The organism is Arthrobacter sp. Cza30 (assembly GCF_059090765.1).
Genome location: NZ_JBNHGA010000010.1, coordinates 56597 through 112321 on the forward strand (window position 1 = coordinate 56597; position 55725 = coordinate 112321).

Below are 55725 nucleotides of genomic sequence, written 5' to 3' on the forward strand. Positions count from 1 at the left end.
CTCGAGCTGCGGCGCGACCTGCTGGTTGCGGTCGGAGCCGAAGCGTACCTCGAGCACCTCGCGGCTGGAATGCTCGCGGATGAGGGACGCCGGCGTCCCCTCGGCCATGATGCGGCCCTTGTCGACCACGATGAGCCGATCGCACAGCTGCTCGGCCTCGTCCATGTAGTGCGTGGTGAGCACGAGCGTGGTGCCGCGCTCCTTCAGGCGGAACAGCCGATCCCACAGCACATGCCGCGCCTGGGGGTCCAGGCCCGTCGTCGGCTCGTCCAGCAGCAGGATGCGGGGGTCGTTGATGAGCCCGCGCGCGATCGTCAGACGTCGCTTCATGCCGCCCGAGAGCTGGTCGACCTTGTTCCTGGCCTTGTCCTCCAGCTGCGCGAACGCCAGAAGCTCGTCGGCCTTCTCGGCGCACACCTTGCCCGGCAGCCCGAAATAGCGGCCGTAGATGTAGAGGTTCTCGCGCGCGTTGAGCTCGCCGTCGAGATTGTCCTGCTGCGGCACGACTCCCAGGCGCGAGCGGATCTCGGGGCCGTACCGGTCCGGGTCCAGTCCGAGGATCGTCAGATCTCCGCCGGTGCGGGTGGACACGGCGCCGATCATCTTCATCGTCGTCGACTTGCCGGCGCCGTTGGGGCCGAGCAGGCCGAACGACTCGCCGGGGGCCACCTCGAACGACAGGCCGTCGACCGCGAGGAAGTCGGGCTTTCCCTTGACCTTGTACGCCTTGACGAGATCTTTCGCTTCGATGACGGGGGCAGGCACCGGACCACACTAGCGCCGGCCGTCGACATGCGGCGCGTCAACCGGAGTTGACATCGGTGGAGCCGTCAACTACGGTTGACGCCGGACGCCTCGCCCGAAGCGTCCATGCCATCGACCGGGAGGTGAGATGAGCGGGGATGACATCCGCACGCTGATCGGCGCCGCGCCCGAACGCGAGCCGATCGCGGAGCTGCGGCGGCTGGCCGAGGTGCGGCGCGAGCTCGCTCGCGCCGAGGAGGTGCAGGTGCGCAGGGCTCGCAACCTGGGTCTCTCCTGGCAGGCGATCGCCGCCGCCCTCGGCGTGACGAGACAGGCCGTCCACAAGAAGTACGGTCGGAAGTGACCCCCCAGCACGAACGAGGTACACCCATGCCCTCCGCCGACACTCCGCCCGCCCCGGACGCCGCGCGCACCACACGTGCCCGGGGCCGGGGTCTGCGCCGCCGCCCCGCGACCGAGGGTCCGCGCGCGACCTTCGGCCAGCTGCTGCCGTTCCTCTTCGAGCACAGGAGCACGCTGATCGTGGTGTCGGTGCTCAGCATCCTGGGCTCCATCGCGACGCTCGTGCAGCCGCTCCTGGTGGGGCAGGTGATCGACCGGGTGCAGCACGGTGCCGACCTCGGCCTGCTGCTGTGGGCCCTCGTCGGATTCGTCGTGGTGGCGTCCCTGATCACCGCGTGGCAGCACTACCTGCTCCAGCGCACGGGCACCGCTGTGGTCTACTCCAGCCGGCGCAAGCTCATCGCCCGCATCCTGCATCTGCCGATCAGCGAGTTCGACGCGCGACGCACCGGCGACCTGGTGTCGCGAGTGGGCAGCGACACGACGCTGCTGTACGCCGCGCTCACCCAGGGCCTCGCCGACGCGATCGGCAACGCCCTGCTGTTCGCAGGCGCGCTCATCGCGATGGCGGTGATCGACCCGCTGCTGCTGGCGATCATCGTGCTCGTGATCGGCGTCTCGGTGCTCGGCGTGACGGCGCTGAGCGGTCGCATCCGCACCGCCTCGACGGAGCAGCAGGAGAAGGTCGGCGAGCTGGCCTCCGGCGTCGAACGCGCGGTGGGCTCGATCCGCACGGTCCGCGCGTCCGGTGCGACCGAGCGCGAGATCGACGCCGTGACCGAGCGCGCCAGCGACGCGTACCGCGTCGGCGTGCGGATCGCCAAGGTCTCCGCCCTCGTCGTCCCGATCGCGGGCATCGCGCTGCAGGTGTCGCTGCTTGTCGTGATCGGGCTGGGCGGCTTCCGCGTGGCCACAGGGGCGATCTCGATCGCGAGCCTGGTGATGTTCATCATGTTCCTGTTCATGCTGATCGCACCGCTCGGGTCGTTCTTCGGGGCGATCACCTCGGTCAATCAGGCGCTGGGTGCGCTCGGACGCATCCAAGAGGTGCTCGACCTGCCCACCGAATCGCAGCACGATGCCGAGATCGCGGCGAGGGTGCGCTCGGACGCGCCCCCCGCGGCCGACACGCCTGCGATCGAGTTCCGAGACGTGCACTTCCGCTATCCCGAGGCGGTGGTCGCGGCACGGCGCAAGGCCGAATCCGAGGCGCGGGCCGTGCTCGAGAACGCGCACGTGGACGCCTCGGCGATGACCACGGCGGAGACGGCGGGCGAGGGATCCGCGCCGGCCGCCTCGCACACCGACGGCGAGGTGCTGCGCGGCGTGTCGTTCTCGGTGCCGCGCGGCGCGCGCGTCGCCCTCGTGGGGCCCTCCGGCGCGGGCAAGAGCACGACGCTCGCTCTCATCGAGCGGTTCTACGACCCCACATCCGGGTCGATCCTGCTCGACGGCGTGGACGTGCGCGCGATCGACCGGAAGGCGCTGCGCGCGCAGCTCGGCTACGTCGAGCAGGACGCCCCGACACTGGCCGGCACGCTCGCCGACAACCTCCGGCTGGCATCCCCCGACGCGACCGACGCCCGATGCGAGGCGGTGCTGCGCGCGGTCAACCTCGGCGAGGTGCTCGACCGCAGCCCGCTGGGTCTGCAGGCGCCGGTCGGCGAGGGCGGCGTGATGCTCTCGGGCGGAGAGCGCCAGCGCCTCGCGATCGCGCGCGCCCTGCTCGCCGCCCCGCCGATCCTGCTGCTGGACGAGTCGACGTCCTCGCTCGACGGCCTCAACGAGCAGCGGATGCGCGCGGCGATCGACGCGGTCGCGTCGGGCCGCACGCTCATCGTGATCGCCCACCGCCTGTCGACCGTCGTGGACAGCGACCACATCGTCGTGCTCGAGCATGGCCGGGTCGTGGGCCAGGGCACGCACTCCGAGCTCGTGCAGTCCACGCCGCTGTACCGCGACCTCGCGAAGCACCAGCTGCTGGTCTGACGTCGGCACGGTCCGACGCCGACGCGACCGCCGCGCACGCCCGAAACCGCGGATGCCCCGGGCGCCGGTCCGGCGCGCCGAGGCATCCGCTCCCCCGGCGAACGACTCAGGCGCGTTGCAGGCGGTAGCGCAGCGCTGCGAGCTCGGCCCACAGGGGCGCCGGCACGCGGCCGTCGAACGTGCGGTAGAACTCCTCGGTCAGATCCGCCTCACGAAGCCACGACGCCGGATCGATGGCGAAGAGCTCATCGAGGTCGTCCTGCGAGATGTCCAGGCCGTCGAGGTCGAGATCCTCCGTCCGCGGGAGACGCCCGATGGGGCTGTCGACCGCGCCCACTTCGCCCTCGATGCGCCGGATGATCCAGTCGATGACGCGGGAGTTCTCACCGAATCCCGGCCACAGGAACCGGCCGTCGGCGCCCTTGCGGAACCAGTTCACCTGGAACACGCGGGGTGCGCGGTCGAAGCGCAGCTTCTGTCCCACCTTGAGCCAGTGGCCGAAGTAGTCGGCCATGTTGTAGCCGCAGAACGGAAGCATGGCGAACGGGTCCCGGCGCAGCTCGCCGACGGTGCCCTCGGCCGCCGCGGTGCGCTCGGACGAGACGTTGGATCCCATGAAGACGCCGTGCGTCCAGTCCGTGGCCTCGACCACCAGCGGAACGTTGGTGGCGCGGCGGCCGCCGAACAGGATCGCATCCAGCGGCACGCCCTGCGGCGCGTCCCAGTCCTCGGCGATCTGGGGGCACTGGGCGGCGGACACGGTGAAGCGGGAGTTGGGGTGGGCGGCCGGTCGACCGGATGCCGGCGTCCAGGGATTCCCCTCCCAGTCGGTGAGCTCCGCGGGCGGCTCGTCCGTGAGGCCCTCCCACCACACGTCGCCGTCGGGACGCAGCGCCACGTTCGTGAAGATGGTGTTGCCCCACAGCGTCTCGACGGCCGTGACGTTCGTGGCCGATCCGGTGCCGGGAGCGACTCCGAAGAAGCCCGCCTCGGGGTTGATCGCCCACAGCCGGCCGTCCTCGCCGGGACGCAGCCATGCGATGTCGTCGCCGAGCGTCTCGACGCGCCACCCGGGGATCGTGGGACGCAGCATCGCCAGGTTCGTCTTGCCGCAGGCCGACGGGAACGCCGCGGCGAGATGGTAGGCCCGCCCGGCCGGGTCGATCACCCGGATGAGCAGCATGTGCTCGGCGAGCCACCCCTCGTTCCGGCCGATCACCGAGGCGATCCGCAGCGCGAAGCACTTCTTGGCCAGGATGGCATTGCCGCCGTAGCCGGAGCCGAACGACCACACCTCGAGGGTGTCGGGGAAGTGCACGATGTACTTCTCGTCGTTGCACGGCCAGGCGACGTCCTGCTCGCCCGGCGCGAGCGGGGCACCGACGGAGTGCACGGTCTTCACCCACTGTGCGCCCGCGGCGATCTCGCGCAGCACCTCGGTGCCCACGCGCGTCATGATCCCGATGGAGGCCACGGCGTACGCGCTGTCGGTGATCTGCACGCCGATGTGCGAGAGCGGACCGCCCACCGGACCCATCGAGAAGGGCACGACGTACATCGTCCGGCCCTTCATCGAGTCTCGGAACAGGGGCGTGAGCGTCGCGCGGATCTCGTCGGGATCGATCCAGTTGTTCGTGGGGCCGGCGTCCTCCTCGCGCTCGGAGGCGATGTAGGTCCTCGCCTCGGTGCGGGCGACGTCGCTCGGGTGGGAGCGCGCCAGGTAGGAGCCGGGGCGCCACTCGGGATTGAGCTTGATGAGCTTGCCGTCGTCCACCATCTGGCGCAGCAGCGCATCGTTCTCAGCGCGGGAGCCGTCGACCCAGTGGACACGGTCCGGCGCCGTCAGCGCGGCGATCTCGTCGACCCACTCGAGCAGGGCGGACATGCCCGCACCCTGAATGGCCGGCACGTCCCCGAACGTCCGCCTGGGTGTCGGTGCGGTGGGTGCGGGACTGTCGTTCCGGGTGAAGATGTCGGCCAGCGCCATGATGTCGGTCCCCTTCGATTCGACGATGCAATTCGTGCTCTTCCTCCACTGTGAGCGCCTATCGACGCGTTTTCGAGACCAGCCGTGCGACAAGAGTCGCGATTCTTTCGCTAGCATCAAGGAATGCCACCGACGTCGCTGGAACTGTCGACCCTGGGCCACCGCATCCGCCATCAGCGCCTCTCGCACGGCTATACGCTCGACGAGCTGGGCGAGCTGGTGGGGGTCGCCGGAAGCCAGCTGAGCCTCATCGAGAACGGCAAGCGCGAGCCGAAGCTGTCGCTGCTGCAGGCCATCGCCGCCGCCACGGGCGTCGAGGTCGCCGATCTGCTCTCCAACGAGCCGCCCAACCGCCGGGCGGCCCTCGAGATCGAGCTGGAGCGGGCGCAGAAGAGCTCGGTCTTCCGTCAGCTCGGCATCCCGCCGGTCAAGGTGACCAAGACGATGACCGACGAGACGATCGAATCCATCCTCGGGCTGCACCGGGAGCTGCAGCGGCGCGAGCGCGAGGCCATCGCGACTCCCGAGGAGGCCCGACGGGCCAATACGGAGCTGCGGCTGAAGATGCGAGCACTCGACAACTACCTGCCCGACATCGAGAAGCTCGCCGAGAAGCAGCTGAAGGCGGCGGGACACGTCTCGGGGGCGCTCACGCACCGCACGGTCAGCATCATGGCCGAGAAGCTCGGCTTCGAGCTGATCTACGTCAACGACCTGCCGCACTCGACGCGCTCGGTCACCGACCTCGAGCACGGACGCATCTACCTGCCGCCGGCATCGATCCCCGGCGGGCACGGCCTGCGCTCCATGGCGCTGCAGGCGATGGCGCACCGGCTGCTCGGGCACCAGCCGCCCACCGACTACGCCGACTTCCTCCAGCAGCGGCTCGAGATCAACTACTACGCGGCGTGCTGCCTGATGCCCGAGACGGCGGCGGTGGCGTTCCTGCAGCAGGCGAAGAAGGACCGCAATCTCGCCGTGGAGGACTTCCGAGACGCCTTCGGCGTGACGCACGAGGCAGCCGGCATGCGGCTGACCAACCTCGCCACCCACCACCTGGGCATCGCGCTGCACTTCCTGCGGGTGGACGGGTCGGGCACGATCTCACGGGTCTACGAGAACGACGGGCTGCCGCTGCCGATGGACGTCACCGGGGCCGTCGACGGTCAGATCGCCTGCCGCCGGTTCTCCGCGCGGGCGGCGTTCTCGGAGCAGAACCGCACCACCGAGCACTACCAGTACACCGACACCCCCGCCGGCACCTACTGGTGCTCGACGCAGACCGGCACCACGTCCGACGGCGAGTTCTCCATCACCGTCGGCGTGCCGTTCGACGATGCACGCTGGTTCCGCGGCCGCGAGACGCAGAAGCGGGCGACCTCCACGTGCCCGGATGAGTCCTGCTGCCGCCGACCTCCCGCCGACGTCGCCGCGCGGTGGGCCGGCAAAGCATGGCCGAGCGCGCGCGTCCACATGCAGATGTTCTCCCCTCTTCCGCGCGGCGCGTTCCCGGGCGTCGACGACAACGAGGTCTACGCCTTCCTGGACCGGCACGCGTGAGCGGCGGCGAACCGGTCACCCGCTGATGAAGTCGCGGTAGCGCCGCAGCGCGGCCGCGACCTCGTGATCGCTCGCCGCTTCCGGCCTGAACAGCGCAGGCGTGGGATCGTCCGCATGCCGGCCGACGGCCACGGAGTGCTTCCATACCCCGACGACTTCGCCCCGCGCGACGATGATGGGCCGCACGATCCCGTTCATGCTCGGCCCGATCGCCGCGAGGAACTCCTGCGCGCAGGGCACCGTCCGGTCGGCGTAGGAGAGGTAGTACTCCTCGAACGGCGGCAGCGCGACCACCTCCGGCGCATCGGGCGTGCGGCGGGGACGAGCATCGGCCACGACGAACTGGGGCTCCGGCTCGTCGTCGACCATCGTGAGCCGGTCGGATGCCGACGCCGCGGCGGCGCGGGCGACGCCGAGGGGCAGCCCCGTCCACCATGCGAAATCCCGCGCGCCCGCGGGACCGTGCGATGCGACGTAGCGGACGAAGAACTCGGCGAGCGGGTCCGCCGGGCTCGCCGCATCCCCGATCCACTCCTCCGTGAGGACGAGGTACTGCTCGCGCGTGGGGCCGCCGTCGCGCGGGACGACCGGCCCCTGGCACACGACCCCGCGCAGTGACAGGGCGACCAGGGCGTGGTAGCCCCGTTGCCCTGCCGTAGGAACGCCCTGCGTCTCGAGGACGTCGAACAGCTCCTTGCGGGTCAGCCTGTTGCCACCGGACAGAGCGGTGCGCACGGCCGCCTCCGCCCGTGCGACCTCGCCACCGACGAGGCCCTCGCGGCGATGCACCGCGGCCGCCTGCCTGAGCTGGCGCTCTCCGGTCACCGACAGCACCCACGCCAGGTCCTCGGCCGGGATGGCGTGGATCGTCCCGCGCATGGTCCATGACCTCACGATGTCGCCTCGGTCGAAGGCCGCATCCACGTCCCGCACCGTGGGGCGTCCGCGCGTGCGAGCGGCGAGGGCCCACCGTCCGCCCCAGAACTCCTGCGCCTGCGTGGCCAGCATGTGGCGGGCGGCCTGGGCGACCGTCGGCGCGAGCGCGCTCAGCCGATGCGATCGCAGGCGCTCCCGGCGCACCGTCGCATTCTCCACGAACCCATCATGCGCACCGACCCGGACATCACGTGTCCGGGATGCGTCAGAACGGGTTCGGCGTCAGGGTGTACTTCGTCTGCAGGTACTCGTGGATACCCTCGGCGCCGCCTTCGCGGCCCAGTCCCGACATCTTCCAGCCGCCGAACGGCGCCGCGGCGTTGGAGACGACTCCGACGTTCAGCCCCATCATCCCGGTCTCGAGGCGCTCGATCATGCGCTGACCGCGTGGGAGGCTCTCGGTGAAGACGTACGAGACGAGCCCGTACTCGGTGTCGTTGGCGATGCGGACGGCGTCGTCCTCGGTGTCGAACGGGACGATCGCCAGCACGGGTCCGAAGATCTCCTCGCGCAGGATCTCGCTGCCCGGCCGGACGTCCGTGACGACCGTCGGCTCGTAGAACGTGCCGGGGCCGTCGACGGCCCTGCCGCCAGTACGCAGCTCCGCGCCGCGTGCCACGGCATCGTCGACGAGCTGCGTCGCCTTCGCTACCGCGCGGTCGTCGATGAGCGGACCGATGGCCACGCCCTCCTCGGTGCCGCGGCCGATCTTCAGCGCCTGCACCCGCTCGGTCACGCGCCGCGCGAACTCGTCGGCGACCGAGCGCTGCACGATGAAGCGGTTCGCGGCCGTGCATGCCTGCCCGATGTTGCGGAACTTCGCGAGCATCGCGCCGTCGACGGCCTTGTCGAGGTCGGCGTCCTCGAACACGACGAACGGCGCGTTGCCGCCGAGCTCCATCGACGTGCGCAGCACGCCCTGCGCCGCCTGCTCCAGCAGCTTCTGGCCCACGGGGGTCGACCCGGTGAACGAGAGCTTGCGCAGACGCGGGTCCCGGATGATCGGCTCCGAGACGGCACCGGACGTCGAGGTGGTGAAGACGTTGACCACGCCGGCCGGCACGCCGGACTCCTCCAGCAGCCGCGCGAACGCCAGCGTCGTCAGCGGCGTGAGTTCGGCGGGCTTGATGACCACGGTGCACCCGGCAGCCAGCGCCGGCGCGATCTTGCGCGTCGCCATCGCGAGGGGGAAGTTCCAGGGCGTGATGAGGAAGCAGGGGCCGACCGGATGCTGCGACACGATCATGCGGCCGGTGCCCTCGGGGTTGGCGCCGTAGCGACCCTGCACCCGGGCCGTCTCCTCGCTGAACCAGCGCAGGAACTCCCCGCCGTACGCGACCTCGCCGCGCGCTTCCGCCAGCGGCTTGCCCATCTCGATCGTCATGAGAAGCGCGAAGTCCTCCTTGCGCTCCTGCAGCAGATCGAAGGCGCGACGGAGGATCTCGGCACGCTCGCGGGCGGGCGTGGCGGCCCACGCCGGGAACGCCTCCACGGCGGCATCGAGCGCCGCCCTGCCGTCCTCGGGCCCGGCGTCTGCGATCTCCTTGACGACCTGCCCGTTGGAGGGGTCGTAGACCTTGAGCGTCTTGCCGCTGGACGACGCGCGCCACCGGCCTGCGATGAACAGGCCGTCCGGAACGGACGCCAGAAGCTCGGTCTCGCGGTCGTCGGTCACGCCGGACTCCCTCTTTTCGTCGTGAGTGCCGGAGCGCGTCGCGGTGTCAGTCACAGCATCCCCTTCTCATTGCCTGTCGGGCCATTCTGCCCCTCGCCGCCGCCGCGGCCGATATACGCGATGTACAGCCCGGGTCGGCTGCTCGCCCTCGCGGAGGGATTCAGCGTGCGAGGGCCGAGGTGCGCTGCACGCGCATCGACTGCGCGAAGAGTCCCGCGAGCTCGTCGGTCGCCGAGAACGGCAGCACCGCGGCCACGTACTGGTCAGGCCTCACGACGACGACGACGCCCTCGCGTGACAGCTCTCGCTCGGCGAAGATGTCGGCGCTGCTCCACGCGCTCGGGGCAGCCGCATAGACCTTCTCCCAGTCGATGAGGCCCAACGGTCCGGTCCTCGGCAGGAAGATCGGCGGCACCCGCATGATGTCGATGTCTTCGAACCTCTGCTGATAGACCACCTTCACGTCGAAGACGGCATCGACGTCCGCCCCGGGCGGGGTGTGCCGCGTGACCGGCGAATCCGGGGACGAGAGCCACTGCGCCCAGGCGGCGAGCGCCGAGGGCTCACCGGCGGCCGGCGCGTCCGCGAAGGCGTAGATCCGCCAGCGGCCGTCCGCCTTGGCGTGGTGACCCAGGTGAACGACGTTGCCGTCGCACACCCGCACCACTTCGACGGACTTGAAGCGCTTGCCGACCGGGAACCCCGGGGCGAGCGCCTGATGCTCGTTCCCGGCGACGACGGCGGATGGCCCGTACTGCGTCATGAACCCGGAGGGGAATTCAGCGGTGGCGAGGTAGTAGTTGGCGAGATCCTGCGGGTCGGAGATCTCCTCGGGCTTGCGTGCCATGAGGGAGGACCACTCACGGTCGAAGTCGATGAGCTGCTGAGCGACCGGCTGGCGCTCCGCGGAGTACGTCGACAGCAGCGAGGCGGGGCTCAGGCCGGTGAGCACGTGCCCGAGCTTCCATCCGAGATTGAACCCGTCCTGCATCGAGACGTTCATGCCCTGACCGGCCTTGGCGCTGTGCGTGTGGCACGCGTCGCCGGTGAGGAAGACGCGCGGATCGCGGTCCGCGCCTTCGGGCACGTCGTCGAACTTGTCGGTGACGCGGTGCCCCACCTCGTAGACGCTGTGCCACGCGACCTGCTTCACATCCAGCGAGTACGGGTGGAGGATCTCGTTCGCCCGCCGGATGATCTCCTCGATCGGCGTCTGCCGCACGCGGTGGTTGTCGCCCTCGGGGACCTCACCGAGGTCGATGTACATGCGGCTGAGGTACCCGCCCTCCCGCGGGATGTGCAGGATGTTCCCCGCCGAGGAGGTGATCGCGCACTTGGTCCGCCAGTCCGGGAAGTCGGTGTTGACCAGCACGTCCATCACGCCCCACGCGTGCGACGCGAACCGGCCCACGTGCTTGCGCCCGATCGCCTCGCGCACGCCGCTGCGCGCGCCGTCGCAGCCGGCGACGTACTTCGCGCGCACCGTGCGCTCCTCGCCCTGCCGCGGGCCCGTGACATACCGCACGCGCACCTCGACGGGATGCTCGCCCTCGTCGTGCACCGTCAAGCCCACGAACTCGATCCCGTAGTCCGGTGCGATCCGAGCCGGTCCGTTGAGGGCGGCCTCGGCGAAGTAGTCCAGCACGCGCGCCTGGTTGACGATGAGGTGCGGGAACTCGCTGATCTTGAACGCGTAGTCCTCGGTGCGTGCGGTCCGGATGATGCTGCGCGGGTTCTCGGGGTCGGGGCCCCAGAAGTTCATGTACGCGATGTTGTACGCCTCGGCGACGATCCGCTCGGCGAAGCCGAAGGCCTGGAACGTCTCCACGCTGCGCGGCTGGATGCCATCGGCCTGCCCCAGCGCGAGGCGACCGCCCCGGCGTTCGATGAGGCGCGTCATGACGGCGGGGAACTGCGACAGCTGGGCGGCCAGCAGCATGCCCGCAGGCCCCGAGCCGACGATGAGGACGTCCATCTCGTCGGGCAGCTCCGCCGGCCGATCGATGCCGGTGCCGGCCGCATCCTGGATGCGCGGCTCTCCCGAGACGTACCCGTGGTGATGGAACTGCATGGGATCCTCCTGCGACGACGTCGAGAGCGCCTGCGACGCTGCGTGCGGCTTCGTTCAGCGTGTTCTATATTCGAACGCGCCGTTCTACTATTGAACAGATCGTATACGACCGCCCGGCGACGGGCAAGATCGCCGACGGAGGCGCCATGGCAGCGACGGACACGGCGGCGGCCCCGGCCTCCCAGACCCTGAGCCGCGGCATCCGCATCCTTGAGGTCCTCGCCGACGCGCGCGAGCCGTTGACGATCGACGATCTCGCCGCGCGGTTGGCGGTGCATCGCTCGGTCGCCTACCGGCTGCTGCGGACACTCGAAGACCACGGACTCGTCACGCGCGACTCGGCCGGACGGGTCCAGCTGGGAGCCAGACTGGCGGCGCTCGCGGCGGGCGTCGCCCACGACCTCCAGGCCGAGGCGATCCCCGAGCTCACCGCGGTCGCGAACGACCTGGGCATGACGAGCTTCCTGGTGGTCCTCGACCACGACGAATGCGTCACGCTGTCGAGCGTCGAGCCCCGGCACGCCGTGAACCCGGTGGCTCAGCGGCCCGGGACACGGCATCCGGTCACCCGCGGAGCGCCCGGCAAGGCGATCCTCTCCATCACGCCCGAGTCGTCATGGCCGCCGGTGCGACCCGCGTTGGCGGAGGAGATCCGCGAAGCCGCGACGCGGGGCTACGCGACGAGCCACGACGAGGTCATCCCGAGCGTGCGAGCGGTGGCAGTGCCGCTGCGTGTGCCCGGGCGGGCGCCGGCCGCGGTGGCTGTCGTCTACGTCGCCAGCTCGCACGACGAAGACTCCGTCGCGGCCCGGCTGGCCCGGTCGGCCGCCGTCATCCGCGACGCGCTCGGCGGCTGACGCACGGCTTCAGACGGTCGTCCGGAAGGCCTCGTCGATGAAGCGGATGTTGTACTCCGCGACCCGCTGCGGCACGCCCGCGAACGCCTCGCCGCGGGCGTCCGAGGCCATGTACTCCTTCTCGAGGGCGAGGAACGCCTGCTCGTCGCCCTCGGCGCTCACGGCCCACACGAACTCGTTGGTCTCGCGCAGCCCGTAGGCGAACTCGATGGTGAACCCCGCGGCGGGTCGCACACGCGGCATCCACTGGTTCCACCACGCGACGAACGCGTCGTACTCCCCGTCGACGAGGGTGTAGCGGCGCAGCTGGATCGTCCTCATCCTTCGATCATGCCAGGACCGCGGGTATGCCTATACTCGTGGTGTCCGGCGGGAACGCGCCCGCCGGTGCTCGAAAAATGGGCACGCAGCCGCACCCGCCGATGGGTGCGAGCGAGACACATACGGCCTCGTCATCCGTCTGCAGTCTCAAGGGGTGCGCCATGCCCACCGTCTCCTCCCACGTGGCCCTCACTCTCGCCCGCCACATAGACCACGTCTTCGGCGTGATGGGCAACGGCAACGCCTACTTCCTGGACGCGCTGGAGCGCTCGACCGATGTCGCGTTCACCGCCGTCCGGCATGAGGCCGGCGGCGTCGTCGCCGCCGACGCCTACCATCGGGCGTCCGGCCGTCTCGCGGCGGCCACCGCGACGTACGGGGCCGGCTTCACCAACACCCTCACGGCGCTGGCCGAGGCGGTGCAGGCTCACGTGCCTCTCGTGCTCGTCGTCGGCGACGAGCCCACATCGGGTCCGCGCCCGTGGGACGTCGACCAGATCGCCATGGCCGCGGCCGTCGGCGCCCGCACGTACACCGTCGGGCGTGCGGATGCCGCCGCCACGACCGTCATCGCGATCGAGCATGCGCTGATCTACCGCGTGCCGGTCGTCCTGGCGATCCCGTACGACGTCGCGGCCCTGGACGCGGGCGAGCTGCCCGCGACGCCGGAGCCCAAGCGCCCGGCGGCCGTGACACCGGCGGGCGAGTTCGCGCATGCGACCGTGCGCCGGATCGCCGAGGCCCTCGCCGCCGCCCGCCGCCCGCTCCTGCTCGCCGGCCGCGGCGCCTGGCTCGCCGGCGCGAGCGACGCTCTGGGGACCCTCGCGGACGCCACCGGCGCGCTCACCGCGTCGACGGCGCTCGGACGCGGGGTGTTCCCGCGGAGCGAGTTCGACCTCGGCGTCACGGGCGGATTCGGCGCCGAGGGCGCGATGGAGCTCGTGCGCCAGGCCGACGTCGCGGTCGTCTTCGGTGCTTCGCTCAACCAGTTCACGATGCGTTTCGGCGACCTGTTCGCACCCGGGACGCGGGTGTTCCAGGTCGACATCGCGCCCACCGCGACGCATCCCCACGTCGGCGGGTACGTGCGCGGCGACGCCGCGGTCGTCGCCCGCGAGCTGACGCGGCAGGTCCTCGGCCTCGACACGGAGCCGACGGACTGGCGCGTCTCGGTCGACGTGGCCGCCGCACGCGCCTACGAGCCGGGCGACGGCATCGCGCCCGACGGGCGTCTCGACCCGCGCTCCGTCGCCGCGCGCATCGGCGGCCTCCTTCCCGCGGACCGGGTGGTCGTCTCGGACGGCGGCCACTTCATCGGGTGGGCGAACATGTACTGGCCGGTCGCGTCCCCGGACCGCATGATGATGGTCGGCACCGCTTTCCAATCCATCGGCCTCGGCTGGCCGTCGGTGGCGGGCGCCGCCCTCGCCCGGCCCGGGTCGACGGTCGTGCTGACCACGGGCGACGGCGGCGGACTCATGGCCCTCGCCGATCTCGAGACAGCCGTACGCGTCGCCGGCGGTCGGGGCCTCGCCGTGGTCTGGAACGACGCCGCGTACGGCGCCGAGGTCAACCTCTACGGCCTGAAAGGCCTGGCGCGCGAGCCGATGCTCATCCCGGAGGTCGATTTCGCGGCACTCGCGGCCGGCGTGGGAGCCGAAGGGGTGGTGGTCCGCACGCTCGAGGACCTCGACAGACTGGCGTCGTGGGCGGCCGAGCCCGAGGCGGCGCGCCGCTTCCTCGTGCTGGACTGCCGCATCTCGGGTCAGGTGATCGCGCCGTACCAGCGGGAGATCATCCGCGTGAACTCCTAGGTCCGCTCCTCGAACGAGCAGGGCCGAGGCGCCGTCCTCAGCGACCGGTGAAGCGCGGCGGCCGCTTCTGCTGGAAGGCCGCGAAGCCTTCGCGGTAGTCGGCGGTCGCGCGCAGCGCGTCCTGGGCGCGCGACTCCTCCGCGACGGCATCCCACAGCGTCGCATCGCGCAGCCGGGCGATCAGGCGCTTCGAAGCGACGAAGGCGGCGGTGGGCCCGGCGGCGACGCGCGCGGCGCGCTCGCGGGTGAACGCGACGACGCCCTCGGCGGGCAGCGCGCGGCTGAACAGGCCGCCCGCCACGGCCTCGGCACCCGACACCAGATCGCCGGTGTAGATGAGATCGAGTGCGCGGTGGGCGCCGAGGCGCTCGTACAGCAGCGCGTGCCCGCCGGAGTCCAGCATGGCGCCCAGGTTCGCGAACGGCGACCCGACCTTCGCCGTCTCGGACACGTAGACGACGTCGGTCGCGATCGCGAGCCCGAGACCCACCCCCAGGCACGCACCGTGCACGGCGGCGAACGTCGGCGCCGGGAAGATCGCGATCCGGCGCATCACCTGCTCCACGGCTCCGAGATAGCCGGGGACGTCGTCGGTTTCGGGATCGACGCCGGCGATGTCGCGTCCGGCGCAGAACGCCCGCCCTTCCCCGCGCAGCACGAGCGCACGCGCCCCGGATGCCTCCGCCGACGCGTAGGCGGCATCCAGATCCCGCAGCGCATCCAGTGACAGCGCATTGAGCTTCCCGGGGGCCGCGAGCACGATCTCGGCCACGGCGTCCGTCACGGAGAGCTCGATCATGGATGTCCTCTCGTCGTCACGCGTCCCAGTCGACGCTCACGGTGTCGCTCGTGGGAACGGACTGGCAGGTCAGGATGAGCCCACGCGCCAGTTCGTCGGGTTCGAGCGCGTGGTTCTGCGCCATGTCGACGGTGCCCTCGCGCAGCACGGCTCGACAGGTGCCGCACACGCCGCCCGCACACGCGAAGGGCACGTCGCCGCGGGTGCGGAGGGCCGCGGCGAGGATCGTCTCGCGTGCCGACACCGGCGTCGTGACGGTTCCCGTCGTGCCGTCGAGCCGGAAGGAGATGGTCCGCACGGGTTCGCCCGGCGCCGCCTCGACCGGTGGCGGGACGGTTCCCCGTCGGTCCTCGGCACGCCCGGTGGAGAAGAGCTCGACGCGGATGGCGGACGCGTCGACGCCGAGGCGCAGGAGGACCGCCCGCGCCCGCTCGACGAGTTCGAACGGCCCGCACAGGAACCACTCGTCGATGAGGTCGGCGCGCAGCACCCGTGTCAGCAGCGTCTCCAGCCGCCGCTCGTCCAGGCGCCCCGAGAAGAGGTCCGCGGGCCGGCGCTCGCGCGTCAGCACGTGATGGAGGGCGAGTCGCGAGGGGAACCGGTCCTTGAGGTCGGCGAGATCGTCGAGGAACATCGCGTCGCCCGCCGTGCGGTTGGAGTAGACGAGGTCGAACGTGTCGTCGGGGCGCTCCCCCAGGTGGTGCTCGATGAGCGCCATCACGGGCGTGATGCCGGACCCGGCCGCGATGGCGGCGAAGTGCGCCGGCCTTTCGTACCGCCCGTGGGGGGTGAAGTGCCCGTCCGGGCTCATCACCTCCACGACATCGCCGGCGGCGAGGTGCTCGACCGCCCACGTCGAGAACGCTCCGCCGCGCTCCCGCTTGATCGCCACGCGGATGGAGCTTCCGCGGGCGGCGTCGCCCGGCGAAGGCGCGCGGCACAGCGAGTAGCTGCGGCGCACCTCGTCGCCGTCGATCGTCATCCGCAACGCGACATGCTGACCGGGACGGTACTCGAACGCGCCCGCCAGCTCCGGCGGCACCGCGAACGTCACCTCGATCGCCTCCGGGGTGAGGGGCCGGACGGCTTCCACCCGGAGCGGATGGAACACCGCCCGTCGCCGTGCTCCCTCCGCGGCCGCCGCCGGCGGCGCCGCCGTTCCCACAGCGTCGGGCATCACAGCTCCTTGAAGCGGTCGAACGGCTCGCCGCAGCTCTGGCACTGCCACAGCGCCTTGCACGACGTCGACCCGTACCGGGACACCTCGCGCGTGTGCAGCGAACCGCAGCGCGGGCACCGGATGCCGAGCCCCAGGGTGACCGCCCCCTCCGCCGTGCGGCGACGCGGTGGGGCGATGCCGAACTCCTCGAGCTTGCGGCGCCCCGCGTCGCTCATCCAGTCGGTCGTCCAGGCCGGGCTGAGGACCACCTCGACCCGCGCGCGGCGGCCCTCCGTGGCGAGCGCCGACAGGATGTCGGCGCGCAGCGCCTCGATCGCGGGGCATCCGGAGTACGTCGGGGTGATCCGCACGACCGCGACGTCCCCGTCCAGCTCGACGCCGCGCAGCACGCCCAGGTCGGCGATGGTGAGGACCGGCACCTCGGGGTCGACGACGCCGGCCGCGACATCCCAGATCGCCGCGCGGTCCGGATCCTCCGGGCGCGGTCGCGCCTCCCGCTCGAGCGGGCCGGACGCCACGGGGGCGGCAGCACCGAGGGTCACCATGTCGCTCCCGGGTGCGCGCGAGCCAGCACCTGCATCTCGCCGATCAGCCGGCCGAAGGACTCGGAGTGGCGGCCGGCGCGCCCGCCGCCCGCCGCGAACGGCGCGTCGGGGACCGGAAGACCGGCGTCCGCGAGGGTGGCCTGCACCGCGGTGAGGACCTCGTCGCGGAGCTCCTCCGGCGGGACCGCCACGCCGGCGCGCCCGTTCTCGGCGAGGGCGACGACGGCGGGGTCCGAGTCGAACAGCTCCCCCACGAACGGCCACAGGTCCCACAGGGCGCGCGTCATCCGACCATGCGACTCATCGGTCCCGAGGCCGAGGCGAAGGGTCCACAGCGTCGCGTGCTCGGCGTGGTAGGCGACTTCCTTCACCGCCTTCGTCGCGATGGCCGCGAGCATGGCGTCCTGCGACGAGGCAAGCCGCCGGTACAGCGCTCCGAAGTAGAGCGAGGCGACGAGCTGACGGAGGACGGTGAAGGCGAAGTCCAGACCGCCGGCCGCGCCGTTCGGCAGCTCGAACAGCCAGCGGCTGCGGAACTGCGGCTCGTCCCGGAAGTAGGCCAGATCGTCCTCGGTCTCGCCCCAGGCCGACCCCGCGTAGGTGAGGAGGGCGCGCGCGTGGCCGAGCAGATCGAGCGCGATGTTGCCCAGGGCGACATCCTCCTCGAGCTCGGGGGCGCACGAGATCCACTCCCCCAGGCGCTGTGCCAGCACCAGCGCGTCGTCGCCGAGCCCCAGGGCGTAGCGTGCGACCTCCTCGGGCGCCGGCGCGGGGGCCGCGGCGGACGCGTCGGCGAGGTGCAGGATCGAGAGCCGGTCGGTCACGGCGTCCTCACAGGTGCGGCACGTCGGCCGAGGCCGTGTAGGCCGTCGGGTAGCGGTAGTCCTTGCCCTGCGGCGACTCGAAGAACGCGCCGCGGGCGTCGGGATCGCTCGCGGCGATCGCCGCCGAGGGAACGACCCAGATCGACACGCCCTCGCCGCGACGGGTGTAGAGGTCTCGCGCGTTGTGCAGCGCCAGCTGCGCGTCCGGCGCGTGCAGCGAGCCCGCGTGCACGTGCGACAGCCCGCGCGATGAGCGGACGAACACCTCCCACAGCGGCCAGGTCTCGCGGGCGTCGCCACCGGGTGCGGTCATGACGCCACCTCCGAGAGCTGCCGCCCGGCGTAGGCGCGCGCCGCGTCCCTGACCCACGCACCGTCCTCGTGCGCCCGGCGGCGCTTGCCCAGACGGATGCTGTTGGCCTGGCCGCGCCCCGACAGCACGGCGCGGAACTCGTCCCAGTCCAGCGCGCCGTGATCCCAGTGCCCGCGCAGCTCGTTCCACCGCAGGTCCGGGTCGGGAAGCGTCACCCCGAGGATCTCGGCCTGCGGCACGATCATGTCCACGAAGCGCTGCCGCAGCTCGTCGTTGGAGAACCGCTTGATGTTCCACGCCATCGACTGCGCGGAGTTGGGCGAGGCGTCGTCGGGCGGCCCGAACATCATCAGAGCGGGCGCGTACCAGCGGTCGACCGACTCCTGCGCCATCGCGCGCTGCTCGTCCGTGCCGTTCATCAGGGCCAGCAGGATCTCGAACCCCTGCCGCTGATGGAACGACTCCTCCTTGCAGATGCGGATCATCGCCCGCGCGTACGGTCCGTAGGACGCCCGGCACAGCGGCACCTGGTTGCAGATCGCCGCACCGTCCACGAGCCAGCCGATCGAGCCCATATCGGCCCACGAGGGAGTCAGGTAGTTGAAGATCGACGAGTACTTCGCCGTGCCGCTGAGCAGCTGCTCGTACATCTCCTCGCGTGTGATCCCGAGGGTCTGGGCGGCGGAGTAGAGATACAGGCCGTGCCCGGCCTCGTCCTGGACCTTCGCCATGAGGATCGCCTTGCGCTGCAGGCTGGGCGCGCGCGTGATCCAGTTGCCCTCCGGCTGCATGCCGATGATCTCCGAGTGCGCGTGCTGCGAGATCTGCCGGATCAGCGTGCGGCGATAGGCATCCGGCATCCAGTCGGTCGGCTCGACCTTCTCGTCGGCCGCGATCAGCTCCTCGAAGCGCGCCCGCCCGAGCTCATCGACGTCGGGAGCGAGGGTCGCCGTGTTCATGCGCGCCTCCTTGCGCTACTTACCGTTCGTTCAGTAATGCTACTCTTGTCACCCATGACGGGCAACACGCCCCCCGCGGCGACGGCCTTCCGCCGCGGCAACGGACGCACCGATCGGCCCCCTTACGACCTCGATGCGGTGCTCGAGATCGCCGTCGCGACCTTCAACGAGCGCGGCTACGAGGCCACATCGATCAGCGTCCTCGCCGAGCGCCTGGGCACCAGCAAGTCGGCCCTGTACTACCACGTCAGCGGCAAGGAGGAGCTGCTCCAGCGCGCGCTGGACCGCGCCCTCGGCGAGCTGGAGTCCGTGCTCGAAGCGGCCGGCGCGCTCGACGCCGGCGCGGCGGACCGCCTGGAGTCCGTGCTGCGCGGCGCCGTCCGGGTCCTCGTCGCCGAGCTCCCCTTCGTGACGCTCCTGCTGCGCGTCCGGGGCAACACCGACGTCGAGCGCGACGCCGTCCGACGCCGGCGCGAGTTCGACCATCGCGTGTCGCAGCTCGTCCACGCGGCGCAGGCCGAGGGGTCGCTGCGCGCCGACCTCGACGCGGGCACGACCTCGCGTCTGCTGTTCGGCATGATCAACTCGATCGTGGAGTGGTACCGCCCCGGCGGCGCCCTGGACGGCGAGGCTCTCGCGGACGCCACCGTGTCGGTCGCGCTCGACGGCCTGCGCGCCCGCTGAACGGGAACGGCGCTACTCCTTGGCGACCAGAGTCAGGACGTCGTAGGTCGCCACCACTTCGTCCCGCTGATTCACCAGCACCGCATCCCACCGGACCTCGCCGTACTCCTCGCTCTCGCGCGGGCTGATCTGCTCGGCGGTGAGCGTCACACGCACCTCGTCGCCCGGTGAGACCGGCGTGATGAAGCGCAGGTTCTCCAGGCCGTAGTTCGCCAGCACCGGGCCGGGAGCGGGATCGACGAACAGGCCGGCCGCCCACGACAGCAGCAGGTACCCGTGTGCGACGCGCCCGGGGAAGAACGGGTTCGCCGCGGCAGCCGCCTCATCCATGTGCGCATAGAAGCGGTCGCCGGTGAAGCCGGCGAAGTGCTCGATGTCCTCGAGCGTCACCGTGCGGGAAGGCGACGCGTACCGGTCGCCCACCCGCAGCGCCGCGAGCGGCTTGCGGAAGGGATGGATGCCTTCGTCCACGGCCGCCCCAGCACGCCACTGGCCGGTGAGTCTCGTCAGGACATCGGGCGAGCCCTGCAGCGCAGTCCGGCGCATGTAGTGCAGCACCGCGCGGATGCCGCCGAGCTCCTCGCCGCCGCCCGCGCGGCCCGGGCCGCCGTGCACGAGGTGCGGCATCGGAGAACCGTGACCCGTGGAGGTCCGCGCCACCGCGCCGTCGAGCACGAGCACGCGCCCGTGCCACGGCGAGATGCCGTCGACCAGGTGAGACACCGCCGCGGGGTCGGCCGAGCACACCGTCGCCACGAGAGACCCGCCGCCCAGATTGGCCAGGCGCACCGCGTCGTCCAGGTCGGTGTAGCCGAGCACCGAGGCGACCGGGCCGAACGCCTCGATCTCGTGGACCGCCGGCGCGGACGGGTCGGCGAACCGCAGCAGGATCGGTGCGACGAACGCGCCGTCCGCGGCGACGCCGACCGAGCCGTCCGCGAGGAGCACCTCGGGGTCTTCGAGCGATCCCACGACGATCTCGCCGCCGCCGGCGACGAGGTCCATGACGCGCGCCCGCACCTCGTCGCGCTGGGCGAGCGAGGCCAGCGGCCCCATCGTCACCCCCTCGGCACGCGGGTCGCCGAGGACCACCTTCTTCGCCAGCCGCGCGCGCACGGCCTCGATGACGCTGTCGACGGATGCCTCGGGCACGATGATCCGCCGGATCGCGGTGCACTTCTGTCCGGCCTTGGCCGTCAGCTCCGTGACGACGGAGGCGACGAATGCTTCGAACTCGGCCGTGCCGGCGACGGCGTCCGGACCGAGCACGGCGGCGTTGACGGAGTCCGCCTCGGTCGTCAGGGCGACGCCGCGGACGACGACGGCGTCGTCGCGCCGCAGCATCCGCCCGGTCGAGGCCGACCCGGTGAAGCCGACGGCGTCCCGCGCGTCGAGGAGGTCGAGGAAGCCGTGCGCGGAGCCGATGGCCAGCTGCAGCGACCCATCGGGCAGCAGCCCGGATCGCACCATCACGCGCACGGCGGCTTCGGTCAGGTACGCCGTCGGGGTGGCGGGCTTGACGATCGTGGGCACACCGGCGAGGAACGCCGGGGCGAACTTCTCGAGCATGCCCCACACCGGGAAGTTGAACGCGTTGACCTGGAAGGCCACGCCGGCCAGGCGGGTCCACACGTGCTGACCCCCGAAGCTGCCGTCGCGCGACAGCGACTCGGGCGCCCCGTCGACGAGCACGTCGGTGTTGGGCAGCTCCCGCCGCCCCTTGGAGCCGTAGGTGAAGAGCACTCCGATGCCGCCGTCGACGTCGATCGCGCCGTCGCGCGGCGTGGCGCCGGTGCCGGCGCTCAGCGCGGACAGCTCCTCCTTCGCCGCGGTGAGCTCCTGCGCGAGAGCCTTGAGGATGAGGGCGCGCCGGTGGAACGACAGGGCCCCGAGGGATGGCTGGCCCACCGATCGCGCGTGGTCCACGGCGGCGGCGAGGTCCGGAGCCGCCCCCACCGTCGCGATGGGCGCGCCGGTGGCGGCATCCTGCAGCACCGTCGTGCGGGTGGTGTCGGGCGGTGTCCATCGGCCGGCGATGTAGCTCTCGAGGACGGCGACCTCCGCCTCGGTCGAGGACGCGGATCCGAGCGGTGTTCCCAGGGTCATGCGTTCTTCCTCTCGCGCCTGCCATCGAGCCAGGCCGTCATGCGCTCGTGCTTGGCCGGCGACCCGAAGCACTCGGCCTGCGCGGCGTCGGCCGCCGCGCGCGGGTCGTCGGTGGGATCGTCGATGAGGCGCTTGGTGTGCCGGAGCGCCAGAGGGTCCAGCGCCGCGATACGGTCCGCGAGCGCGTCCGCTGCGGCGTCAAGCTCCCCGGGCGGGTGGACGGAGACGACCAGTCCCGCCGCGTGCGCGTCGTCGGCGGCGAGGATCCGCCCGGCCAGCAGCATCTGCTTCGCGAGCGGCTCGCCCACCAGGCGCGGCAGACGCCACGTCGCTCCCGCGGCGGGGACGATCCCCAGCGACGGCTCGGGGCTGCCGAAGCGCGCGCGGTCGCTCGCGATCCGGAGATCTGCGGCGTACGCCAGCTCGGCTCCTCCGCCCAGCGCCCAGCCGTCGACGACCGCGATCACCGGCATCGGCAGGTGCGCGATGCGATCGAACAGCCGCGAGTTGATCCCCTCGAGCGCATCGGCCGGTGCGCGCTCGCGCAGCTCGGCGATGTCGGCGCCGCTCGCGAAGACCCCGCCGGCACCGGCGAGGAGGAGGACGCGGGGCGTGCGCTCGAGGTCCTCGCACACCGCGTGCAGCTCGTCGACCATCGCGCGGTCGATCGCGTTGCGCGCGTCGGGACGATGCAGCCGCACCCACATGCGGTCGGGCCGCTCCTCGCGCAGGATCGTGGGCATCGGCATCCGTTTCGTCGTCATCGACTCGGGCGTCGTGGATTACTGAACGCTCGTTCTGTACGATGATCGCACAGCGCCGCGGGTCGCTCAACGCTCCGCCGGGAGGATCCAGATGGACGACGTGTTCGCCACCGAGCACACGCGCCGCATGATCGCCGCCGACCCCGCGTCGGCCGCGCTCGGCATGTCGGTCGTCCGCGCGGAACCGGGCCGGGCCGTGGTGCGCATGAGCGTGCGGGCCGACATGCTCAACGGCTTCGCGGTGGCGCACGGGGGTGTGGTGTTCGCACTGGCCGACACCGCGCTCGCCCTCGCCGGCAACGAGACGGATGCCGTGACCCTGGTCGCCGGCGCCGACATCGTCTTCCTGTCGCCGGCACGCGAGGGCGACCAGCTGGAGGCGGTCGCCGATCGCCGTGCACTCGTCGGCCGCTCGGGCGTCTACGACGTGCGGGTCTCCACGGCGGATGGTCGCGTGATCGCCGAGGTGCGCGGCCGCACCCGCGTCACCCGACCCGCCGGGGACTGACGCCGGGCACGGCGCCTCGGCATCCGCTCCCGCGTCCCACTTACCGGGCGGCATGTCCCGAACAAGCGGCCAGAAGAGCCGCCGCAGCCGCAGAAGTGGGACACGCTCGCCTGCCGGGATGCCCCGGACGTGACGACGGGGCGGAGCCGACCGGCCCCGCCCCGCCCCGTCGACATCGACGACTCAGGCCTTGGCCACCCCGTAGATGGGGCTCTTCTCCTGCTCGGCCTCGTGCTCGGGACCCAGAGGGATGCCGGACCGGTCGCGCAGCAGCAGTGTGGCGATGAGCCCCAGCACCGTCATGCCGGCGAGGTACCACGTCACCGACATCGTCGTGCCGGTCGCCTGCACCAGCGCCGTGGCGATCGTCGGCGCGAACGCGCCGCCGAGGATCGCGCCGATCGCGTACGAGATGGACACGCCGGAGAACCGGATCGAGGCGGGGAACAGCTCCGAGTACAGCGCCGCCTGGGGGCCGTAGGTGAAGCCGAGACCGATCGTGAGGATGGCAAGGCCGAGGAACAGCAGCCAGATGCTGCCGGTGTTGACCAGGGGGAACAGCGTGAAGACGCCCACGAGCTGGAGGATCCAGCCGACGATGTAGGTGGTGCGCCGTCCGATGCGGTCCGAGATGACCCCCGCGGCGAAGGTCGACAGCAGCCACGTCACGGCCGAGCCGGCGACGGCCCACAGGACCGGTCCGCGCTCGAGCGCCAGCGGGCCCTCGGGGTTGGTGGAGTAGTTCTGGATGTAGCCGCCGGTCGTCATGTAGCCGACCGCGTTGTTCCCCGCGAAGACGAAGGCCGCGATGATCACCAGGAGCACGTGCTTGCGGAACAGCTGCACGATCGGCATCCGCGCCTTCTCCTTGCGCTCGGCGAGCTCGGCGAACACCGGGCTCTCCTCGACGCGACGGCGGACGTACCAGCCGACGAGGATGAGCACCACGCTCAACAGGAACGGCACGCGCCAGCCCCACGCGACGAAGGCATCCCCGGGGGCGATCATCGCCATGAGGGCCATCACGCCGGATGCCAGCAGCAGGCCCAGCGGCACGCCGATCTGAGGCGACGCGCCGAAGGCGCCGCGGCGGGGCCGGGGCGCGTGCTCGACCGCCATGAGCACGGCGCCGCCCCATTCACCGCCGGCAGACAGGCCCTGCAGGATGCGCAGCAGCACCAGGAGGATCGGCGCTGCGACGCCGATCGCCTCGTAGGTGGGGAGGATGCCGATGAGCGCCGTCGCCGCTCCCATGAGGATGAGCGTCCACATCAGCACGACCTTGCGTCCGTACTTGTCGCCGAAGTGACCGGCGAGGAACGCGCCGAGCGGACGGAAGAGGAAGCTCACGCCGACCGTCGCGAACGAGATCAGGACGCTGTTGGCGCCCAGCGGCGCGAAGAACAGCTGCCCGAAGACCAGGCCCGCCGCGGAGGCGTAGATGAAGAAGTCGTACCACTCCACGGTGGTGCCGACCACCGTGGCGAAGACCACGCGTCGGCGGTCGGCCGCCGAGGCGATCGTGCCGGTCGGCGTGAAGCCACCGGCGGGCTGGGATGTGCTCATGTGCATGACTCCTGTGTCGAGCGTGACATCAATGTCACCGGCGGCGGCTTCGGGAGCGCCTTGCCCGGTGTGCTGTGATCATATACGATTTCGGATACGACGCAACAGTGAGGATGCTTCATGGACGGAACGACGGCGACCGCGGATCCCCGCTTCGCAGCCCTCCCCGCCCGCCCGGGAAAGATCATCGCGATCCACCTCAGCTACGCCTCCCGCGCGGATCAGCGGGGGCGCCGCCCGCAGCATCCGTCGTACTTCTTCAAGCCGTCCAGCTCCGTCGCGGCATCGGGCGGCACGATCGAGCGTCCTGCGGGCACCCAGCTGCTGGCGTTCGAAGGCGAGATCGCGCTCGTCATCGGGCGGCCGGCCCGACGGATCGCCCTTGCGGACGCGTGGGATCATGTCGCCTGGGTGACCGCCGCAAACGACTTCGGCCTGTACGACCTGCGCGCGAACGACAAGGGGTCGAACGTGCGGTCCAAGGGCGGCGACGGGTACACGCCGATCGGCCCGTCGCTGCTGGATGCCCGCGGCATCGATCCGCGGTCGCTGCGGGTGCGGACCTGGCTCAACGGCGCGCCGGTGCAGGACGACACGTCCGCGGGCATGATCTTCTCGCTCGAGCAGCTCGTCGCCGATCTCTCCCAGCACTTCACGCTCGAGCCGGGCGATGTCATCCTCACCGGCACCCCTGCGGGCTCCTCCGTCGCCGTCCCGGGCGACGTCGTCGAGGTCGAGGTCGATGTGGCGGGCGGTCCGTCGACCGGGCGCCTGGTCACCACCGTGGTGCAGGGCGAGGTCCCCTTCGATCCCGAGCTCGGCTCGCTCCCCTCGGCCGACGATCTGCAGCGCACCGAGGCCTGGGGCTCCCGGGAGGCCGCGGGACTGCCGCCCGAGTGGCGTCTGGGCGAAGAGCTCCGCGCCAAGCTCGCGGCCGCACCCGTCGCGGGCCTGTCGCTGCAGCTGCGCAGACGCGGCCTGAACAACGTGCACATCGACGGCGTCCGGCCGCTGCGTCCGGGGACGAAGCTCGTCGGCACGGCGCGCACCCTCCGCTTCGTGCCCAACCGCGAGGACCTGTTCGACAGCCACGGCGGCGGCTACAACGCGCAGAAGCGGGTCTTCGACGCGGTCGGCGACGGCGAGGTCATCGTCATCGAGGCGCGGGGCGAGACCGGCTCCGGAACGCTCGGCGACATCCTCGCCATCCGTGCGCACGCCCGCGGCGCGGCCGGCATCGTCACCGACGGCGGTGTGCGGGATGCCGCCGCCGTGGCCGCGGTCGGCATCCCGGTGTACTCGTCGGGAGCGCACCCCGCCGTGCTCGGCCGGAAGCACGTGCCGTGGGATGTCGACGCGACCGTCGCATGCGGCGGCACCACGGTGCAGCCGGGCGACGTCATCGTCGGCGACGACGACGGCGTCCTCGTCATCCCGCCGGCCCTCGTCGAGGAGGTCGTCGACGCGGCGCTCGCCCAGGAGGACGAGGACGCATGGATCGCCGCACGTGTCGCCGAGGGGCATCCGGTCGACGGCCTGTTCCCGATGAACGCCCAGTGGAGGTCCCGCTTCGCCGCTGCGCGGGAGGACGGAGGCTCGGCATGAAGGAGACCGAGGTCTCCGGCACGCTCAGCAAGTCGCAGCGGGCGTACCACTGGATCAAGGAGCGGATCGCGAAGCAGGAGTTCACCCCGGGCTACCGGCTGGTGCTCGGAGCCATCGCCGGTGAGCTCGACATGAGCGTGGTGCCGGTCCGCGAGGCCATCCGTCAGCTCGAGGCCGAGGGCCTGGTCATGTTCGAGCGGAACGTCGGCGCGCGGGTGTCGATGGTCGACGATTCGCAGTACCGCCACAGCATGCAGGCGCTGTCGATCCTCGAAGGCGCGGCCACCGCCCTCGCCGCGCGCCGTCTCACCGCCGACGACATCCGCAACGCCCGCCGCATCAACGACCTCATGATCGGCACGCTCGAGCACTTCGATCCGCGCGCCTTCACGGCGCTGAATCAGGAGTTCCACGCGGCGCTGTTCACCAAGTGCGCCAACCCGCGGATGCTCGAGCTCGTCAACGCCGAGTGGGCCCGCCTCGGCCACCTCCGCGACTCCACCTTCAGCTTCGTCCCGGGCCGCGCCCAGGAGTCGGTGCGCGAGCACGAGAACATCGTGCAGCTCATCGAGTCCGGCGCGCCCCTGGGCGAGATCGAGAAAGCCGCCCGCCGCCATCGCTCGGCGACCCTCGACGCCTACATGATCCACGAACACCCCGACGAGGCCTTGGGCCTTCCGGCGTTCTGAAATCTCCCCGAAGGAGCACACCATGACCGACACCGCCACCGCCCGAGCCTCCCGGCGCCGTCCGGCAGACCTGCCCGACCGTGTCCAGCACTACATCGACGGCGAGTTCGTCGACTCGCTCGACGGCGACACCTTCGACGTCCTCGACCCGGTCACCAACGAGACCTACCTCCGCGCCGCCGCCGGCAAGAAGGCCGACATCGACCGCGCCGTCGCGGCCGCGCGCCGCGCCTTCACCGACGGCCCGTGGCCTCGGATGCTGCCCCGCGAGCGATCCCGCGTGCTGCACCGGATCGCCGACATCGTCGAGTCCCGCGACGCCCGCCTGGCCGAGCTCGAGTCGTTCGATTCCGGCCTGCCGATCACGCAGGCGCTCGGTCAGGCCCGCCGGGCCGCGGAGAACTTCCGGTTCTTCGCCGACCTGATCGTGGCGCAGACCGACGACGCCTTCAAGGTGCCGGGCCGGCAGATGAACTACGTCAACCGCAAGCCGATCGGGGTCGCGGGGCTCATCACGCCGTGGAACACGCCGTTCATGCTCGAGTCGTGGAAGCTCGGTCCGGCGCTGGCGACCGGCAACACCGTCGTGCTGAAGCCGGCCGAGTTCACGCCGCTGTCGGCGTCGCTGTGGGCGGGCATCTTCGAGGAGGCGGGCCTGCCGCGGGGCGTCTTCAACCTCGTCAACGGCTTCGGCGAGGACGCCGGCGACGCCCTGGTCAAGCACCCCGACGTGCCCCTCATCTCCTTCACGGGCGAGAGCCGCACCGGGCAGATCATCTTCGCCAACGCCGCGCCGTACCTCAAGGGCCTGTCGATGGAGCTGGGCGGGAAGAGCCCGGCCGTCGTGTTCGCCGACGCCGACCTCGAGGCCGCGATCGACGCGACGATCTTCGGCGTGTTCTCGCTGAACGGCGAGCGCTGCACCGCCGGGTCGCGGATCCTCGTCGAGCGCCCGGTCTACGACGAGTTCGTCGAGCGCTATGCCGCCCAGGCCGAGCGCGTCATCGTGGGCTACCCCGACGACCCGGCCACCGAGGTCGGCGCGCTGGTGCACCCCGAGCACTACGACAAGGTGATGTCCTACATCGAGATCGGCAAGACCGAAGCGCGCCTCGTCGCCGGCGGCGGCCGCCCCGACGGCTTCGACACCGGCAACTTCGTGCGGCCCACCGTCTTCGCCGATGTCGCGCCCGACGCGCGGATCTTCCAGGAGGAGATCTTCGGGCCGGTCGTCGCCATCACGCCTTTCGACACCGACGAGGAGGCGCTCCAGCTGGCCAACGGCGTGAGGTACGGGCTCGCCGCCTACGTGTGGACCAACGACCTCAAGCGCGCGCACAACTTCTCGCAGGCGATCGAGGCCGGCATGGTGTGGCTGAACTCCAACAACGTGCGCGACCTCCGCACGCCGTTCGGCGGGGTGAAGGCCTCGGGGCTCGGCCACGAGGGCGGCTACCGCTCGATCGACTTCTACACCGACCAGCAGGCCGTGCACATCACGCTCGGACCGGCGCACAACCCGACCTTCGGCAAGTCGACGCCTGCCCCGGAGCAGGCCGAGGCCGCCGAGTCCGACGAGGGCTGAGCCCGCATTTCTCCGTCGAGCGAGCGAACCGAGACCCGACGCGCGCGTTTCGTCCCGGTCGCTTCCCTCCCTCGTTCGAGAACCAACACAAGCAAGGACGCGAAATGACCGACCGCAAGAACATGACCCTCACCTCCTCCGGCTTCTATGTGTCACAGGAGGCGCCGATCGACACCGACAACCCCGTGCCGACTCCCACGTCGCCGGCGCCCGACATCCTGCGCTGCGCGTACATGGAGCTCGTCGTCACCGACCTCGAGGCATCCCGCGCCTTCTACGTCGACGTCCTCGACCTCGTCGTCACCGAGGAGGACGAGGACACCGTCTACCTGCGCTCGATCGAGGAGTTCATCCACCACAACCTCGTGCTGCGGAAGGGCCCGGTGGCCGCGGTCGCGGCGTTCTCGTACCGCGTGCGCACGCCCGAAGACCTCGACAAGGCCGTCGCGTTCTACGAGGAGCTCGGCTGCGAAGTGCGGCGCAACCCGGAGGGCTTCACCAAGGGCATCGGCGACTCGGTCCGCGTCATCGACCCGCTGGGCTTCCCGTACGAGTTCTTCCACGACGTCGAGCACGTCGAGCGCCTCGCGTGGCGGTACGACCTCTACACCCCCGGAGCGCTGGTGCGCCTGGACCACTTCAACCAGGTGACGCCCGACGTGCCGCGCGCGGTGAAGTTCATGCAGGACCTCGGCTTCCGCGTCACCGAGGACATCCAGGACGACGAGGGAACCGTGTACGCGGCGTGGATGCGCCGCAAGCCCACCGTGCACGACACCGCGATGACCGGCGGCGACGGTCCGCGCATGCACCACGTCGCCTTCGCGACCCACGAGAAGCACAACATCCTCGCGATCTGCGACAAGCTCGGCGCGCTGCGCCGGTCGGACGCGATCGAGCGCGGCCCCGGCCGCCACGGCGTGTCGAACGCGTTCTACCTGTACCTGCGCGACCCCGACGGGCACCGCGTGGAGATCTACACGCAGGACTACTACACCGGCGACCCCGACAATCCGGTCGTCACGTGGGACGTCCACGACAACCAGCGGCGCGACTGGTGGGGCAATCCCGTGGTGCCGTCGTGGTACACCGAGGCCTCCCTCGTCCTCGACCTCGACGGCAACCCGCAGCCCGTCGTCGCCCGCACCGACACCTCCGAGATGGCCGTCACCATCGGCGCCGACGGCTTCTCGTACACCCGGGCCGGCGACAGCGCCGACGAGCTGCCGTCGTGGAAGCAGGGCGAGTACAAGCTCGGTCACCAGCTGTGATGCTGTCACCGGAGCAGATCGCCGCGATCGCGGATGAGCTCGCCGAGGCCGACAGGACCCACTCGGTGATCCCCCGGATCACCGCACGGTACCCCGAGGCGACGGTCGAGGACGCGTACGCGATCCAGGGCGTGTGGCGCGACAAGAACATCGCCGCCGGACGCCGCCTGGTGGGACGCAAGATCGGCCTCACCTCCAAAGCGATGCAGCAGGCGACTGGAATCACCGAGCCCGACTACGGCGTCATGTTCGACGACACGGTCTACCGGTCCGGCGCCGAGATCCCCGTCGAGCACTTCTCGAACGTGCGCATCGAGGTCGAGCTCGCGTTCGTGCTGAAGCAGCCGCTCGAGGGCCCGGACTGCACGCTCGAGGACGCACTGGCCGCCATCGACTACGCCGTGCCGGCGCTGGAGGTCCTCAACTCCCACATCGAGCTCGAGGGCCGCACCATCGTCGACACCATCGCCGACAACGCCGCCTACGGCGCGATGGTGCTCGGCGGGGTGCGCAAGCGCCCTGATGAGATCGACCTGCGCTGGGTGCCTGGCGTCCTGTCCCGCAACGGCGAGATCGAGGAGACGGGTGTCGCCGCCGGCGTGCTTGGCCACCCGGCGACCGGCGTGGCGTGGCTGGCCGACAAGTTCTGGCAGCACGGCGCTCGGCTCGAGGCGGGCGAGATCATCCTCGCCGGCTCGTTCACGCGCCCCATGTGGGTGTCGCGAGGCGATAGCGTGCTGTGCGACTACGGACCGATGGGAACGATCGCATGCCGCTTCGTCTGAACCCGACCTTCCGCGACGCCCTCGCCGAGGCATCCCGGCCTCTGGCGGGCATGTGGGTGTGCTCGGGGTCGCCGCTCATCGCGGAGATCTGCGCCGGAGCGGGCCTGGACTGGGTGCTCATCGACATGGAGCATTCGCCCAACGGTCTCGAGTCGGTGCTGGCTCAGCTCCAGGCTGTGAGCGCCTACCCGGGAACGGCCGTGGTGCGCGTGCCGATCGGCGACGTCGTGACGATCAAGCAGGTGCTCGATCTGGGCGCGCAGAATCTGCTCGTGCCGATGGTCTCCTCTCCAGCGGATGCCGAAGCCGCCGTCGCCGCCGTCCGCTATCCGCCCCGCGGCAACCGCGGCGTGGGCTCCGCCCTCGCCCGGTCCGCCCGGTGGAACCGCGTGGACGACTACCTGGCGAACGGCGACGAGCACGTGTCGCTCTTCGTGCAGATCGAGACCGCTGCGGGTGTCGAGGCCGCCGCCGAGATCGCCGCGGTCGACGGCGTCGACGGCGTGTTCGTCGGACCGAGCGACCTCGCCGCGTCGATGGGGCTGCTCGGACAGCAGACGCACCCCGACGTGGTGGCCGCCGTCCTGCGCACCTTCGAGGCCGTGCGGGCGGCCGGCAAGCCCGTCGGAGTGAACGCGTTCGATCCTGCTGCGGCGGAGTCGTACCTCGACGCCGGCGCGTCCTTCATCCTCGTCGGCGCCGACACCGCGCTCCTGGCCCGCGGTTCGGAGGCTCTCGCGGCGCGCTGGACGACGTCCGCCGAGGCCGCGGACCGCACCTCGTACTGACCCCGCCGCGCCGGGCGTGGCACAGTGAAGCCATGAAGAAGTGGATCGTCCGATTCGTCTCGCTGCTGGTCTTCAACGTGCTGGTGCTGCTCCTCATCGGCTTCCTCACGCCGGCACGCGTCGGCTGGGCGGCGCTGTGGGCGGGATTCGTCCTGACGGTGCTGGTGATCTGGATCAAGCCCCTCGTGACCCGCTGGTTCCGCTCGATCGCGGCGCGGTCGGCCGGGAACCGCACCCGCGCCGGCGAGAAGCTCGTCGAGCTCGTGCTCGCCCTCGCCGTCGCGCTCGTGATCTGGATCGGCACGGTCGTCCTCACGAGCGTGTCCGTAGGCGGCGGCCTGTTCGGCGGCTTCTGGGGCTACGTGCTGCCACCGGTCATCCTGCTGATCGGATGGGCGGTCTACGACGTCATCGACGACCGCGTCGAAGCGCGCGCGGGCGCTCTCTACGACCGGGCCGCCCGCGGCCGCCCCGCGGCGACGGATGCCTCCTCTCCGGCGATCCCCCGCCGCGAGGCATCCGCTTCCCGCCCGGTGTCGCACGACGGGCTGACCGACGAGCAGCGTCGCATGCTCGACGAACTCGGCAAGGGCTGAGTGTCGATTCGCGGCGGCCTCGATCGTCATGTCGATACAGGGCACTGACGAAAGGAAAGCCATCATGCGGTACACGCTTCTGCTCCACTATCCCGAGATGACCGAGGCCGACATGGGCCCGGACGCCTGGGCCGAGGGCATGCGCGAGTTCGACGAGTACGCCAAAGCGCTCGATCGCGCCGGCATCCTGCGCGCCGCCGAGGTGCTGCAGCCGTCGGCGGTGACCACGACGGTGACCGCCGCGGACGGCGAGCTGCGCGTGCAGGACGGCCCGTTCGCCGACACCAAGGAACAGCTCGGCGGAACGTTCGTCATCGACGTGCCGGACCTGGACGCCGCGATCGGGTGGGCTGCGAAGGCCCCCTCGGTCGGATGGGGCGCCGTCGAGATCCGACCGACGGCGACGTACTTCACCGACGGCTCGTGGACCCCGTTCGGGAACTGATGACCGACGTCGGCCGAGCGCGGGCGGCTGCCGAGCACGCCGCCCGCGTCTCGTACGGTCGTCTGCTGGCGCTGCTCGCCGCTGCGACCCTCCCCGCGCCCTCTCCTTCCGCCGCCGGTGCGTCGCACGGAGCCTCCCGGCGCGGGGGCCCGGACATCTCGCTCGCCGAGGACGCCCTGTCGGACGCATTCGAGCGTGCGTTGCGCACGTGGCCGGATGCCGGCATCCCGTCGAACCCGGAAGGCTGGCTTCTCACCGTGGCCCGCAACCGACTGCGCGACCTGTTCCGGTCGGCGGCGCAGCGCACCAGCGTCGCGCTGGACGACGCCGTCGCTGCCCACCTCGCCGATGAGAGCCCGGATGCCGACGCCTGGGTCGAGCGCACGCAGACCATCCCCGACCGGCGGCTCGAGCTGCTGTTCGCGTGCGCGCATCCTGCGGTCGACCGCGCCGTGCGAAGCCCCCTGATGATGCAGACGGTCCTCGGGTTCGACGCGCGCGATGTCGCGCGCGCGTTCGGCGTGGAACATGCCACGATGGCGCAGCGGCTCGTCCGCGCCAAGCGCCGCATCCGCGACGCCGGCATCCCGTTCCGTGTGCCGACCCGGGCGGACATGCCGGCGCGGCTGCCGGCGGTGCTCGAGGCTGTCTACGGCGCGTACGCCCTCTCGTGGCTCGACCAGGGCGACGCCATCCGCGAATCGATCGCCGACGAGGCGCGGTGGCTCGCGGTGCTGACAGCGACGCTGCTGGAGGTCGAGCCCGAGGCGTGGGGACTTGCGGCGCTCCTGACGTATGCGCAGTCGCGCGCGCCGGCGCGCGCACGTGCGCCGTGGCCACCGCTGGACCAGCAGGACACGACGCTGTGGGACCGCGAGCTCATCGCGGAGGGCGCGGCGCTCCTGCGCCGGGCATCGGCGCTCGGGCGGCCGCTCGGCCGGTTCCAGCTCGAGGCGGCGATCCAGGCGGTCCATTGCGACCGCGCCCGTACCGGCACCCTCGACGTCTCCGCGCTCCTCACGCTGTATCGCGGGCTCGTGGCGATCGCGCCGACCGACGGCGCGCGGGCGGCACTGGCCGCCGTCGAGGCGCGACTCGCGCGGGACCCTTGAGCCGCGACGTTCCGGTGCACGCGTCGCCGACTCGGCGACCGGTGGTGCGCGCCGACCGGGCGGGAAGGCTCAGCCGGCCTGGCGCTCGGCGGCCTCGACGACGTTGGTCATGAGCAGCGCGACCGTCATGGGGCCGACGCCGCCGGGGTTCGGCGACAGCCAGCCGGCGACGTCGGCCACATCGGGGTGGACGTCGCCGTAGACCGTGGACTTGCCGGTCTCGGGGTCGACCTCGCGCGTGACGCCCACATCGAGCACGGCCGCGCCCGGCTTGACGTCCTCGGCGCGCACGATGTGCTTGACGCCAGCCGCGGCCACGATGACGTCGGCCTGGCGCAGGTGATGCGCGAGGTCGGTCGTGCCGGTGTGCGTCAGCGTCACGGTCGCGTTGATCTCCCGGCGGGTCAGCAGCAGACCGATCGAGCGGCCGATGGTGACACCGCGTCCGACGACGACGACATCCTTGCCGGTGAGGTCGTAGTCGTTGCGCAGGAGCAGCTCGATGACACCGCGCGGGGTGCACGGCAGCGGCGTCGTGATCGGCGCGTTGACGTTGAGGACGAGCCGGCCGAGGTTCGTCGGGTGCAGGCCGTCGGCGTCCTTGGCCGGATCGATGCGCTCGAGGATGGCGTCGGTGTCGATGTGCTTCGGCAGTGGCAGCTGCACGATGTAGCCGTGGCAGGCCGGGTCGGCGTTGAGCTCGTCGATCAGCGCCTCGACCTGCTCCTGCGTCGCGTCGGCCGGGAGCTCCCGCTGGATCGAGTTCATGCCGATCGACTCGGACTGGCGGTGCTTCATGCCGACGTACAGCTGCGAGGCCGGGTCGGCGCCGACCAGCACCGTCGCGATGCCCGGTGTGATGCCGCGCTTCTGGAGCGCGGCGACGCGCTCGGCGAGCTCCGCCTTGATCTCGGCCGCCGCGGCCTTGCCGTCGAGCTTGAGTGCCGTCATCCCATCTCTCCTTGCTTCATGTCCGTGCGCCCCTGACCGGGCGGCTACGTTCGTCCCCACCGGGCGGCGAGAATCCTTCCGGAGGCCGGGACCGCGGCGGTCGCCCATGGTCTCGGCCGTCCGGTGGACTCTCGCGGATGCCGCGCTGCGGTTACTGCTGGAGACCGGGGTAGAGCGGGAAGGCCGACGTCAGCGCAGCCACGCGGGCGCGCAGAGCCTCGACGTCGGCGCCGGGCTGGAGGGCCAGGGCGATGACGTCCGCGACCTCCGTGAACTCGTCGTCGCCGAAGCCGCGCGTCGCGAGCGCCGGCGTGCCGATGCGAAGCCCCGAGGTCACCATCGGCGGGCGCGGATCGTTGGGCACGGCGTTGCGGTTCACGGTGATGTGGATCTCGTGCAGCAGGTCCTCGGCCTGCTTGCCGTCGATCGCGGCGTCGCGCAGGTCCACCAGCACGAGGTGCACGTCGGTGCCTCCCGAGCGGACGGCGATCCCGGCATCCTTGACGTCCTGCTGCGACAGCCGGTCGGCGATGATCTTCGCGCCGCGCAGCACCCGCTGCTGGCGCTCGGCGAACTCCGGGGTGCCCGCGAGCTTGAACGCGGTCGCCTTCGCGGCGATCACGTGCATGAGCGGGCCGCCCTGCTGGCCCGGGAAGACCGCGGTGTTGATCTTCTTGGCGATGTCGGCGTCGTTGGTGAGGATGAAGCCCGAGCGGGGCCCGCCGATCGTCTTGTGCACCGTCGACGACACGACGTGCGCGTGGGGCACCGGGTTCGGGTGCAGACCCGCGGCGACGAGGCCGGCGAAGTGCGCCATGTCGACCCACAGGTAGGCGCCGACCTCGTCGGCGATCTCGCGGAAGCGGGCGAAGTCGAGCTGACGCGGGTACGCCGACCAGCCGGCGATGATGACCTTCGGCTGGTGCTCACGTGCCAGACGCGCGACCTCGTCCATGTCGATGACGGAGGTCTCGGGGTCGACGCCGTACGCGACGATGTTGTAGAGCCGGCCGGAGAAGTTGATCTTCATGCCGTGGGTCAGGTGACCGCCCTGGTCGAGGGAGAGGCCCAGCAGCGTGTCGCCCGGGCGCGCGATCGCGTGCAGGACGGCGGCGTTGGCGGTGGCGCCCGAGTGCGGCTGGACGTTCGCGAACTCGGCGCCGAACAGCTCCTTGGCGCGCGCGATCGCGAGCTCCTCGGCCACGTCGACCTCTTCGCAGCCGCCGTAGTAGCGGCGGCCGGGGTACCCCTCGGCGTACTTGTTCGTCAGCACCGAACCCTGCGACTGCAGCACCGAGACGGGCACGAAGTTCTCGGAGGCGATCATCTCGAGGTATCCCCGCTGGCGCTCCAGTTCGCGCTCGAGCACCTGCGCGATCTCAGGATCGACCTCGGCGAGCGGGGCGTTGAAGAACTGATCGGTCATGCGATCTCCTTGTGTTCGATACGCGCGCGCAGCGCGCTACTCAACAACCGGGTTTCCCCTGGAATAGCGTGCCTCGGCCCAGGCGTGCGGTCGAATGCCTCGTCGGTCGCTCCCCGGTGGTGGTCCACCTCAACGCCAGTCGCGACTCACCGAGCATAACGGATGCCGACCCGCTAGGCTCGGGCGCACTGGTTTGTTAGGACTCTTTACTAGTCATCGGCGACACCCGCCGCCATCGCCGCGCCTCGCCGACGAGAATGGAGCCATCGTGTCCGTGCCACCCGTCGTTCCCGCGCCCGCCTCGATCACCGCCGTCGACGCGGCGCCGTTCCGCATCGACGGCGAGACGGCCCTGGTCGGGGGACCGGATGCCACGGCAGAGCTGGCCGCGATCATCCGGGTCCGCACCGGCCTGGACCTGCAGACCGCCGAGGCGGCGGACGACGCGGGGGACGCCATCGAAGTGCGCGTCGAGCCCGGAGGCGCCGGCGAGTCGTACCGGATCGTCGCGGACGCGGCGTCGATCATCGTGACCGGCGCGGATGACGCCGGGCTCTTCTACGGCATCCACACCCTGGCGCAGCTGATCACGGCGACCGGCGAGGGGTGGGTGGTGCCGGCCGTGAACATCGACGATGCCCCGCGCTTCGCGTACCGCGGCGTGATGCTCGACGTCGCACGCCACTTCCACCCGGTCGGCACCGTGCAGGCGTTCATCGACCGGGCGGCCTCACTGAAGTTCAACGTCCTGCACCTGCACCTGACCGACGACCAGGGCTGGCGCGTGCACCTGACCTCGCGGCCGCTGCTGACGGCGGCTGCGTCCTCGTCCTCCGTCGGCGGCGACCCCGGCGGGTTCTACACGCAGGACGACTACCGCGAGATCGTGCGGTACGCGGCATCCCGGCACATGACGGTGGTGCCCGAGATCGACATGCCCGGGCACACGCATGCCGTCGGCCTCGCCTACCCCGAGCTCGTCGAGGACCCGGTGCTGAGCGAGCAGGTCCGGCAGACGGTGCGCGAGTTCGGAGGCGAGCTGCCGCAGGCCGGGCGACCGTACGACGGCCTGGCGGTCGGCTTCTCGTCGCTGAGGATCCACGACGAGGCGACCTACGACTTCGTCGCCGACGTCTTCGGCGAACTGGCGCGCTTGACCCCGGGGCCGTACCTGCACCTGGGCGGCGACGAGGCGCTCGGCACATCGCGGGAGGACTTCGACCTCTTCGTCTCCCGCGCGAGCGGAATCATCGCCGACCTCGGCAGGACCCCGGTGGCGTGGCACGAGGCGGGATCGGCGAAGAACCTCGCCGATTCCACCGTCGGCCAGTACTGGGGCTTCGTGTCGCCGACCGACGGCATGGACGAACAGGCGCGGGCGTTCGTGGCCAACGGCGGGCAGCTCATCCTCTCCCCCGCCGATGCGACGTACCTGGACATGAAGTACCCGTCCGGACACGAGCGCGGGCTCGCGTGGGCGAACGGCCCGACGAGCGTCGAGCGCGCGTACTCATGGGAGCCGTCGGACGTGATCGCGGGGATCGACGACGCCGACATCCTCGGGGTCGAGGCGGCGCTGTGGACCGAGCTCGTGCGGACACCCGACGACATCGACGTCATGGCTTTTCCGCGCATAGCGGCGGTCGCCGAGGCGGCGTGGTCCCCTCCGACGGGAACGAGCGACCTGCGCACCTGGCCCTCGTTCCGCGAGCGGGTCGGCGCCCTGGGCCCGCTGTGGAGCAGTCTCGGCATCCGCTTCCACCCGTCGGACGAGATCCCCTGGGCGGCGTCGTGAGCAGGACGGTGGTGCACTCCGTCCGCGTGTTCGGCTCGGCGGCCGTCGACGCGGACCACCCGGACGGCTGGGTCCTGTTGGACGGCGTCCGTGTCGGGGCCGTCGGCCGCGGGGACGACAGACCGGCGGCGGACGAGACGGTCGACGGCGAGGGCGGATGCCTCACCCCCGGCTTCGTCGACATCCACGGGCACGGCGGTGGCGGTGCGAACTTCGACGACGGGCCCGACGCGATCCGCGTCGCACGGGCGCTGCACCGCGCACACGGGACCACGCGCGCCGTGATCTCGCTGGTCACCGCCTCCGTCGACGATCTCGCCACGCGCGCCGGGATGGTCGCCGACCTGTGCGCGGCGGATCCGACCATCCTCGGTTCTCACCTGGAGGGTCCGTTCCTGGACGCCGCGCACAAGGGCGCGCACACGGCGTCGCTGCTGCGGGCGCCGGATGCGGCATCCGTCGACCGGCTGCTGGAGGCGGGGCGCGGGACCATCCGTCAGGTGACGCTCGCCCCCGAGCTCCCCGGCGCCGACGAGGCGATCCAGCGCTTCGTCGCCGCCGGCGTCACCGTCGCCGTCGGCCACACCGACGCCGACGCGCAGGCGGCTCGCCGCGCGTTCGACCTCGGCGCAACCGTGCTGACCCACGCGTTCAACGCGATGCCGGGCATCCACCACCGCGCCCCCGGTCCGGTCGTGGCGGCGCTGCGTGACGGCCGCGTCACGCTCGAAGTGATCGCCGACGGCGTGCACGTGGACCCGGACCTGGTGGCGGTCCTCTTCGCGAGCGCGCCCGGCCGGATCGCCCTCATCACCGATGCGATGGCGGCGGCCGGCGCCGATGACGGCCGGTACGAGCTCGGGGGCCTCGCCGTGCGCGTCACGGGAGGCGTCGCGCGACTGGAGGACGGGCAGGCCATCGCCGGCTCGACGCTCACGCAGGACGCCGCGGTGCGCAACGCCGTGGCCGCGGGCGTCGCACCGAGCGCGGCCGTGGCCGCGGCCACGTCGGTGCCGGCATGTGCGATCGGACGTGCCGACCTCGGCCGCCTCGACGTCGGATCGGCGGCCGACGCGGTGCTGCTGGACCGGGATCTCCGTGTGCTGCGGGTCTGGGTGGACGGCGCATCCTCCTGACCGCCGGCCGCGGTGTCGGTGAGGTCGGCGGCCCCTCCCCCGAGCATCCGACCGACCCCACCGTCCCCGTGCCCCCACGCGGGCGGCATCGCGATCCCCGGTGCGGGCGAGGGATGCCGCTTCACTGGAAGAGACGCACGGCCGCGGTGTTTATTACGCGAACGCCGCAGGATTTCTCGGACGCCTGCGCCGTCGTTCCGGCCGGGCCCGCGAGCGCCGCGCAGGCTCGGAACCGCCAGCAGGTTCCCAGCGTCCGGACCCTGGCGGAAGGCCGAGACGGCAGTCACAATGGAGCGACACGGATGGGCCCCCGCACCGCGGAGGCGGACGCGAACCGCCGGACCACCGTGATGCGGGAGGTCGACGAGGATGCGCGAGCGGGTTGTCGATGCGCTGAGCGACGCGGACCTGGCGCTGCGGAGTCGATCCGGTGACCGGGCCGCCTTCGCGGAGCTGTGGCGACGACACCATCGGGCCGCGATCACGGTCGCGCGCAACCTGACGTCGAGCTTCGACGCGGATGATCTGGTGCAGGAGGCCTACACCCGGATCTACCAGTCCCTCGTCACCGGAGGCGGACCCACCGCCGCGTTCCGGGCGTACCTGTTCACCACGGTGCGTCACATCGCGGCCGAATGGGGTCGCGCCCGCCGCGAGACAGCGCACGAGGAGATGGACGACCTCGAGGATCCCGCGTCCGGCGATGGCGCCGCCGAAGCCGCGCTCGACCGCAGCCTCACGCACCGCGCGTTCCTCAGCCTGCCGAGCCGCTGGCAGGAGGTCCTGTGGTACTCCGAGATCGAGCGCATGAAGCCCGCCGAGATCGCGCCGCTGCTCGGGATGAAGGCGACCGCCGTCGCCCAGCTGACGTTCCGAGCGCGGGAAGGACTGCGCGAGGCCTGGATCCAGGCGCATCTGCGCGAAGTCGCGGACGGCTCGGAATGCCAGTGGACGATCGAGCGGCTGGGTGCGTACTCGCGCGGCAACATCGGCCGACGGGACCGCGGCAAGGTGGACGTCCACGTCGCCGGCTGCGTCCGGTGCGCCCTCGTCGCGGGTGAGGCCGAGCAGGTCTCCGGGCGTCTCGCGCTCATCCTGCTGCCGCTCGCGCTGGGCGTGACGGGGGCGACGGCGTACCTGGCCACGGCGCAGGGCGCCGGGATGCCGCTGGCCGCCCTGGCGGCGATGCCCTCCAGCGTTCTGCCCGGTGCGGTCACCATGCCGGCGGGCATCGCGACGGGCTCGAGCGCGGCCGGCGCGGTCGCTTCGGGAGCGACCGGAGCCGCCGCGGCGGCGAGTGGGGCCGGCACGGCCGCCGGGAGCGTCGCCGCCGCGACGGCCACAACCACAACCGCTGCCGTCTCGGCCGCGACCGCCGGAGCGGCGGTCGGCGGCGGAGCGGTGGTCGCCGGCGGGCTGGCCGCCGGTGGTGCTGCTGCCGGACTTGCCGCCGTGGTCGCCGTCGGCGGCGTCGTGGCCGCAGCGGTCATCCCCGCTGTCGCGATCCTGCCCGGCTCCGACCCGCGGGTCGCCCGCACGGCACCCGGCGTGGCCGAGCCCGCCGACGCCGGACCCGGGGGCGCGCCAGAGGGACCCGCGGCCCCTGGGCCCGCCGATCTGCCCTTCCAGCAGTCCACGACGTCCACGCCGGTGCACTCCGGCGCGGGTTCCACGTCCGCCGTGGAACCGACGGGCCCCGATGGCGCGTCCGAGCCCGGATCAGCCACGGACGCCGCCGACGCCGCGCCGACGGGCGACGCGACCACCGACGCCGCCGGCACGGATGGCGGCGGGGCGGAGAGCGGCCAGAGCGGGAGCGCCGACGGGGCGCTTCGCTCGCCCACCGCGTCCGGCGGGTCGACGGGCACGACCGGATCCGGCACCGACTCACCCTCGACGTCTTCGGACGGGACCTCGAGCACGACGGGCGGCAGCGGAGCAAGAACCGCGACCGGACAGAGCAGCGCCGATGGCGCCGGCCGCGGCCACGCCGAAAGCAGCGCAGCGGCCGGTGGCGGTCCGGCGAGCGCGAACGGACAGGGAGGCGGCCCGGCGAACGGCAACGGCAACGGCAACGGCAACGGCAACGGCAACGGCAAGGCTCACAAGAACGGGCTGCCGGACAGCGGCACCGTGACCGAGCTCCCGGTGGAGGTCGCGCCGCCCGCTCCCTGAGCACTCGAGCACGGTCTGGTGGGAGGCGCCCGCCGTAGACTGGACCTCATGCCCGACACGCCGAACGTCACACCCGCGAAGCCCGCCGAACCGGCGCCCGGCACGCGGGCTCCTCTGTCGGCGGTGGACCTTCTGGCGTTCCTGTGCGAGATCGTGGCTTTCGGCACGCTCGCGCTGTGGGGCTTCACGATGTGGCCGTTCCCGTGGAACATCGTCATGGGCCTGGGCGCTCCGCTCGTGGCGATCCTGGTCTGGGCCCTCTTCGTGTCGCCGCGCGCGGTGCTCGCCGTCCACCCCTTCGTGCGCGCCCTGGTCGAGCTGCTCGTGTACGCCTCCGCGACAGTGGCGTGGTGGTCGATGGGCAACGCCTGGATCGGTTCGGCGTTCGGGGTCGTCGCGGTGGCCATCGGCGTCGTCGCAGGCCGGCGCCGCCTCTCGTGACCGCTGCTTCCGAGGTCCTGGAGCGCCTCCGGGCCGCGCTCGGCGACCGCGTCGACACCACGCCCGCGGCGCTGGCGGCGGCGCGTGCCGACAAGTCGGGCCACGTGGCATCCGGGCTGCCGATCGCTGTCGTCCACGCCCGCTCGGTCGAGGACGTGCAGCAGACGCTCCGCATCGCAACGGCGACCGGCACGCCGGTCGTGCCGCGCGGCGCGGCCACCGGCCTTGCCGGCGGCGCGAACGCCGGCCGCGGCGAGATCGCGCTGTCGGTGCGCCTCATGGACCGGATCCTCGAAGTGCGTCCCGACGACCTCATCGCCGTCGTCGAACCGGGAATCCTCAACGCCGAGCTCAACGCCGCGCTCGCTCCGCACGGGCTGTGGTGGGCCCCCGACCCGGCCAGCCGCGCGATCTCGACGGTCGGCGGCAACATCGCGACCGGCGCCGGCGGCCTGCTCTGCGCCAAGTACGGCGTCGTGCGCGATGCGGTGCTCGGCGTGGACATCGTCCTCGCCGACGGCCGGCTCCTGCGCCTGGGTCACCGCACCGTGAAGGGCGTCACCGGGCTGGATCTGACTTCTCTCGTGATCGGCTCCGAGGGCACGCTCGGCGTCATCGTCGGCGCCACGCTGAAGCTGAGGCGCCTCGTCCCCGGTGAGGTGTGCACGATCGCCGCGACCTTCCCCGACGTGCGCGCGGCTGCGCAGGCGTCTGCCGCGGTCACGGCGTCGGGGGTGCAGCCGGCGATCATGGAGCTGATGGATGCCTCGTCGCTCGCGGCGGCGCACGCGCTGCTCGCGCTCGCTCCACCGACGGCCGGCGCTTCCCAGCTCACCATCCAGACCGACGGACCCGCGGCGGCGGCGGAAGCCGATGCCGTCGCGGCGGTGCTGCGCGCTGCCGGCGGCGCCGTGGCGCTGTCGCGTGACCGGGACGAGGGAGAACGGCTGCTGGCGATCCGCCGCTCGATGCATCCGGCGATGGAGAGGCTCGGCACGGCGCTCATCGAGGACGTCTCCGTGCCGCGCAGCGCGCTGCCGGCGATGTTCGACGAGATCGCCCGCGTCGAACGCGAGCACGGCGTCACCATTCCGACCGTCGCGCACGCCGGGGACGGGAACCTGCATCCGAACTTCGTCTTCCACGCCGAACCGGACGAGTTCGGCGTCGTCGAGGCGCCGCCTCACATCTGGGCGGCCGCGGACGACCTGTTCCGTGCGGCGCTGCGGCTGGGTGGAACGCTGACGGGCGAGCACGGCGTCGGTGTGCTCAAGCGCCGGTGGCTGGCCGACGAGCTGGGGGCCGACCAGTGGGAGCTGCAGCGGCAGATCACCCGCGTCTTCGACCCTCAGGGGATCCTCAACCCGGGCAAGGTGTTCGCATCATGACGGGCGAGGTGCACGTGAGCGCCGCGGTGGTGGTCGACGACGATGGGCGCGCGCTCGTGGTGCGGAAGCACGGTGCGACGGTCTTCCAGCAGCCCGGAGGCAAGCCGGATCCCGGCGAATCGGCGCTGGATGCGGTCGTCCGCGAAGTCGCCGAGGAGACGGGGATCCACGCCGATCCTGGTTCCTTCCAGCCGCTCGGGCGCTTCACGGATGCCGCCGCCAACGAGCCGGACCACGTCGTCGTGGCCGATGCCTTCGTGCTCCGCGTCGCCGCCGGCTCAGCACCGGCGGCGCCCGCCGCGGAGATCGCGGAGCTGCGCTGGATCTCCCGGCACGAGGTCCCCTCCACTCCCCTCGCCCCGCTCAGCCGCAATCACCTCATCGACTTCGCCTGGCGCTGAGCGTCGGCATCCGGTCTCGGCGCCGGGGGTCGGTCGGCCGGCGTCACTCGGACGGCGGGTACACCTGGACAGCATGGTCCGCCGACACACCGCCGTAGGCGGCGAGGACGAGAGCGAGGATGCCCAGGATCAGCGAACCGATCGTTCCGAGGGCGCTCGCGGCCCAGAACATGCGGGTCAGGGCCTCGCCGTTGACCGCACCCTGCCCGGCGACGGCGACGATCTGAAGGAGGATCTGCGCCGCCGCCGTGACCGCCAGAACCAGCAGCGGCAGCCATCGAACCCGCTGCGGGACGGCGCCGGCGCGGCCGATGACGACGGCCGCCACCACCAGTGCGGCGAGCGAGAGCACCTGGAGGGCCTGGCCGACCATGATGCTCTGCTGCGGATCGGCGACCTCCAGCGGGATCACGTCCCACAGGAACCGCGACACGACCGGCTCCGCCGCTGCGACGACGAGCGCCACGACTCCGACCCGCTGACGCGCCACGACGCTGCCCGAGCGGCGGATCCCGAGAGCGAAGACGAGCAGGGCCGCAGCCCAGAGGGCGACGACGAGGTATCCGGCGCCCGGGATCGGGCCGAGCGGGGCGGCGCTGAGCATCAGAACGAGGACGCTGTGCGCGATCAGCAGGGATCCGCCGACCTGCCAGGCTAGCCTGGCGTCCCGGCCGGCGGTGGCCGCGGCATCCGTCATGCCGTCAGCCTAGAGGGGTCGCGAGCTTCCCACCCGGACGCGTCACAGCCCCTGCCACGCGGGCTTGTTGTCGTACGCGTAGCGGTAGTAGTCGGCGTGCGCGAGCTTCGAAGCGGCAGCCTCGTCGACGACGACCGTCGCATGCGGGTGCAGCTGGATCGCCGAGCCCGGCAGGGAGGCCGTCACCGGTCCCTCGACGGCGCCCGCAACAGCGTCCGCCTTGCCCGCCCCGAACGCCAGCAGCACGAGGTGGCGCGCGCGAAGGATCGTGCCGAGGCCCTGCGTGATGCAGTGCATCGGGACATCGTCGATCGAGTCGAAGAACCGGGCGTTGTCGCGGCGGGTCTGCTCGGTCAGGGTTTTCACGCGGGTCAGCGAAGCGAACGACGACCCCGGCTCGTTGAAGCCGATGTGGCCGTCGGTGCCGATGCCGAGGATCTGCAGGTCGATGCCGCCGGCCTCACGGATGGACGCCTCGTACTCCTCGCCGTGACGCTCGATCCCCTCGGGCGACCCGTCGGGTGTGCGGATCAGCGCCGGGTCCAGGCCGAGCGGCTCGACGACCTCGCGTGTGATGACGGACCGATAGCTCTCCGGATGCGCCGGGTCCAGCCCGACGTACTCGTCGAGGGCGAAGCCGCGCACGCGCGAGACATCCATGCCCTCCAGCCGTGGCCGCAGCGCCTCGTAGACCGGCAGAGGCGTCGACCCCGTCGCGAGACCGAGAACGGCGTCGGGCTTGTCCCGGATGAGCCGGACGATCTCGTCGGCCACCAGCGCGCCGGCCACGGCCGCCTCTCGGACGATGACGATCTCAGCCATGGACCAGTGCCTCCTCGGTGTCGTGCCGGGCGTCGCCCGCAGCGCCGATCAGCGCCGCGCCCAGCGCTGCCGCCGGCGATCCCGGCGGCAGGAGCTCCACGCGCTCGGAGAGGCGCAGGGACCGCATGAACGCGGATGCCTCGGCGCTGGCCTGCAGCTCTCGCTCGACATCGCGCATCAGCCGATCCCCCAACCCCGTCACACCGCCGCCGAGAACCACGATATCGACGTCCGCGGTGAGAACGAGCACCCGGACCCCCGCGGCCACGCCGCGGGCGAGCCCGGCGCGCAGCTGACGCGCGGATGGGTCGCCCGTCTCGGCCGCATCGAAGATGTCGCGCACCGGCAGCTCCCCGCGACGCGCCCACCGCTCGGCCACCGCGCCGCCGCCGGCGAGCGCCTCGATGCAGCCGCGCTGTCCGCAGCGGCACAGCGGACCATTCGGGTCGACCGAGATGTGCCCCACTTCGCCGGCGGCGCCTCGCGCTCCGCGCCACAGGATGCCGTCCGAGACGATCCCGGCGGCGATGCCCGTCCCGAGATTCAGATAGGCCATGGAGCGGATCGCCGCGCCGTCGCGGCGGCCGCGCAGCGCGTAGGCGCCGAACGCGGCCGCCTTGACGTCGTTCTCGACCGCGATCGGGACGCCCAGCTCGTCCTCGACCGCGCCGGGCAGGTCGAGGTCGTCGACACCGAGGTTCACCGCGTGCACGACGCGACCGGTCGCCGGATCCACCTGTCCCGGGATGCCGACGCCCACGGAGCGGACGGACGCGAGATCGACACCCTCGCCGGCCAGCGCGCGCACCGCCTCCAGGACGCCCTGGGCGACGGCATCCGGCCCCCAACCCGTCGGGCGGCGCACCCGGGCGACGATGCGGCTGTCGTCGTCGACGGCGAGGGCGTCGGTCTTCGTTCCGCCGACGTCCAGTCCGACCCTCATCGGCCGCCTTCCTTCCGGTCGGCGGCGCTGCGTGTCACCCGCATCAGCCCTTGACCGCCCCGGCGACCAGCCCGCTCGTCATGCGCGTCTGGACGATCAGGAAGAAGATCACGACGGGGATCGCCACGAGAGTCGATCCCGCCATGAGCTCGGCCCAGTTGATGCCGCCGTTGGGGTCCAGGAACGTGCGCAGCCACACCGGAAGCGTCATCGCCTCCGGGCGAGGGTTGAGCACGAGGGCGAACAGGAACTCGTTCCATGCCTGGATGAAGCCGAAGATGCCGGTCGCGACGAGACCGGGAGCCAGCAGCGGGAAGGTCACGCGCCAGAACGCCTGCGAGCGGCTCAGTCCGTCGATCATCGCCGCCTCCTCGAGTTCGACCGGCACGCCGTTGACGAAGCCGCGCAGCGTCCAGATCGTGAAGGGCAGCACGGTCGCGATGTAGACGGCCGACAGACCCGCAACCGTGTTGAGGAGCTGCCAGCCGTCGACGAGACGGAAGATCGAGATGATCATCGCCTCGGCGGGGATCATCTGGATGATCAGGATCGTGATGATGAACGCCGCGCGGCTGCGGAAGCGGAACCTCGTCACCGCGAGCGCGGCCAGGAACGCGAACACGAGCGACACCGCGACGGTGATGAGGGTCACCAGGACCGAGTTTCCGAGCGCCGGAAGGAACGGGGCGCGGGCGTAGTGCAGGATGACCTCGGCATAGTTCTCGAGGGTGCCGTTGTCGGGCCAGAAATGCAGGTCGCTCCCCCGCACCGCGCTGCCCGGCTGCAGCGACGTGTTCACCATCCAGTAGACGGGGAACACGGATGCTGCGAACACGAGGACGGCGGCGACGCCGGCGAGGATCGAGCCGATCCGCCGCCGGACGCGCTCGGGACCGCGGCGGGCCGCCGCGGCGGTGGGACCGGCTGACGTGCTGACGAGCGCGGCGGTCACAGGGTCTCCTCCTTCACGCTGCGGCGGACGTAGAAGATCGACAGGGCCACCAGCAGCAGGACGACGATGACCGAGATCGCCCCGCCCGTGCCGAAGTCGCCGGACCCGAGCGAGACCCGATAGATGTACACGCCCAGCGTGTTCGTCTGCTCGGCCAGGCCGCCGATCGACTGTAGCGCGTAGATCTGCGTGAACACGCGCAGATCCCAGATCACCTGGAGGATCGTCACGATGATGAGGATCGACCGGATGTACGGGACGATGACGAGCCGGAAACGCTGGAACGCGCCGGCGCCGTCGAGCTGCGCGGCTTCGAGGACGTCGTCGGGCACCTGCGTCAGGCCGGCGTAGACGGTGAAGGCCACGAACGGCACGGCGCCCCAGACGATGATGATCGTCGCCACGGCGAAGAAGCTGAAGGGGTCGATCAGCCACGGGTGGCCGGCGAAGTCGAGTCCGAACCAGTTCGTGAGGACGTTGTTGAGCACGCCGTACTGGGTGTCGAAGATCCAGCCCCACACGATGGTCGCCGACAGGGGCGGCATCGCCCAGGCCAGGAGCAGCCCCACCGAGACGAGGGTGCGCAGCACGCCGCCCAGCCGCTTCATCAGCAGCGCGACCAGGACGCCGAGGACCATGGTGGTGACCACGCACACTCCCGCGAACGCGAGCGAGCGCCACAGCACCTGCCAGAAGTCCGGATCGGTCAGCACGTCCGCGTAGTTTCCGAGCCCGACGAACTCCGGCGGGGCGCCGAACACCTGGGCGCGGCCGAACTTCTGGAACGACATGATGAACAGCTGCAGCAGCGGCCAGCCGGTGATCAGGGCCAGAACGATCAGGGCGGGCGTCAGCAGGGCGTACGGCGTGAAGCCGCCGGGCCGACGGGTGCGGCGCCGCCCGGGTCGGCCGGACTCGGGCGGCGCGGTCAGGCGCTCGCCGTCGACGGCGCTCACTGCCGGCGGCGGCAGCTGGCGGGGCGAGACGGTGGACATGGGGGGCTCCTGTGGTGTCAGGCTGCGCATCGGCCCGGGCCGGCGGCGGGTGCCGCCGGCCCGGTCCGTGTGCGTCGATCAGCCGTTGAGGATGTCCTCGATCTTGGTGTCGACCTCTTCGGCGAGCGCCTGGACGTCGCCGCCCTGCGCGATCTTCACGAAGAAGTCCTCGAGGATCCGGGCTGCCTCGACCTCGGCCCAGTTCGGCGACGCCGGGGTGAGCTTGGCGTCGCCGGCTGCCGCCGTGAACGCCTGCGCCTCCGGAGTGTCGCCCAGCGTGGATGCCAGCGACTTCTTGGCCGGGATCAGGCCGTTCTCGCCGTAGATCGTCTGGAACTCATCGCTCAGGATGATCTCCAGCGCGCTCTTGGCGAGGTCGGGGTTCGCGGACCTCGCCGAGATGCCGACGTTCGATCCGCCTGCGAAGACCTGCGCGGCGCCGCCGTCCATGCCAGGGAGTGCGTACACGAACGGCGCGGCCGGGGGGTTGTCCGTGTCGCACTCGCTCGCGAGGCCGAGTGCCCAGTTGGGCGCGGAGAACTGGATGGACGAGCCCTCGCAGTACGGCGTCCACGGCTCGGCGTTGTCTCCGTCCTTGGGCGCCAGCGACGCGGTCGTCATGAGGTCCTGCACCTGCTGCAGGCCCTTGACCGACTCGGGTGAGCTCAGTTGCGCGTCCCACTCGTCGCCGTCCTGGACGGCGATCTCGCCGCCGTTCTCCCAGATGAAGGGCAGGGCGTTGTACCAGTCCTGGCCGGCGAAGTAGATCCCGGACTTGCCGGGATTGGCGCCCGCCAGCTCCTTCGCCTGGGCGATGTAGTCGTCGAGCGTCGCCGGCGCCTCCGTGACGTACGCGGGGTCGGCGAAGACGACGCGCGCGCCCGCGTAGAGCGGAGGGGCGTAGAACGCGCCGTCGAACGACCCGGCCTCGACGAATCCCGGCAGCAGGTCGTCCCCGCCGAGGTCCTCGTACATGTCGGAGATGTCCAGCAGGGCGCCGACGGAGGTGAATGCCGGCGCCTGCGTGTTGCCGAACTCGACGATGTCGGGGCTGTCCGAGCTCGACAGGCTGGTGGTCAGCTTGTCGACCAGCCCGTCCCAGCTCTGCTCCTCGATCGTGAGCGTGGACCCCGGGTTCTCCTCCTCGAAGGTCTCCTCGAGGTAGTCGCGGGCGTCCTGCGGGGTGTCGGCGCCGACGAGCCACACGCGGATCTCCGCACCCTCGCCCTCAGGCGAGGTCCCGCCGCTTCCGCCGGCGCAGCCGGCCAGTGCGACAGCCGAAGCGCCGAGAAGCGCCATAGCTCCGAGCGTCTTCTTCATGTTCTCTTCCTTGTCCTCTTGGTGAGCGGATGGCCGGGACGACCGATCCGGGTCTTGGATCATTCGGCGGCGGCCGGTGACGGGCTTTCGTCACGAGACGCCGAGTTGTCCGGACAGGACCATCACGGCGGCGCCGCGTAGGACGATGTCCTGACCGTGCTCCGTCATCCGCACGCGCACCCCGTTCTGCGACGGGCTCAGCGTGCGGGCGCGAAGGGTCTCGACGGTCTGCTGCGCGAGCGGGCCGTCGAGGAGCTCGGAGGGGCCGGAAAGCACGATCTCCGAGACGTCGAGGGCGCCCAGGACGGGCGCGAGGGCGATGCCGAGGCGCTCGCCGGCGTCGCGCAGAACGCCTTCGCGGGCTTCCGGCGCGGCCGCGGCGAGCCGGGACGTGAGCGAAGGCACCGAGAGCCAGGCCTCCAGGCACCCCACCCGGCCGCAGGCGCACAGTGGTCCGCCATCGGTGCCGACCGTGACGTGACCGATCTCACCGGCGGCGAAGCGGCTGCCCCGCATGGGCTGGCCGCTCGCGAGGAGCCCCGAGCCGACACCGCGGCCCACCTTCACGAGCAGGACGTCTTCGGCTGCGCCGCCGAAGGTGTACTCGGCGAGCACCGCGGCGTTGGCGTCGTTGGCGACGAGGACCGGCAGCCCCAGGGCGCTGCGCAGCGATCCTTCGAGGTCGAAGCCCGCCCAGCCGAGGTTCGGCGCCGTCACGATGACCCCGCGGTCGTCGACGACGCCCGGCGTTCCCACCCCGATGCCCAGGACGGGAGCCTCCGCTTCGGACACGAGCCCTCGAGCAAGCTCCACGACGGTGTCCACGAGCTTCTCGGCGACGGGAACGGCGACGTCGCGGCGGAGCACGATGTCGCCGTCCAGCGTGAGCACCGCGCCGCTGAGCGTGTCGCTTCCCGACAGGTCGATGCCCACGATCCGGTGCCCGCTGCGGTCCAGGTCGATCAGGATCGCCGGCTTGCCGGGGCCGGATGCCTCGCGCACGCCCATCTCGGCGACGAACCCGTCGGCGATGAGCTCGGCGACCAGATCCGAGATCGTCACTCGCGTCAGGCCCGTCTCCCTCGCCAGATCCGCGCGACTCATCGCTCCCTGATGGAAGAGCGTCTGCAGCAGCAGCGATCGATTGTGTCCACGCGCGTGCTCGGGCAGGACCTTGCGGCTCCGGCGCAGCGCTCGGCCGGACTCGAACGCCCCGGCCTGAGGCGCACCCGATGGGGCGGCGGTCGAGGCTCCCGGACGGCGGTTCACGGTCGGCATGTTTGTTAGTAGACCTTACGAACTAACTTTTCGCAAGGCTTTCCCCACGCCGTCGGGGCGCCTTTACGCAACCGTTACCCTGTTCGCGGGGAACGGTCAGCCCGACCCCGCTCGCCGTCTCGGACGGTCACCTACAGTGGAGCGATGACCACGTCGCGAATCGGTCGCCGCCTGGCGGCGCTCACCCTGGCAGCCGTCACGCTTCTCAGCGTGACCGCGTGCACAGGGGCTCCGACGGGCTCCGCGCAGCCGAGCGCGCCTTCGTCGAGTGCCGGCACGCCACGCGCGGAGGACTCGGCAGGCGACCAGGGTCAGTCCACGGCCGATGCCTGCCGCCTCATCCAGGACACCATCGAGCAGGCATCCGCGGAATTCGACAACGTCTCGAATGAGGACCCCGCCGCCCTCGTCGATGCCATGGAGGCCGCGGCGCAGCAGCTCGCCGACGCGTCATCCCAGATCACCAACGATGAGGTCGCCGCCCTTCTCCCGTCACTGCAGCAGATGTTCTCGGACATCGCGGACGTGATGGGCGCCCTCGCCGAAGGCGACGCCTCACGCATCGCGGAGGTCCAGGAACTGGGCGCGTCCTTCCAGGAGACCAGCACCAGGTTCCAGGAGCTGTGCGCGCCCTGACGCCTCCCCGGACCGCGGTGCAGCGCATCATAGACCGTGATCAGCCCGTAATCCCCGCGCCCTCGCCCGTCCCTTACCATAGGGAAAGCGTTGCACGCACATCGGGGGGTGAAGACGTGACGGATCTGGCGACCACGCCGACGGCCGACGAGGCGTCGGATGACGACGCCGTCGAGCCGGCGAACACCGACGCGGCGCCTCGCGACGGATCCGACGCGACTTCGGGAACCGACCCGGCCGCGCCCGGTTTCGCGTGGGCGCCCGCCGACCCGCAGCCGAAGAAGCGACGCACCGCCCTGTGGATCGGCGCGGGAGCCGGCGCGGCCGTCGTCGCGCTCGTCGCCTCCTCGCTCATCCTGATCGCGCCCGGGACGAGTGTCGCCGGCGTGCACGTGGGCTTCCTGACTCCCGGCGCTGCCGCAGATGCGATCCAGCAGCGCCTCGCCGAGACGACGGTGGTCCTCACCGGCGAGGGCGGCGATGTCGAGGTGACCGGCGCAGACCTCGGCGCCTCCGTGGGCGCAGGCGATCTCGCCGACACGGCGTTCGCCGAGCACCCGATGTGGAACCCGACGACGTGGTTCGCGGACCCGATCGACGCGGCCGTCATCCTCGACGAGGAGGCCGCGACGCACGCGCTGCGCGCCGCCGCACCCGAGCTGTACACCGAGCCGGTGGACGCCGCCATCGCGTTCGACCCCGGTACTGCGTCGTATGTCGTCACGCCGGCACAGCCGGGGACGGGCATCGACGTGACAGCCGTGCAGGACGCGCTGCAGCAGGCGTTCCGAGCCGGCCGGTCGCACGTCGATTTCGACGCGGTCGCCAGTGAGGTCGAAGCGGCCATCACGACGGCGACGGCGGAGGAGACGGTCGCGAAGCTGAACGGGATGCTCGACACCGTCGGCTTCTACGTCGGCGAGGAGCGGACCGTGCCGGTGGACCGCGCGGTCGCGGCATCCTGGCTCTCGGTCACTGCCGATCACGAAGCCGGCACGTTCCAGATCACTGCGGACGCCGCAGCCATTCAGCCGGTGGTCGACACGCTGGCAGGCGCGGTCAATCGCGCTCCCGAGAACGCGCGTGTCATCACCGACAGCGCGGGCAAGGTGCTCCGCGAAGAGGCGGGCGGACAGACCGGGCGCGAGCTCGGCGACACCTCCGACGTGGCATCCGACTTCGCTGCGCAGCTCGGCGAAGGGAACGCCGCGTTCCAGCTGCCGGTCACCGAGGTGCCCGTGACGACCGTGTCGCTGGCGCGCCGCATCGAGGTGGACCTCGGCGACCAGCGCACGTACCTGTTCGAGAACGGCAACCTCGTCAACTCGTACGCCATCTCCTCCGGACTCGCCGACACGCCCACGTTCACCGGCAACTACCGGGTGTTCGCGCACACCCGCATGCAGAACATGGGCTGCTTCGAAGGCGCTCCGTACTGCACCGAGGACGTGCCGTGGATCACGTGGTTCAACGGCGACCAGGCCTTCCACGGGGCGTACTGGCACAACAACTTCGGCAACCCGATGAGCCACGGCTGCGTCAACATGCCGATCAGTGTCGCCAAGTTCCTGTACGAGTGGGCTCCCGTCGGCACCGAGGTCTCGGTCCACCACTGACCCGACGCGACGCTCGCTGAACGATGTGAAGAGCGGATGCCTCCCTCGGAGGCATCCGCTCTTCACATGTCCTCGACCGTCAGCCGCCCGTGGGTGGCCGGCCGGGGCCGCTCAGCTGCGCTGAGCGCCGAGTCCGTCGATGATTTCGTTGAACGTGGCCGAGGGGCGCATGACGCCGGCGACCAGCTCAGGGTCGGGCCGGTAGTAGCCGCCGATCTCGACGGGCGAGCCCTGCACTGCGATCAGCTCGTCGACGATCTGCTGCTCGTTCGCGGCGAGAGCCTCGGCGACCGGTGCGAACACGCGCGCCAGCTCGGCGTCCGCCTGCTGCTGGGCCAGCTCCTGCGCCCAGTACAGCGCGAGGTAGAAGTGGCTGCCGCGGTTGTCGATCGTGCCCAGCGCCCGCCCCGGCGACTTGTCGTTCTCGAGGAACGTGCCGGTCGCGGCATCCAGCGTGTGGGCCAGGACCTGCGCCCGGCCGTTCCCGGTGAAGCCGGCGAGGTGCTCGAGCGACGCGGCGAGCGCGAAGAACTCGCCGAGCGAGTCCCAGCGCAGGTAGTCCTCGGCCAGCAGCTGCTGGACGTGCTTGGGCGCCGACCCGCCGGCGCCGGTCTCGAACAGGCCGCCGCCGGCCAGCAGCGGCACGATCGAGAGCATCTTGGCGCTCGTGCCGACCTCGAGGATCGGGAACAGGTCGGTCAGGTAGTCGCGCAGGACGTTGCCGGTCACCGAGATGGTGTCCTCGCCGCGGCGCAGGCGGTCGAGCGAGTACTGCGTCGCCGCGGCAGGCGCGAGGATCTCGATCGTCAGCCCGTCGGTGTCGTGCTCGGCCAGGTACTCGTTGACCTTCGCGATGAGCGCGGCGTCGTGGGAGCGGTTCTCGTCCAGCCAGAAGACGGCGGGGGCGCCGGTCGCGCGGGCGCGGGTGACGGCGAGCTTGACCCAATCGCGGATGGCGACGTCCTTCGTCTGCATCGCCCGCCAGATGTCGCCCGGCGCGACGCGGTGCTCCAGGAGCACGTCGCCGGCCTGGTTGAGCAGCTGCACGACACCGGGCGCCGAAATCTCGAACGTCTTGTCGTGGCTGCCGTACTCCTCCGCCGCCTGCGCCATCAGGCCGACGTTCGGCACGGTGCCGATCGTGGCGGGGTCGAGCGGGCCGTGCGCGATGACGTCGTCGATCACGGTCTGGTAGACGCTCGCGTAGGACGAGTCGGGAATCACCGCCAGCGTGTCGGCCTCGCCGCCGTCGGTACCCCACAGCTTGCCGCCGTTGCGGATGAGGGCCGGCATGGAGGCGTCGACGATCACGTCGGACGGCACGTGGAGGTTGGTGATGCCCTTGTCGGAGTTGACGTACGACAGGCGGGGGCCCTGCTCCATCGCGTCTCGGATGGCGCCCGCGATCTCGTCGCCGCCGTCGACCTGCGCCAGGCCCGCGAGGATCGCGCCCAGTCCGTCGTTGGGCGTCAGACCCGCCTCGGCGATCTTGTCGCCGTAGCGGTCGAACACGTCGGCGAAGTACGCCTTGACGACGTGTCCGAAGATGATCGGGTCGCTGACCTTCATCATCGTGGCCTTGAGGTGGACCGAGTAGAGGATGTCGTCGGCCTTGGCGGTCTCGAGCGTCTCGGTCAGGAAGGCATCCAGTGCGGCCGCGGACAGGAACGTGGCATCCACGATCTCGTCGGGGAGCACCTTGATGCCGCTCTTGAGCTCGGTGACCGAGCCGTCCTCGGCCACGTGCTGGATGGTCAGCACGTCGTCGGCCGGGATGACCGTGGTCTGCTCGTTCGACTTGAAGTCGTCGTGGCCGAGGGTGGCGACACGGGTCTTGGACCCCTCGGGGAAGGCCTTGTTGCGATGCGGGTGCTTGCGCGCGTAGTTCTTCACCGAGAGCGGCGCGCGACGGTCGCTGTTGCCCTCGCGCAGGACCGGGTTCACCGCGGACCCCTTGATGCGGTCGTAGCGCGCGCGGACGTCCTTCTCCTCGAGGTTCTGCGGCTCGTCGGGGTAGTCGGGGATGTCGTAGCCCTGCGACTGGAGCTCGGCGATCGCGGCCTTCAGCTGCGGGATGGAGGCCGAGATGTTGGGCAGCTTGATGATGTTGGCCTCGGGCAGCGTCGCCAGTCCGCCGAGCTCGGCGAGCGCGTCGCCGACCTGCTGCTCGGGCGTCAGATTCTGCGGGAACGCGGCGAGGATGCGGCCGGCGAGCGAGATGTCGCGGGTCTCGACATCCACGCCCGCCTGGGCGGTGACGGCCTGCACGATCGGCAGGAAGGAGGCGGTCGCGAGAGCCGGAGCCTCGTCGGTGTACGTGTAGATGATGGTGGAGTCGGTCACCTGTGAAGTCCTTCGTACGAGTGGCTCTCAGCCTATCGCACCCCGGGAAAGTATCTCGATGTCGAGAGAATTCGCTGGTCGCCTGGTGACGATCCGGAAATCGCGCGATGCCGGAGTCGGCCATGCCCGCTAGCCTGTGCGTATGGGTGACCTGCGACTCGTCGAACTCTCCGCCGCGACCATCGTGGCGGTCAACAATATGTCGCTCAAGCCCGGCCAGGAGCAGTTCCTCGCGCCGGTGAGCTACGGCATCGCGGCCACCGTGATGAACCCGCAGACGACATGGCAGCGGGTGGTCGTCGACGGCGATGAGGTGGTCGGGTTCGTCAGCGCGAACTTCGACCCCGATGCCCCGCAGGAGCACTTCCGCTCAGTGCTGTGGCGCATCAACGTCGACGCCGACGACCAGGGGCGCGGCGTGGGCCGGTTCGCCGTCGAAGGACTGATGGAAGAGGCGCGCCGGCGCGGGATGGATCACCTCAACGTCATCTACGAAGCCGGCGAGGGCGGCCCCGAGGCGTTCTTCCGCCGGGTGGGCTTCACGCCGGTCGGTGAGACGGAGTACGGTGAGGTCATCGCGGAGGTTCGGCTCTGAAGCCGCCGTCCGCACCCGACGTCTTCACGTGACCTCGCTCCGGCGAGGCATCCGACCGGCGGCGGGGCCTCGAATACCCCTCCCCCATCGAGGCCTCGTCGCCCCCGGTTCCCGTGACGCCTGCTCCGCGTCCTTTCGGTCCGGCGCTCGCGGATTCGGAGCAGAGACCCTGATTCGGGCGTCCTGACCGACGGCATCCGAATCCGGCATCATCCTCCGAATCGGAGGTCCCGCCCATTCCTCCACAGGCGTCTCATGGCGGGCTGCTTCCCCGTGCGATGCACGCCGCGATCGCGACGAGGCTCGAGGGCGCGAGGATCGGGGAATGTCCACGCGGTCGCCGATTCTGCGGCATCCGGTTCTCCCTCTGCAGG

The 55725-nt window shown here is 71.3% G+C and carries 51 protein-coding genes and 1 riboswitch (2 of these 52 only partly in view); of the genes, 26 read left to right on the forward strand and 25 right to left on the reverse strand.

Going from position 1 to position 55725, the window contains the following annotated elements:
* Positions 1–765 carry the 5' portion of an ABC transporter ATP-binding protein gene (locus AC5RVZ_RS28255; RefSeq protein ID WP_494068948.1) on the reverse strand. It extends 177 nt beyond the left edge of the window, so 765 of the gene's 942 nt are visible here — the first part of the coding sequence; it begins with the start codon at positions 763–765; its stop codon lies beyond the left edge, outside the window.
* Between the two features lie 127 nt (positions 766–892).
* Between AC5RVZ_RS28255 and AC5RVZ_RS28260 the strand changes: the two genes are divergently transcribed.
* On the forward strand, positions 893–1108 hold the full coding sequence (locus tag AC5RVZ_RS28260) for an AsnC family protein (RefSeq protein WP_494068949.1): 216 nt from the start codon (positions 893–895) through the stop codon (positions 1106–1108).
* 26 nt (positions 1109–1134) lie between these two features.
* The gene (locus AC5RVZ_RS28265) at positions 1135–3096 is read left to right on the forward strand and encodes an ABC transporter ATP-binding protein (RefSeq protein ID WP_494068950.1); all 1962 of its coding nucleotides are present in this window, start codon (positions 1135–1137) and stop codon (positions 3094–3096) included.
* A gap of 106 nt (positions 3097–3202) precedes the next feature.
* Here the strand turns inward: AC5RVZ_RS28265 and AC5RVZ_RS28270 are convergent, their stop codons facing one another.
* Positions 3203–5083, reverse strand: coding sequence for a phosphoenolpyruvate carboxykinase (GTP) (locus AC5RVZ_RS28270; protein ID WP_494068951.1), 1881 nt, complete (start codon positions 5081–5083; stop codon positions 3203–3205).
* A gap of 123 nt (positions 5084–5206) precedes the next feature.
* Between AC5RVZ_RS28270 and AC5RVZ_RS28275 the strand changes: the two genes are divergently transcribed.
* Entirely contained in the window at positions 5207–6643 is a 1437-nt protein-coding gene (locus AC5RVZ_RS28275; RefSeq protein WP_494068952.1) for a helix-turn-helix domain-containing protein, read from the forward strand.
* 15 nt (positions 6644–6658) lie between these two features.
* On the opposite strand, the gene AC5RVZ_RS28280 is transcribed toward AC5RVZ_RS28275, so the two are convergent.
* The 3 genes from AC5RVZ_RS28280 to AC5RVZ_RS28290 all read right to left on the reverse strand — a co-directional run bounded on the left by AC5RVZ_RS28280 (position 6659) and on the right by AC5RVZ_RS28290 (position 11325).
* On the reverse strand, positions 6659–7738 hold the full coding sequence (locus tag AC5RVZ_RS28280; RefSeq protein WP_494068953.1) for a winged helix DNA-binding domain-containing protein: 1080 nt from the start codon (positions 7736–7738) through the stop codon (positions 6659–6661).
* Positions 7739–7784: 46 nt separating this feature from the next.
* Positions 7785–9254: an NAD-dependent succinate-semialdehyde dehydrogenase gene (locus tag AC5RVZ_RS28285; RefSeq protein ID WP_494069072.1), complete on the reverse strand. Its 1470-nt coding sequence runs from the start codon at positions 9252–9254 to the stop codon at positions 7785–7787.
* A gap of 160 nt (positions 9255–9414) precedes the next feature.
* A complete protein-coding gene (locus AC5RVZ_RS28290) occupies positions 9415–11325 on the reverse strand; it encodes an FAD-binding monooxygenase (protein ID WP_494068954.1) in 1911 nt (636 codons plus the stop codon).
* 146 nt (positions 11326–11471) lie between these two features.
* On the opposite strand from AC5RVZ_RS28290, the gene AC5RVZ_RS28295 reads away from it, so the two are divergent.
* Positions 11472–12182 carry an IclR family transcriptional regulator gene (locus AC5RVZ_RS28295; RefSeq protein ID WP_494068955.1) on the forward strand — a complete coding sequence of 237 codons (711 nt, stop codon included), beginning with the start codon at positions 11472–11474 and terminating at the stop codon, positions 12180–12182.
* 9 nt (positions 12183–12191) lie between these two features.
* Here AC5RVZ_RS28295 and AC5RVZ_RS28300 read toward each other — a convergent pair whose 3' ends face one another.
* The gene (locus AC5RVZ_RS28300; protein WP_494068956.1) at positions 12192–12503 is read right to left on the reverse strand and encodes a hypothetical protein; all 312 of its coding nucleotides are present in this window, start codon (positions 12501–12503) and stop codon (positions 12192–12194) included.
* A gap of 161 nt (positions 12504–12664) precedes the next feature.
* On the opposite strand from AC5RVZ_RS28300, the gene AC5RVZ_RS28305 reads away from it, so the two are divergent.
* Complete coding sequence (locus tag AC5RVZ_RS28305) at positions 12665–14317, forward strand: thiamine pyrophosphate-binding protein (protein ID WP_494068957.1); 1653 nt, start codon at positions 12665–12667, stop codon at positions 14315–14317.
* Between the two features lie 37 nt (positions 14318–14354).
* On the opposite strand, the gene AC5RVZ_RS28310 is transcribed toward AC5RVZ_RS28305, so the two are convergent.
* Genes AC5RVZ_RS28310 through paaA form a run of 6 tightly spaced genes read right to left on the reverse strand, consistent with a single transcriptional unit; the run spans position 14355 to position 18937 of the window.
* Positions 14355–15116 (reverse strand): enoyl-CoA hydratase/isomerase family protein, encoded by a 762-nt coding sequence (locus AC5RVZ_RS28310; protein ID WP_494068958.1) that lies wholly within the window; start codon positions 15114–15116, stop codon positions 14355–14357.
* 16 nt (positions 15117–15132) lie between these two features.
* Positions 15133–16293, reverse strand: coding sequence for a 1,2-phenylacetyl-CoA epoxidase subunit PaaE (gene paaE, locus AC5RVZ_RS28315; protein WP_494068959.1), 1161 nt, complete (start codon positions 16291–16293; stop codon positions 15133–15135).
* Positions 16293–16841 (reverse strand): 1,2-phenylacetyl-CoA epoxidase subunit PaaD, encoded by a 549-nt coding sequence (paaD, locus tag AC5RVZ_RS28320; RefSeq protein ID WP_494068960.1) that lies wholly within the window; start codon positions 16839–16841, stop codon positions 16293–16295. Before paaD ends, paaE begins: the two co-directional genes overlap by 1 nt.
* Positions 16835–17665, reverse strand: a complete 831-nt coding sequence (gene paaC, locus AC5RVZ_RS28325) for a 1,2-phenylacetyl-CoA epoxidase subunit PaaC (protein WP_494068961.1) — start codon at positions 17663–17665, stop codon at positions 16835–16837. Before paaC ends, paaD begins: the two co-directional genes overlap by 7 nt.
* Positions 17666–17672: 7 nt before the next feature.
* Entirely contained in the window at positions 17673–17978 is a 306-nt protein-coding gene (gene paaB, locus AC5RVZ_RS28330; RefSeq protein ID WP_494068962.1) for a 1,2-phenylacetyl-CoA epoxidase subunit PaaB, read from the reverse strand.
* Positions 17975–18937 carry a 1,2-phenylacetyl-CoA epoxidase subunit PaaA gene (gene paaA, locus AC5RVZ_RS28335; RefSeq protein WP_494068963.1) on the reverse strand — a complete coding sequence of 321 codons (963 nt, stop codon included), beginning with the start codon at positions 18935–18937 and terminating at the stop codon, positions 17975–17977. The genes paaB and paaA overlap by 4 nt, the downstream gene beginning before the upstream one ends.
* A gap of 54 nt (positions 18938–18991) precedes the next feature.
* On the opposite strand from paaA, the gene AC5RVZ_RS28340 reads away from it, so the two are divergent.
* Positions 18992–19621 carry a TetR/AcrR family transcriptional regulator gene (locus AC5RVZ_RS28340; RefSeq protein ID WP_494068964.1) on the forward strand — a complete coding sequence of 210 codons (630 nt, stop codon included), beginning with the start codon at positions 18992–18994 and terminating at the stop codon, positions 19619–19621.
* A 12-nt stretch (positions 19622–19633) separates the two neighbouring features.
* Here the strand turns inward: AC5RVZ_RS28340 and paaZ are convergent, their stop codons facing one another.
* Together paaZ and AC5RVZ_RS28350 are read right to left on the reverse strand one after the other, a co-directional pair.
* On the reverse strand, positions 19634–21727 hold the full coding sequence (gene paaZ, locus AC5RVZ_RS28345; RefSeq protein ID WP_494068965.1) for a phenylacetic acid degradation bifunctional protein PaaZ: 2094 nt from the start codon (positions 21725–21727) through the stop codon (positions 19634–19636).
* Positions 21724–22470, reverse strand: a complete 747-nt coding sequence (locus AC5RVZ_RS28350; protein ID WP_494068966.1) for an enoyl-CoA hydratase/isomerase family protein — start codon at positions 22468–22470, stop codon at positions 21724–21726. Before AC5RVZ_RS28350 ends, paaZ begins: the two co-directional genes overlap by 4 nt.
* Positions 22471–22582: 112 nt before the next feature.
* Here AC5RVZ_RS28350 and paaI point away from each other — a divergent pair, with 112 nt between their 5' ends.
* Positions 22583–22999: a hydroxyphenylacetyl-CoA thioesterase PaaI gene (gene paaI, locus AC5RVZ_RS28355; protein ID WP_494068967.1), complete on the forward strand. Its 417-nt coding sequence runs from the start codon at positions 22583–22585 to the stop codon at positions 22997–22999.
* Between the two features lie 183 nt (positions 23000–23182).
* On the opposite strand, the gene AC5RVZ_RS28360 is transcribed toward paaI, so the two are convergent.
* Complete coding sequence (locus AC5RVZ_RS28360) at positions 23183–24565, reverse strand: MFS transporter (RefSeq protein WP_494068968.1); 1383 nt, start codon at positions 24563–24565, stop codon at positions 23183–23185.
* A 120-nt stretch (positions 24566–24685) separates the two neighbouring features.
* Between AC5RVZ_RS28360 and AC5RVZ_RS28365 the strand changes: the two genes are divergently transcribed.
* The 9 genes from AC5RVZ_RS28365 (at position 24686) to AC5RVZ_RS28405 (ending at position 33441) form a co-directional block, all read left to right on the forward strand.
* Positions 24686–26170, forward strand: coding sequence for a fumarylacetoacetate hydrolase family protein (locus tag AC5RVZ_RS28365; protein WP_494068969.1), 1485 nt, complete (start codon positions 24686–24688; stop codon positions 26168–26170).
* Entirely contained in the window at positions 26167–26859 is a 693-nt protein-coding gene (locus tag AC5RVZ_RS28370) for a GntR family transcriptional regulator (RefSeq protein WP_494068970.1), read from the forward strand. The genes AC5RVZ_RS28365 and AC5RVZ_RS28370 overlap by 4 nt, the downstream gene beginning before the upstream one ends.
* Positions 26860–26881: 22 nt before the next feature.
* On the forward strand, positions 26882–28444 hold the full coding sequence (gene hpaE, locus AC5RVZ_RS28375) for a 5-carboxymethyl-2-hydroxymuconate semialdehyde dehydrogenase (RefSeq protein ID WP_494068971.1): 1563 nt from the start codon (positions 26882–26884) through the stop codon (positions 28442–28444).
* 104 nt (positions 28445–28548) lie between these two features.
* On the forward strand, positions 28549–29715 hold the full coding sequence (gene hpaD / locus AC5RVZ_RS28380) for a 3,4-dihydroxyphenylacetate 2,3-dioxygenase (RefSeq protein WP_494068972.1): 1167 nt from the start codon (positions 28549–28551) through the stop codon (positions 29713–29715).
* Complete coding sequence (locus AC5RVZ_RS28385; protein WP_494069073.1) at positions 29715–30500, forward strand: 2-keto-4-pentenoate hydratase; 786 nt, start codon at positions 29715–29717, stop codon at positions 30498–30500. The genes hpaD and AC5RVZ_RS28385 overlap by 1 nt, the downstream gene beginning before the upstream one ends.
* Positions 30485–31288, forward strand: coding sequence for an aldolase/citrate lyase family protein (locus AC5RVZ_RS28390; RefSeq protein ID WP_494068973.1), 804 nt, complete (start codon positions 30485–30487; stop codon positions 31286–31288). The genes AC5RVZ_RS28385 and AC5RVZ_RS28390 overlap by 16 nt, the downstream gene beginning before the upstream one ends.
* Before the next feature lie 32 nt (positions 31289–31320).
* A complete protein-coding gene (locus tag AC5RVZ_RS28395; RefSeq protein ID WP_494068974.1) occupies positions 31321–31884 on the forward strand; it encodes a hypothetical protein in 564 nt (187 codons plus the stop codon).
* Positions 31885–31948: 64 nt separating this feature from the next.
* Positions 31949–32329, forward strand: coding sequence for a YciI family protein (locus tag AC5RVZ_RS28400; protein WP_494068975.1), 381 nt, complete (start codon positions 31949–31951; stop codon positions 32327–32329).
* Complete coding sequence (locus tag AC5RVZ_RS28405; protein WP_494068976.1) at positions 32308–33441, forward strand: RNA polymerase sigma factor; 1134 nt, start codon at positions 32308–32310, stop codon at positions 33439–33441. Before AC5RVZ_RS28400 ends, AC5RVZ_RS28405 begins: the two co-directional genes overlap by 22 nt.
* A gap of 69 nt (positions 33442–33510) precedes the next feature.
* On the opposite strand, the gene AC5RVZ_RS28410 is transcribed toward AC5RVZ_RS28405, so the two are convergent.
* Positions 33511–34392 (reverse strand): bifunctional methylenetetrahydrofolate dehydrogenase/methenyltetrahydrofolate cyclohydrolase, encoded by an 882-nt coding sequence (locus AC5RVZ_RS28410; RefSeq protein WP_494068977.1) that lies wholly within the window; start codon positions 34390–34392, stop codon positions 33511–33513.
* 151 nt (positions 34393–34543) lie between these two features.
* Complete coding sequence (gene glyA, locus AC5RVZ_RS28415) at positions 34544–35818, reverse strand: serine hydroxymethyltransferase (protein WP_494068978.1); 1275 nt, start codon at positions 35816–35818, stop codon at positions 34544–34546.
* Between the two features lie 69 nt (positions 35819–35887).
* A riboswitch (ZMP/ZTP riboswitch) is annotated at positions 35888–35971 on the reverse strand.
* Between the two features lie 115 nt (positions 35972–36086).
* Here glyA and AC5RVZ_RS28420 point away from each other — a divergent pair.
* The 6 genes from AC5RVZ_RS28420 (at position 36087) to AC5RVZ_RS28445 (ending at position 43154) form a co-directional block, all read left to right on the forward strand.
* Positions 36087–37613, forward strand: coding sequence for a beta-N-acetylhexosaminidase (locus tag AC5RVZ_RS28420; RefSeq protein ID WP_494068979.1), 1527 nt, complete (start codon positions 36087–36089; stop codon positions 37611–37613).
* Positions 37610–38749: an N-acetylglucosamine-6-phosphate deacetylase gene (gene nagA, locus AC5RVZ_RS28425; RefSeq protein ID WP_494068980.1), complete on the forward strand. Its 1140-nt coding sequence runs from the start codon at positions 37610–37612 to the stop codon at positions 38747–38749. The genes AC5RVZ_RS28420 and nagA overlap by 4 nt, the downstream gene beginning before the upstream one ends.
* Before the next feature lie 369 nt (positions 38750–39118).
* A complete protein-coding gene (locus AC5RVZ_RS28430) occupies positions 39119–40924 on the forward strand; it encodes a sigma-70 family RNA polymerase sigma factor (protein ID WP_494068981.1) in 1806 nt (601 codons plus the stop codon).
* Between the two features lie 48 nt (positions 40925–40972).
* On the forward strand, positions 40973–41365 hold the full coding sequence (locus AC5RVZ_RS28435; protein ID WP_494068982.1) for a YrdB family protein: 393 nt from the start codon (positions 40973–40975) through the stop codon (positions 41363–41365).
* The gene (locus AC5RVZ_RS28440; protein WP_494068983.1) at positions 41362–42753 is read left to right on the forward strand and encodes an FAD-binding oxidoreductase; all 1392 of its coding nucleotides are present in this window, start codon (positions 41362–41364) and stop codon (positions 42751–42753) included. Before AC5RVZ_RS28435 ends, AC5RVZ_RS28440 begins: the two co-directional genes overlap by 4 nt.
* Positions 42750–43154, forward strand: coding sequence for an NUDIX hydrolase (locus AC5RVZ_RS28445; protein ID WP_494068984.1), 405 nt, complete (start codon positions 42750–42752; stop codon positions 43152–43154). Before AC5RVZ_RS28440 ends, AC5RVZ_RS28445 begins: the two co-directional genes overlap by 4 nt.
* Positions 43155–43197: 43 nt before the next feature.
* Here AC5RVZ_RS28445 and AC5RVZ_RS28450 read toward each other — a convergent pair whose 3' ends face one another.
* From AC5RVZ_RS28450 to AC5RVZ_RS28480, 7 genes are all read right to left on the reverse strand, one after another.
* On the reverse strand, positions 43198–43851 hold the full coding sequence (locus AC5RVZ_RS28450; RefSeq protein ID WP_494068985.1) for a hypothetical protein: 654 nt from the start codon (positions 43849–43851) through the stop codon (positions 43198–43200).
* Between the two features lie 42 nt (positions 43852–43893).
* Positions 43894–44673, reverse strand: coding sequence for a glucosamine-6-phosphate deaminase (locus AC5RVZ_RS28455; protein ID WP_494068986.1), 780 nt, complete (start codon positions 44671–44673; stop codon positions 43894–43896).
* Complete coding sequence (locus AC5RVZ_RS28460; protein ID WP_494068987.1) at positions 44666–45616, reverse strand: ROK family protein; 951 nt, start codon at positions 45614–45616, stop codon at positions 44666–44668. The genes AC5RVZ_RS28455 and AC5RVZ_RS28460 overlap by 8 nt, the downstream gene beginning before the upstream one ends.
* A gap of 43 nt (positions 45617–45659) precedes the next feature.
* Positions 45660–46568 carry a carbohydrate ABC transporter permease gene (locus AC5RVZ_RS28465; protein ID WP_494068988.1) on the reverse strand — a complete coding sequence of 303 codons (909 nt, stop codon included), beginning with the start codon at positions 46566–46568 and terminating at the stop codon, positions 45660–45662.
* Entirely contained in the window at positions 46565–47563 is a 999-nt protein-coding gene (locus AC5RVZ_RS28470; protein WP_494068989.1) for a carbohydrate ABC transporter permease, read from the reverse strand. Before AC5RVZ_RS28470 ends, AC5RVZ_RS28465 begins: the two co-directional genes overlap by 4 nt.
* 78 nt (positions 47564–47641) lie before the next feature.
* The gene (locus AC5RVZ_RS28475; protein WP_494068990.1) at positions 47642–48883 is read right to left on the reverse strand and encodes an extracellular solute-binding protein; all 1242 of its coding nucleotides are present in this window, start codon (positions 48881–48883) and stop codon (positions 47642–47644) included.
* 90 nt (positions 48884–48973) lie between these two features.
* Positions 48974–50161, reverse strand: a complete 1188-nt coding sequence (locus AC5RVZ_RS28480) for an ROK family transcriptional regulator (RefSeq protein WP_494068991.1) — start codon at positions 50159–50161, stop codon at positions 48974–48976.
* Between the two features lie 144 nt (positions 50162–50305).
* Between AC5RVZ_RS28480 and AC5RVZ_RS28485 the strand changes: the two genes are divergently transcribed.
* On the forward strand, positions 50306–50797 hold the full coding sequence (locus tag AC5RVZ_RS28485; RefSeq protein ID WP_494068992.1) for a hypothetical protein: 492 nt from the start codon (positions 50306–50308) through the stop codon (positions 50795–50797).
* A gap of 116 nt (positions 50798–50913) precedes the next feature.
* Positions 50914–52413 carry a L,D-transpeptidase family protein gene (locus tag AC5RVZ_RS28490; protein ID WP_494068993.1) on the forward strand — a complete coding sequence of 500 codons (1500 nt, stop codon included), beginning with the start codon at positions 50914–50916 and terminating at the stop codon, positions 52411–52413.
* Positions 52414–52524: 111 nt separating this feature from the next.
* On the opposite strand, the gene AC5RVZ_RS28495 is transcribed toward AC5RVZ_RS28490, so the two are convergent.
* A complete protein-coding gene (locus tag AC5RVZ_RS28495) occupies positions 52525–54756 on the reverse strand; it encodes an NADP-dependent isocitrate dehydrogenase (protein WP_494068994.1) in 2232 nt (743 codons plus the stop codon).
* Positions 54757–54898: 142 nt separating this feature from the next.
* Between AC5RVZ_RS28495 and AC5RVZ_RS28500 the strand changes: the two genes are divergently transcribed.
* Together AC5RVZ_RS28500 and AC5RVZ_RS28505 are read left to right on the forward strand one after the other, a co-directional pair.
* Positions 54899–55351 carry a GNAT family N-acetyltransferase gene (locus AC5RVZ_RS28500; protein WP_494068995.1) on the forward strand — a complete coding sequence of 151 codons (453 nt, stop codon included), beginning with the start codon at positions 54899–54901 and terminating at the stop codon, positions 55349–55351.
* A gap of 325 nt (positions 55352–55676) precedes the next feature.
* Positions 55677–55725, forward strand: partial view of an endonuclease domain-containing protein gene (locus tag AC5RVZ_RS28505; RefSeq protein WP_494068996.1) — the start only. It continues 824 nt past the right edge of the window; only the first 49 of its 873 coding nucleotides appear in the window; the start codon lies at positions 55677–55679; its stop codon lies beyond the right edge, outside the window.

What these genes read in the sequence shown, in the direction of transcription:
- AC5RVZ_RS28260 (WP_494068949.1), top strand. Translation starts at nt 893, where the DNA reads ATGAGCGGGGATGACATCCGCACGCTGATCGGCGCCGCGCCCGAACGC.
- AC5RVZ_RS28265 (WP_494068950.1), top strand. Translation starts at nt 1,135, where the DNA reads ATGCCCTCCGCCGACACTCCGCCCGCCCCGGACGCCGCGCGCACCACA.
- AC5RVZ_RS28270 (WP_494068951.1), bottom strand. Translation starts at nt 5,083, where the DNA reads ATGGCGCTGGCCGACATCTTCACCCGGAACGACAGTCCCGCACCCACC.
- AC5RVZ_RS28275 (WP_494068952.1), top strand. Translation starts at nt 5,207, where the DNA reads ATGCCACCGACGTCGCTGGAACTGTCGACCCTGGGCCACCGCATCCGC.
- AC5RVZ_RS28290 (WP_494068954.1), bottom strand. Translation starts at nt 11,325, where the DNA reads ATGCAGTTCCATCACCACGGGTACGTCTCGGGAGAGCCGCGCATCCAG.
- AC5RVZ_RS28295 (WP_494068955.1), top strand. Translation starts at nt 11,472, where the DNA reads ATGGCAGCGACGGACACGGCGGCGGCCCCGGCCTCCCAGACCCTGAGC.
- AC5RVZ_RS28300 (WP_494068956.1), bottom strand. Translation starts at nt 12,503, where the DNA reads ATGAGGACGATCCAGCTGCGCCGCTACACCCTCGTCGACGGGGAGTAC.
- AC5RVZ_RS28305 (WP_494068957.1), top strand. Translation starts at nt 12,665, where the DNA reads ATGCCCACCGTCTCCTCCCACGTGGCCCTCACTCTCGCCCGCCACATA.
- AC5RVZ_RS28310 (WP_494068958.1), bottom strand. Translation starts at nt 15,116, where the DNA reads ATGATCGAGCTCTCCGTGACGGACGCCGTGGCCGAGATCGTGCTCGCG.
- paaE (WP_494068959.1), bottom strand. Translation starts at nt 16,293, where the DNA reads ATGCCCGACGCTGTGGGAACGGCGGCGCCGCCGGCGGCGGCCGCGGAG.
- paaD (WP_494068960.1), bottom strand. Translation starts at nt 16,841, where the DNA reads ATGGTGACCCTCGGTGCTGCCGCCCCCGTGGCGTCCGGCCCGCTCGAG.
- paaB (WP_494068962.1), bottom strand. Translation starts at nt 17,978, where the DNA reads ATGACCGCACCCGGTGGCGACGCCCGCGAGACCTGGCCGCTGTGGGAG.
- paaA (WP_494068963.1), bottom strand. Translation starts at nt 18,937, where the DNA reads ATGAACACGGCGACCCTCGCTCCCGACGTCGATGAGCTCGGGCGGGCG.
- AC5RVZ_RS28340 (WP_494068964.1), top strand. Translation starts at nt 18,992, where the DNA reads ATGACGGGCAACACGCCCCCCGCGGCGACGGCCTTCCGCCGCGGCAAC.
- paaZ (WP_494068965.1), bottom strand. Translation starts at nt 21,727, where the DNA reads ATGACCCTGGGAACACCGCTCGGATCCGCGTCCTCGACCGAGGCGGAG.
- AC5RVZ_RS28350 (WP_494068966.1), bottom strand. Translation starts at nt 22,470, where the DNA reads ATGCCCACGATCCTGCGCGAGGAGCGGCCCGACCGCATGTGGGTGCGG.
- paaI (WP_494068967.1), top strand. Translation starts at nt 22,583, where the DNA reads ATGGACGACGTGTTCGCCACCGAGCACACGCGCCGCATGATCGCCGCC.
- AC5RVZ_RS28360 (WP_494068968.1), bottom strand. Translation starts at nt 24,565, where the DNA reads ATGAGCACATCCCAGCCCGCCGGTGGCTTCACGCCGACCGGCACGATC.
- AC5RVZ_RS28365 (WP_494068969.1), top strand. Translation starts at nt 24,686, where the DNA reads ATGGACGGAACGACGGCGACCGCGGATCCCCGCTTCGCAGCCCTCCCC.
- AC5RVZ_RS28370 (WP_494068970.1), top strand. Translation starts at nt 26,167, where the DNA reads ATGAAGGAGACCGAGGTCTCCGGCACGCTCAGCAAGTCGCAGCGGGCG.
- hpaE (WP_494068971.1), top strand. Translation starts at nt 26,882, where the DNA reads ATGACCGACACCGCCACCGCCCGAGCCTCCCGGCGCCGTCCGGCAGAC.
- hpaD (WP_494068972.1), top strand. Translation starts at nt 28,549, where the DNA reads ATGACCGACCGCAAGAACATGACCCTCACCTCCTCCGGCTTCTATGTG.
- AC5RVZ_RS28385 (WP_494069073.1), top strand. Translation starts at nt 29,715, where the DNA reads ATGCTGTCACCGGAGCAGATCGCCGCGATCGCGGATGAGCTCGCCGAG.
- AC5RVZ_RS28390 (WP_494068973.1), top strand. Translation starts at nt 30,485, where the DNA reads ATGCCGCTTCGTCTGAACCCGACCTTCCGCGACGCCCTCGCCGAGGCA.
- AC5RVZ_RS28395 (WP_494068974.1), top strand. Translation starts at nt 31,321, where the DNA reads ATGAAGAAGTGGATCGTCCGATTCGTCTCGCTGCTGGTCTTCAACGTG.
- AC5RVZ_RS28400 (WP_494068975.1), top strand. Translation starts at nt 31,949, where the DNA reads ATGCGGTACACGCTTCTGCTCCACTATCCCGAGATGACCGAGGCCGAC.
- AC5RVZ_RS28410 (WP_494068977.1), bottom strand. Translation starts at nt 34,392, where the DNA reads ATGACGGCACTCAAGCTCGACGGCAAGGCCGCGGCGGCCGAGATCAAG.
- glyA (WP_494068978.1), bottom strand. Translation starts at nt 35,818, where the DNA reads ATGACCGATCAGTTCTTCAACGCCCCGCTCGCCGAGGTCGATCCTGAG.
- AC5RVZ_RS28430 (WP_494068981.1), top strand. Translation starts at nt 39,119, where the DNA reads ATGCGCGAGCGGGTTGTCGATGCGCTGAGCGACGCGGACCTGGCGCTG.
- AC5RVZ_RS28435 (WP_494068982.1), top strand. Translation starts at nt 40,973, where the DNA reads ATGCCCGACACGCCGAACGTCACACCCGCGAAGCCCGCCGAACCGGCG.
- AC5RVZ_RS28445 (WP_494068984.1), top strand. Translation starts at nt 42,750, where the DNA reads ATGACGGGCGAGGTGCACGTGAGCGCCGCGGTGGTGGTCGACGACGAT.
- AC5RVZ_RS28450 (WP_494068985.1), bottom strand. Translation starts at nt 43,851, where the DNA reads ATGACGGATGCCGCGGCCACCGCCGGCCGGGACGCCAGGCTAGCCTGG.
- AC5RVZ_RS28455 (WP_494068986.1), bottom strand. Translation starts at nt 44,673, where the DNA reads ATGGCTGAGATCGTCATCGTCCGAGAGGCGGCCGTGGCCGGCGCGCTG.
- AC5RVZ_RS28460 (WP_494068987.1), bottom strand. Translation starts at nt 45,616, where the DNA reads ATGAGGGTCGGACTGGACGTCGGCGGAACGAAGACCGACGCCCTCGCC.
- AC5RVZ_RS28470 (WP_494068989.1), bottom strand. Translation starts at nt 47,563, where the DNA reads ATGTCCACCGTCTCGCCCCGCCAGCTGCCGCCGCCGGCAGTGAGCGCC.
- AC5RVZ_RS28475 (WP_494068990.1), bottom strand. Translation starts at nt 48,883, where the DNA reads ATGAAGAAGACGCTCGGAGCTATGGCGCTTCTCGGCGCTTCGGCTGTC.
- AC5RVZ_RS28480 (WP_494068991.1), bottom strand. Translation starts at nt 50,161, where the DNA reads ATGCCGACCGTGAACCGCCGTCCGGGAGCCTCGACCGCCGCCCCATCG.
- AC5RVZ_RS28485 (WP_494068992.1), top strand. Translation starts at nt 50,306, where the DNA reads ATGACCACGTCGCGAATCGGTCGCCGCCTGGCGGCGCTCACCCTGGCA.
- AC5RVZ_RS28500 (WP_494068995.1), top strand. Translation starts at nt 54,899, where the DNA reads ATGGGTGACCTGCGACTCGTCGAACTCTCCGCCGCGACCATCGTGGCG.